General features: G+C 65.7%; 55 protein-coding genes and 2 tRNA genes (1 of these 57 running past the window's edge). 16 read left to right on the top strand and 41 right to left on the bottom strand.

Annotation, left to right across the window (positions count from 1 at the left end; genetic code table 11):
* The 7 genes in view from HNE04_RS20335 to HNE04_RS20305 are tightly spaced (at most 55 nt apart) and all read left to right on the top strand, a layout consistent with a single transcriptional unit that may run on beyond the window.
* Positions 1–639 carry the 3' portion of a PulJ/GspJ family protein gene (locus HNE04_RS20335; RefSeq protein ID WP_172223278.1) on the top strand. Its footprint begins 60 nt before the window's first position, so 639 of the gene's 699 nt are visible here — the last part of the coding sequence; its start codon lies off the left edge, out of view; its stop codon occupies positions 637–639.
* Entirely contained in the window at positions 636–1,619 is a 984-nt protein-coding gene (gene gspK, locus HNE04_RS20330) for a type II secretion system minor pseudopilin GspK (protein ID WP_172223276.1), read from the top strand. The genes HNE04_RS20335 and gspK overlap by 4 nt, the downstream gene beginning before the upstream one ends.
* A gap of 31 nt (positions 1,620–1,650) precedes the next feature.
* Complete coding sequence (gspL, locus tag HNE04_RS20325) at positions 1,651–2,859, top strand: type II secretion system protein GspL (protein WP_172223273.1); 1,209 nt, start codon at positions 1,651–1,653, stop codon at positions 2,857–2,859.
* A 55-nt stretch (positions 2,860–2,914) separates the two neighbouring features.
* On the top strand, positions 2,915–3,397 hold the full coding sequence (gspM, locus tag HNE04_RS20320) for a type II secretion system protein GspM (protein ID WP_172223270.1): 483 nt from the start codon (positions 2,915–2,917) through the stop codon (positions 3,395–3,397).
* A gap of 19 nt (positions 3,398–3,416) precedes the next feature.
* Positions 3,417–4,211, top strand: a complete 795-nt coding sequence (gene gspN, locus HNE04_RS20315) for a type II secretion system protein N (protein WP_172223268.1) — start codon at positions 3,417–3,419, stop codon at positions 4,209–4,211.
* Position 4,212: 1 nt separating this feature from the next.
* Positions 4,213–6,309, top strand: a complete 2,097-nt coding sequence (gene gspD / locus HNE04_RS20310; RefSeq protein WP_172223265.1) for a type II secretion system secretin GspD — start codon at positions 4,213–4,215, stop codon at positions 6,307–6,309.
* A 2-nt stretch (positions 6,310–6,311) separates the two neighbouring features.
* The gene (locus HNE04_RS20305) at positions 6,312–7,700 is read left to right on the top strand and encodes a GspE/PulE family protein (protein ID WP_172223262.1); all 1,389 of its coding nucleotides are present in this window, start codon (positions 6,312–6,314) and stop codon (positions 7,698–7,700) included.
* 13 nt (positions 7,701–7,713) lie between these two features.
* Here the strand turns inward: HNE04_RS20305 and HNE04_RS20300 are convergent, their stop codons facing one another.
* The 17 genes from HNE04_RS20300 to HNE04_RS20220 all read right to left on the bottom strand — a co-directional run bounded on the left by HNE04_RS20300 (position 7,714) and on the right by HNE04_RS20220 (position 20,358).
* Positions 7,714–7,884 carry a hypothetical protein gene (locus HNE04_RS20300; protein WP_172223259.1) on the bottom strand — a complete coding sequence of 57 codons (171 nt, stop codon included), beginning with the start codon at positions 7,882–7,884 and terminating at the stop codon, positions 7,714–7,716.
* Positions 7,885–7,888: 4 nt separating this feature from the next.
* A complete protein-coding gene (locus tag HNE04_RS20295; RefSeq protein WP_172223256.1) occupies positions 7,889–8,146 on the bottom strand; it encodes a hypothetical protein in 258 nt (85 codons plus the stop codon).
* A 98-nt stretch (positions 8,147–8,244) separates the two neighbouring features.
* Positions 8,245–9,465 carry an ABC transporter permease gene (locus HNE04_RS20290; RefSeq protein WP_172223254.1) on the bottom strand — a complete coding sequence of 407 codons (1,221 nt, stop codon included), beginning with the start codon at positions 9,463–9,465 and terminating at the stop codon, positions 8,245–8,247.
* A 6-nt stretch (positions 9,466–9,471) separates the two neighbouring features.
* The gene (locus HNE04_RS20285; RefSeq protein ID WP_172223251.1) at positions 9,472–10,212 is read right to left on the bottom strand and encodes an ABC transporter ATP-binding protein; all 741 of its coding nucleotides are present in this window, start codon (positions 10,210–10,212) and stop codon (positions 9,472–9,474) included.
* A complete protein-coding gene (locus HNE04_RS20280) occupies positions 10,205–11,053 on the bottom strand; it encodes a glycosyltransferase family 2 protein (protein WP_172223249.1) in 849 nt (282 codons plus the stop codon). Before HNE04_RS20280 ends, HNE04_RS20285 begins: the two co-directional genes overlap by 8 nt.
* Positions 11,054–11,055: 2 nt before the next feature.
* Positions 11,056–11,799, bottom strand: coding sequence for a 3-oxoacyl-ACP reductase FabG (fabG, locus tag HNE04_RS20275; protein WP_172223246.1), 744 nt, complete (start codon positions 11,797–11,799; stop codon positions 11,056–11,058).
* Positions 11,796–12,224 (bottom strand): hotdog family protein, encoded by a 429-nt coding sequence (locus HNE04_RS20270; protein WP_172223244.1) that lies wholly within the window; start codon positions 12,222–12,224, stop codon positions 11,796–11,798. The genes fabG and HNE04_RS20270 overlap by 4 nt, the downstream gene beginning before the upstream one ends.
* Positions 12,221–12,985, bottom strand: coding sequence for a beta-ketoacyl synthase chain length factor (locus HNE04_RS20265; protein WP_172223241.1), 765 nt, complete (start codon positions 12,983–12,985; stop codon positions 12,221–12,223). Before HNE04_RS20265 ends, HNE04_RS20270 begins: the two co-directional genes overlap by 4 nt.
* Before the next feature lie 52 nt (positions 12,986–13,037).
* Complete coding sequence (locus HNE04_RS20260) at positions 13,038–14,210, bottom strand: beta-ketoacyl-ACP synthase (RefSeq protein ID WP_328700374.1); 1,173 nt, start codon at positions 14,208–14,210, stop codon at positions 13,038–13,040.
* A 10-nt stretch (positions 14,211–14,220) separates the two neighbouring features.
* The gene (locus tag HNE04_RS20255) at positions 14,221–15,309 is read right to left on the bottom strand and encodes an SAM-dependent methyltransferase (RefSeq protein ID WP_172223239.1); all 1,089 of its coding nucleotides are present in this window, start codon (positions 15,307–15,309) and stop codon (positions 14,221–14,223) included.
* A gap of 26 nt (positions 15,310–15,335) precedes the next feature.
* Positions 15,336–15,914 (bottom strand): LolA-related protein, encoded by a 579-nt coding sequence (locus HNE04_RS20250; protein ID WP_172223237.1) that lies wholly within the window; start codon positions 15,912–15,914, stop codon positions 15,336–15,338.
* The gene (locus HNE04_RS20245; protein ID WP_172223234.1) at positions 15,911–16,801 is read right to left on the bottom strand and encodes an LpxL/LpxP family acyltransferase; all 891 of its coding nucleotides are present in this window, start codon (positions 16,799–16,801) and stop codon (positions 15,911–15,913) included. The genes HNE04_RS20250 and HNE04_RS20245 overlap by 4 nt, the downstream gene beginning before the upstream one ends.
* The gene (locus HNE04_RS20240) at positions 16,798–17,118 is read right to left on the bottom strand and encodes a hypothetical protein (protein WP_172223231.1); all 321 of its coding nucleotides are present in this window, start codon (positions 17,116–17,118) and stop codon (positions 16,798–16,800) included. The genes HNE04_RS20245 and HNE04_RS20240 overlap by 4 nt, the downstream gene beginning before the upstream one ends.
* Positions 17,105–18,499 (bottom strand): AMP-binding protein, encoded by a 1,395-nt coding sequence (locus tag HNE04_RS20235; RefSeq protein WP_172223228.1) that lies wholly within the window; start codon positions 18,497–18,499, stop codon positions 17,105–17,107. The genes HNE04_RS20240 and HNE04_RS20235 overlap by 14 nt, the downstream gene beginning before the upstream one ends.
* A 7-nt stretch (positions 18,500–18,506) precedes the next feature.
* A complete protein-coding gene (locus tag HNE04_RS20230) occupies positions 18,507–18,911 on the bottom strand; it encodes a COG4648 family protein (protein WP_172223225.1) in 405 nt (134 codons plus the stop codon).
* A 16-nt stretch (positions 18,912–18,927) separates the two neighbouring features.
* Positions 18,928–19,188 (bottom strand): phosphopantetheine-binding protein, encoded by a 261-nt coding sequence (locus HNE04_RS20225; protein ID WP_328700373.1) that lies wholly within the window; start codon positions 19,186–19,188, stop codon positions 18,928–18,930.
* Between the two features lie 348 nt (positions 19,189–19,536).
* Positions 19,537–20,358: a phytanoyl-CoA dioxygenase family protein gene (locus HNE04_RS20220; protein WP_172223220.1), complete on the bottom strand. Its 822-nt coding sequence runs from the start codon at positions 20,356–20,358 to the stop codon at positions 19,537–19,539.
* Positions 20,359–20,537: 179 nt separating this feature from the next.
* Here HNE04_RS20220 and HNE04_RS20215 point away from each other — a divergent pair, with 179 nt between their 5' ends.
* From HNE04_RS20215 to HNE04_RS20205, 3 genes are all read left to right on the top strand, one after another.
* On the top strand, positions 20,538–21,650 hold the full coding sequence (locus tag HNE04_RS20215; protein ID WP_172223217.1) for an NUDIX domain-containing protein: 1,113 nt from the start codon (positions 20,538–20,540) through the stop codon (positions 21,648–21,650).
* Positions 21,651–21,945: 295 nt separating this feature from the next.
* Positions 21,946–22,233: an acetyl-CoA hydrolase/transferase C-terminal domain-containing protein gene (locus HNE04_RS28440; protein ID WP_328700372.1), complete on the top strand. Its 288-nt coding sequence runs from the start codon at positions 21,946–21,948 to the stop codon at positions 22,231–22,233.
* Complete coding sequence (locus HNE04_RS20205) at positions 22,230–22,967, top strand: IclR family transcriptional regulator (protein WP_172223215.1); 738 nt, start codon at positions 22,230–22,232, stop codon at positions 22,965–22,967. Before HNE04_RS28440 ends, HNE04_RS20205 begins: the two co-directional genes overlap by 4 nt.
* A gap of 295 nt (positions 22,968–23,262) precedes the next feature.
* Here HNE04_RS20205 and HNE04_RS20200 read toward each other — a convergent pair whose 3' ends face one another.
* The gene (locus HNE04_RS20200; protein WP_172223212.1) at positions 23,263–23,703 is read right to left on the bottom strand and encodes a CBS domain-containing protein; all 441 of its coding nucleotides are present in this window, start codon (positions 23,701–23,703) and stop codon (positions 23,263–23,265) included.
* A 53-nt stretch (positions 23,704–23,756) separates the two neighbouring features.
* Complete coding sequence (locus HNE04_RS20195) at positions 23,757–24,644, bottom strand: LysR family transcriptional regulator (RefSeq protein ID WP_172223210.1); 888 nt, start codon at positions 24,642–24,644, stop codon at positions 23,757–23,759.
* A gap of 78 nt (positions 24,645–24,722) precedes the next feature.
* Between HNE04_RS20195 and HNE04_RS20190 the strand changes: the two genes are divergently transcribed.
* Genes HNE04_RS20190 through HNE04_RS20175 form a run of 4 tightly spaced genes read left to right on the top strand, consistent with a single transcriptional unit; the run spans position 24,723 to position 28,991 of the window.
* Positions 24,723–26,153, top strand: coding sequence for an amidase (locus HNE04_RS20190; protein WP_172223207.1), 1,431 nt, complete (start codon positions 24,723–24,725; stop codon positions 26,151–26,153).
* 3 nt (positions 26,154–26,156) lie between these two features.
* Positions 26,157–27,158, top strand: coding sequence for a tripartite tricarboxylate transporter substrate-binding protein (locus tag HNE04_RS20185; protein ID WP_172223205.1), 1,002 nt, complete (start codon positions 26,157–26,159; stop codon positions 27,156–27,158).
* 19 nt (positions 27,159–27,177) lie between these two features.
* On the top strand, positions 27,178–28,197 hold the full coding sequence (locus HNE04_RS20180) for a tripartite tricarboxylate transporter substrate binding protein (RefSeq protein WP_172223202.1): 1,020 nt from the start codon (positions 27,178–27,180) through the stop codon (positions 28,195–28,197).
* Positions 28,194–28,991: a class II aldolase/adducin family protein gene (locus HNE04_RS20175; RefSeq protein WP_235965227.1), complete on the top strand. Its 798-nt coding sequence runs from the start codon at positions 28,194–28,196 to the stop codon at positions 28,989–28,991. The genes HNE04_RS20180 and HNE04_RS20175 overlap by 4 nt, the downstream gene beginning before the upstream one ends.
* Position 28,992: 1 nt before the next feature.
* Here the strand turns inward: HNE04_RS20175 and HNE04_RS20170 are convergent, their stop codons facing one another.
* The 6 genes from HNE04_RS20170 to betC are packed head-to-tail and all read right to left on the bottom strand — an operon-like array spanning position 28,993 to position 35,419.
* Positions 28,993–29,679: a GntR family transcriptional regulator gene (locus HNE04_RS20170; RefSeq protein ID WP_172223199.1), complete on the bottom strand. Its 687-nt coding sequence runs from the start codon at positions 29,677–29,679 to the stop codon at positions 28,993–28,995.
* 30 nt (positions 29,680–29,709) lie between these two features.
* Positions 29,710–30,453: a hypothetical protein gene (locus tag HNE04_RS20165; protein WP_172223197.1), complete on the bottom strand. Its 744-nt coding sequence runs from the start codon at positions 30,451–30,453 to the stop codon at positions 29,710–29,712.
* A 4-nt stretch (positions 30,454–30,457) separates the two neighbouring features.
* Positions 30,458–31,432, bottom strand: a complete 975-nt coding sequence (locus tag HNE04_RS20160; protein WP_172223194.1) for a Bug family tripartite tricarboxylate transporter substrate binding protein — start codon at positions 31,430–31,432, stop codon at positions 30,458–30,460.
* Positions 31,433–31,455: 23 nt separating this feature from the next.
* Complete coding sequence (mmsB, locus tag HNE04_RS20155) at positions 31,456–32,349, bottom strand: 3-hydroxyisobutyrate dehydrogenase (RefSeq protein ID WP_172223191.1); 894 nt, start codon at positions 32,347–32,349, stop codon at positions 31,456–31,458.
* Positions 32,350–32,363: 14 nt separating this feature from the next.
* Complete coding sequence (locus HNE04_RS20150) at positions 32,364–33,863, bottom strand: aldehyde dehydrogenase family protein (RefSeq protein ID WP_172223188.1); 1,500 nt, start codon at positions 33,861–33,863, stop codon at positions 32,364–32,366.
* Positions 33,860–35,419, bottom strand: a complete 1,560-nt coding sequence (betC, locus tag HNE04_RS20145; RefSeq protein WP_172223186.1) for a choline-sulfatase — start codon at positions 35,417–35,419, stop codon at positions 33,860–33,862. The genes HNE04_RS20150 and betC overlap by 4 nt, the downstream gene beginning before the upstream one ends.
* A 94-nt stretch (positions 35,420–35,513) precedes the next feature.
* On the opposite strand from betC, the gene HNE04_RS20140 reads away from it, so the two are divergent.
* Both HNE04_RS20140 and HNE04_RS20135 read left to right on the top strand, forming a co-directional pair.
* Positions 35,514–36,731, top strand: a complete 1,218-nt coding sequence (locus tag HNE04_RS20140; protein WP_172223184.1) for a CaiB/BaiF CoA transferase family protein — start codon at positions 35,514–35,516, stop codon at positions 36,729–36,731.
* Positions 36,728–37,462 (top strand): enoyl-CoA hydratase/isomerase family protein, encoded by a 735-nt coding sequence (locus HNE04_RS20135; protein ID WP_172223182.1) that lies wholly within the window; start codon positions 36,728–36,730, stop codon positions 37,460–37,462. Before HNE04_RS20140 ends, HNE04_RS20135 begins: the two co-directional genes overlap by 4 nt.
* A 69-nt stretch (positions 37,463–37,531) precedes the next feature.
* Here HNE04_RS20135 and HNE04_RS20130 read toward each other — a convergent pair.
* From HNE04_RS20130 to tuf, 16 genes are all read right to left on the bottom strand, one after another.
* Positions 37,532–37,607: transfer RNA gene (locus tag HNE04_RS20130), tRNA-Phe, on the bottom strand.
* Positions 37,608–37,623: 16 nt separating this feature from the next.
* Complete coding sequence (locus tag HNE04_RS20125) at positions 37,624–38,313, bottom strand: response regulator (RefSeq protein ID WP_172223180.1); 690 nt, start codon at positions 38,311–38,313, stop codon at positions 37,624–37,626.
* A 43-nt stretch (positions 38,314–38,356) separates the two neighbouring features.
* Positions 38,357–40,645 (bottom strand): sensor histidine kinase, encoded by a 2,289-nt coding sequence (locus tag HNE04_RS20120; protein WP_172223178.1) that lies wholly within the window; start codon positions 40,643–40,645, stop codon positions 38,357–38,359.
* A complete protein-coding gene (locus HNE04_RS20115; RefSeq protein ID WP_235965225.1) occupies positions 40,642–41,244 on the bottom strand; it encodes a DUF4390 domain-containing protein in 603 nt (200 codons plus the stop codon). Before HNE04_RS20115 ends, HNE04_RS20120 begins: the two co-directional genes overlap by 4 nt.
* Complete coding sequence (rsmB, locus tag HNE04_RS20110) at positions 41,237–42,556, bottom strand: 16S rRNA (cytosine(967)-C(5))-methyltransferase RsmB (protein WP_172223176.1); 1,320 nt, start codon at positions 42,554–42,556, stop codon at positions 41,237–41,239. Before rsmB ends, HNE04_RS20115 begins: the two co-directional genes overlap by 8 nt.
* 11 nt (positions 42,557–42,567) lie before the next feature.
* Positions 42,568–43,143: a LemA family protein gene (locus HNE04_RS20105; RefSeq protein ID WP_172223174.1), complete on the bottom strand. Its 576-nt coding sequence runs from the start codon at positions 43,141–43,143 to the stop codon at positions 42,568–42,570.
* A gap of 79 nt (positions 43,144–43,222) precedes the next feature.
* Positions 43,223–47,449: a DNA-directed RNA polymerase subunit beta' gene (gene rpoC, locus HNE04_RS20100; protein ID WP_172223171.1), complete on the bottom strand. Its 4,227-nt coding sequence runs from the start codon at positions 47,447–47,449 to the stop codon at positions 43,223–43,225.
* Between the two features lie 20 nt (positions 47,450–47,469).
* On the bottom strand, positions 47,470–51,594 hold the full coding sequence (gene rpoB, locus HNE04_RS20095; RefSeq protein ID WP_172223168.1) for a DNA-directed RNA polymerase subunit beta: 4,125 nt from the start codon (positions 51,592–51,594) through the stop codon (positions 47,470–47,472).
* 282 nt (positions 51,595–51,876) lie between these two features.
* On the bottom strand, positions 51,877–52,254 hold the full coding sequence (gene rplL, locus HNE04_RS20090; protein ID WP_172223166.1) for a 50S ribosomal protein L7/L12: 378 nt from the start codon (positions 52,252–52,254) through the stop codon (positions 51,877–51,879).
* A 38-nt stretch (positions 52,255–52,292) separates the two neighbouring features.
* Positions 52,293–52,829 carry a 50S ribosomal protein L10 gene (gene rplJ / locus HNE04_RS20085; RefSeq protein ID WP_172223163.1) on the bottom strand — a complete coding sequence of 179 codons (537 nt, stop codon included), beginning with the start codon at positions 52,827–52,829 and terminating at the stop codon, positions 52,293–52,295.
* A gap of 210 nt (positions 52,830–53,039) precedes the next feature.
* Positions 53,040–53,735, bottom strand: a complete 696-nt coding sequence (gene rplA / locus HNE04_RS20080; protein WP_172223161.1) for a 50S ribosomal protein L1 — start codon at positions 53,733–53,735, stop codon at positions 53,040–53,042.
* 1 nt (position 53,736) lies between these two features.
* A complete protein-coding gene (gene rplK / locus HNE04_RS20075; RefSeq protein ID WP_153586968.1) occupies positions 53,737–54,168 on the bottom strand; it encodes a 50S ribosomal protein L11 in 432 nt (143 codons plus the stop codon).
* 112 nt (positions 54,169–54,280) lie between these two features.
* Positions 54,281–54,889: a transcription termination/antitermination protein NusG gene (gene nusG, locus HNE04_RS20070; RefSeq protein WP_207717652.1), complete on the bottom strand. Its 609-nt coding sequence runs from the start codon at positions 54,887–54,889 to the stop codon at positions 54,281–54,283.
* Entirely contained in the window at positions 54,889–55,272 is a 384-nt protein-coding gene (gene secE / locus HNE04_RS20065; protein WP_172223158.1) for a preprotein translocase subunit SecE, read from the bottom strand. The genes nusG and secE overlap by 1 nt, the downstream gene beginning before the upstream one ends.
* 91 nt (positions 55,273–55,363) lie before the next feature.
* A tRNA-Trp gene (locus HNE04_RS20060) sits at positions 55,364–55,439 on the bottom strand.
* Between the two features lie 9 nt (positions 55,440–55,448).
* Positions 55,449–56,504 (bottom strand): elongation factor Tu (gene tuf, locus HNE04_RS20055; RefSeq protein ID WP_172223156.1); only part of this gene is annotated, 1,056 nt, incomplete at its 5' end.

Genomic DNA, 56,504 nt, shown 5'->3' with positions numbered 1-56,504 from the left:
GCCATGGCCTTGCTGGCGATCATGAGCTGGCGCGGACTGGATGGCATGACGCGCGCGCAGGCGCAGACCGAGGCACGCGCCGATGAAGTTCTGACGCTACAGGTGGGACTGGCGCAGTGGGCCGCAGACCTCGATGCGCTGATTCAATTGCCACAGACTACCGCCCTGGACTGGAACGGCCGCGTGCTGCGGCTCACGCGGCGCGGCACCGCTTCGGTCACCGACGGCGTCCTGGTGGTCGGCTGGACCCGGCGCGTGGTCAACGGCACCGGGACCTGGTTGCGCTGGCAATCGCCGCAAGTGACGACCCGCGGCGAGCTCGAGCAGGCCTGGCAAAAGGCGGATATCTGGTCGGCCAACCCTGGCGATGAGGAAAAGCGCAATGAAGTGGCCGTCACGCCCTTGCAGGAATGGCAGATCTTCTACTTTCGCGAGAATGCATGGACCAACCCGCAGTCCAGTGCGGATGTGGCGGCAGCCCCTCCAGTGCCCAATCCTCTCAGCACCCCAGCTGCCCCAGGTACGGCGGTGCTGCCCGACGGGGTGCGGCTGGTGCTGATCCTGCCGCCCGGGCAGGCCATCAGCGGCACGCTCACGCGCGACTGGGTCCGGCCGACGGCCGGGGGCACCAGGCCATGAAAAAGCGCAGTCGCGGCGCCGCGCTCCTCACGGCCATGCTCACGGTCGCCCTGGTGGCGACCTTTGCGGCAGCCGCGCTTTGGCAGCAGTGGCGCAGCATCGAAGTCGAAACCGCCGAACGCGCGCGGGTGCAGTCGGCCTGGATACTGACCGGCGCGCTCGACTGGGCGCGGTTGATCCTGCGCGAGGACAGGAACGGCATCGATCACCTGGGCGAGCCCTGGGCCGTGCCGCTGCAGGAAGCCCGGCTCTCCAGCTTTCTGGCTGCGGATCGCAACACCACGACGGAATCCGGCCCCGAAGTGCTGGAAGCCTTCCTCTCGGGCCAGGTGATCGATCTGCAGTCGCTCCTGAACGTGAACAACCTGCTGGAAGCCGATGGCAAGCTGTCGAAAGAGGGCTTGGAGAGTTTCGAGCGGCTGTTCGAAGTGCTCGGGCTGCCCCAGGCGGAGCTCGAGCGCATGGCGGAAAACCTGCGCTTTGCGTCCGACACCAGCGCCGGCAATCGCTCCAGCCCCATGGCCCCGCTGCGCCCGCAACGGGTGGCGCAGCTGGTATGGCTGGGTCTTTCGGCGCAGACGGTGGCAACGCTGCAGCCCTACATCACGATATTGCCCGGCCGCACCCCGGTCAACTTGAACACTGCCAGTGCCGAGGTGATCTATGCCAGCGCCCACCAGCTCAGCATGGCCGACGCCCAGGTTCTGGTGGCCGAACGCGAGCGCGCCCCTTTCAAGACCAACAGCGACGCCTACAAGCTGCTGCCGGGTGGCGCTCCGGTCCTTGCCCAGGGGCAGTTCGACGTCGGCGTCGCGTCGAGATTCTTCGAAATACGCGCTCGGCTCAGGCTGGATGAGCTGGTGGTGGAGGAGCGGTCCGTCCTGCAGCGGTCGGCGCCCGGCGGAAAAGTGACCGTCCTGGACCGGGAACGCGGGATCGTGGACCCCACGACGCTGTCCCAGGCCGCCGCCAAACGATGAGCTGCGGTATCTTCCTACAATCCAGCATCCCATGAGCGCCCTCCTCGTCTTTCTCCCTCCCCATCCGATCAGTGCGTCGACCGAGTTCGAGTACGCCCTCACGAGGGACGGCAGCACCGTAGAGGCCCACGGCAGCGCCCAGGCCTCGCTCCTGCCCGCGCCGACGCGGGCCGGCACGGAGGTGGTGGCGGTGGTGCCCGCGGCGATGCTTTCCTGGCATCGGCTCGAACTGCCCAAGGGCACTTCGGCAGGATCCCCCCGCTTGCGCGCCGTTCTGGAGGGCCTGCTGGAAGACCAGCTGCTCGACGAGCCGGATACCCTGCACTTTGCCGTGCAACCCCAGGTCAAGCCTTCCGAGCCGCTGTGGGTGGCGGCCTGCGACCGGTCCTGGCTGCGCAGCGCGGTGCAGGTGCTGGAGGCAGCCGAACGCCCCGCTGCGCGCATCGTCCCCGAGTTCGCGCCCGAAGGCGCGCCCGCTCTGTACGCGCTGGGCGATCCGCAACAGGGGTCACTGGTCGTGGTCGGTAGCGACGGGGTGATGACCCTGCCCCTGTCCTCGCAGGCGCTGGGGTTGCTGCCTTCGTTGCCCGAGGACACGCGCTGCGTGGCCGAGCCCGCGGTGGCGGCAATGGCGGAGCAGGTACTGCACCGCCCGCCCGTGATCCAGCAGGCGCCCCAGCGCTGGCTTCAGGCCGCGCAGTCCGACTGGGACCTGGCCCAGTTCGAATTCTCCAGCTCGGGCCGGGCCCGGGCACTCAAGAAGCTCGGCACGGCGTGGGCCGATGTACTGGCGGCGCCACAGTGGCGACCGGCACGCTGGGGCGTGCTGGCGCTGGTGGCGATCAATCTCATCGGACTGAACGCCTGGGCCTGGCGCGAGCGGTCGGCGCTGGAGGAGAAGCGTGAGGCGATTCGCCGCACGTTGACGCAGACTTTCCCCCAGGTGAAGGTGGTGGTCGATGCCCCGGTGCAGATGGAAAAGGAAGTCGCCGCACTGCGGCAGGCCACCGGCACGACCTCGGGGCGCGACCTCGAAGCGATGCTGGGCGCGCTCAGCGCCGCTTCGCCGCCGGGCCGTGCGGTCAGCGGCGTGGAATTCTCGCAAGGTGAATTGCGGGTCAAGGGCCTGGCCAGCACCCCCGAGGAGGCGCGCGCGGTGACCGCGGCGCTCAAGAGCCAGGGTTTCTCCTCGACCCTGCAGGGCGACACCCTTGCCATCACACCGGAGACCCTGCCATGAGCCGCCGGGCCGCTCCCAAGGCGAATACCGCAGCGCGCAGCGCGGAGGTTTCCGAATGAGCCGCACCGCATTGCTTCGCGCCCGCTGGGTAGGTTTGGCGGCGCGCGAAAAGGCGCTGGCCGGCGGTGCCGCAGCCCTCGTCGCCGCGGTGCTGGTGTGGCTGATCGCCCTCGGGCCGGCGCTGGCGACGCTGCGCACGGCCGAGGAGCAGCATCGTGCGCTCGACGCGCAGCTGCAGCGGACGCGCAGCCTGCAGGTGCAAGCCCAGGCCCTGCAGGCCCAGCCGAAACAAGGCCATGAGGAAGCGGTGCGCCTGCTGGAACTGTCGGTGCGCCAGCGGCTGGGAACCTCGGCGCGCCTGGTGATCGCCGGGGAGCGGGCGACCATCACCCTGTCGGGCACCCCACCCGATGCGCTGGCCCAGTGGCTGACACAGGCGCGAACCAGTGCGCGGGCCCTGCCGGGCGAGGCGCGCATCTACCGCAATTCGGGCGGGTTGTGGGAAGGCACGCTGGTGCTGACCCTGCCGCCGCGCTAGAAGGCGCTGCGCACCCGCCGTGGCCCGCCCCACTCCCGTTCCCCGGCCGCGAGCCGCATGGACCTGGGCTTTGCTCGGCGCCCTGCTGGGGCTTTTGTCCGCCCTGGTGCTGTTCGCCCCCGCCCGGTGGCTGACGGGCTCGATCGAAAGCGCCACCGGAGGCCGCTTGCTGCTGGCCGAGCCGAGAGGCACGGTATGGAGCGGCTCGGCCCAGCTGTCACTCACCGGAGGGGCGGGAAGCACCGATGCGATTGCCCTCCCGTCGCGCGTCGATTGGACGCTGCGCCTGGCCCCGACCGGCCTGGTCGCGCAGTTGGCGACGGAATGCTGCGCCGCCCGCCCGGTGGTCCTGCGCATCCGGCCGCGCTGGGGCGGCAGCGAAATCCAGGTTTCCGACAGCCAGACCCAGTGGCCGGCAGCGCTGCTGGCGGGCCTGGGCACGCCCTGGAATACTTTGCAGCTCGACGGTAATCTGGTCCTGGAGACCCGGGGCCTTTCAGTAGAATGGGTCGAAGGCCGGCTGTCCGTTGCCGGGCGGGCCGAACTCGCGGCGCAGCGGATGTCGTCGCGCCTGTCTACCTTGAGGCCCATGGGCAGCTATCGCATGACCCTGCTTGGCGGCGACACGCCGACCCTGACACTGGATACTCTCGAAGGAAGCCTGAACCTGAGCGGGCGGGGGCAGTGGGTCGGTTCGCGCCTGCGCTTTTCGGGTACCGCCAGCGCGGCGCCCGACCGCGAGGAGGCGCTGACCAACCTCTTGAACATCATCGGGCAGCGCAGTGGGGCGCGTTCCATCATCACCATAGGCTGACATGAAGAAACGACTGCTGGTTTGCTACTTGGCTTGCGCGCTCGCCGCGGGAAGCGGGCCGGGCATCTCCCATGCCCAAAGATCGCGCGAGCCCGTCACCCTGAACTTCGTCAATGCCGACATCGAGGCGGTGGCCCGAACCATGGCGGCCATCACGGGGCGCAACATCGTGGTCGACCCGCGCGTCAAGGGCACGATCAACCTGAGCACCGACCGGCCGGTGTCGCCGACGGTGGCCTACAACCAGTTCCTGGCGGCGATTCGCCTGTCAGGTTTCACCATGGTGGAATCGGGCGGCTTGCTCAAGCTGGTGCCCGAGGCCGACGCCAAGCTGCAAGGCGGCGCGGTGTCCGCCGGCGCTCCGGTAGCGGGCAACCAGATCGTCACCCAGATCTTCCGGCTGAACTACGAGCCGGCCGGCAACCTGGTGCCCATACTGCGTCCGCTGATCAGCCCCAACAACACGATCAACGTCAATCCCGGCAACAACTCGCTGGTGATCACCGACTACGCGGACAATCTGCAGCGCATCGCCCGCATCATCGCCGCGCTGGACGTGTCCAACGCGACCGACGTCGAGGTGATTCCGTTGCGCAACGCATTGGCGTCGGACCTGGCGCCGGTGGTCCAGCGGCTGGTCGATTCCAGTGGCCCCACCGGCGCGCCGGCAGCCGCCGGCCAGGGCCAGGCCGACACCTCATTTCGCACCACGGTCATCCCCGAGGTTCGCAGCAATACGCTCCTGGTGCGCGCCGCCAACCCGGCTCGCCTGAACCTGGTTCGTTCGCTGGTCGAGAAACTGGACCAGCCAGGGTCGCAAAGCCCCACCGGCAATATCTATGTCGTCTACCTGAAGAACGCCGAAGCCGCCAAGCTGGCGATCACCTTGCGCGCGGCGATGGCCGCAACCACGACGGGCGCGGCGGCCGGCGGAGCGGCGCCCAGCGCGCAGCCGGCGCCGCCCACCGCGCAGCCCACCGCTGCCGGGGCCAGCCCGGCGACGGCGCCTACCCAGCCCTCGGCCCAGCCCTCGACCGGCGGGCAGATCCAGGCCGATCCGGCAACCAACTCGCTGATCATCACGGCTGCCGAGCCGCAGTACCGCCAGATCCGCGCCGTGATCGACCGCCTGGACGCTCGCCGCGCCCAGGTCTATGTCGAAAGCCTGATTGCCGAAGTCAACGCCGACAAGGCGGCCGAATTCGGCATCCAGTGGCAAGGCCCGCTCGGCAACAAGGGCGACAAGAACGTCGGCGTGCTGGGCACCAACTTCACCATCGGCGGCCAGAACATCATCACGCTGGCGACCCAGGCCGAAAGCGGTAACGCGCTGCCGTCGTCGGGCCTGAACTTCGGCGTCGCGCGCCAGTTCGGCGGCGTTTATGTGCTGAATTTCCTGGCCCGTTTTCTGGAAGCCAACGGCCACGGCAACATCCTGTCGACGCCCAACCTGCTGACGCTGGACAACGAAGAGGCCAAGATCGTGATCGGCCAGAACGTGCCTTTCGTCACCGGCCAGTTCACCAACACCGGCGCCAGCAACGGATCGGTCAACCCGTTCCAGACCATCGAGCGCAAGGACGTGGGCCTGACCCTGCGCGTGAAGCCGCAGATCAGCGAGAACGGCACCGTGAAGCTGCAGATCTTCCAGGAGGTCTCCAGCGTGCAGGCGTCCTCGATCAATTCGGCCACCGGCCTCATCACCAACAAGCGCTCGATCGAATCGAACATCCTGGTCGATGACGGCTCCATCGTCGTGCTCGGCGGCCTGCTGCAGGACGAATACTCGGGCAACCAGGAGAAGGTGCCGATCCTCGGCGACGTGCCCATCATCGGCAACCTGTTCAAGAGCGAAACCCGCAGCCGCAAGAAGACCAACCTGATGGTGTTCCTGCGTCCCGTGGTGGTGCGCGACGCCGTCCAGAGCGACGTCCTCTCACTCGACCGCTACGACCTGATGCGTGGCAAGCAGGAAGCCGCGCAGCCGCGCAACAGCTTGGTCGTTCCCGTCAACGAGGCGCCGGTGCTTCCGCCGTTGCGCCCGCCGGAGCCCCCGGCCGTGCCCGTGCCGGTGCCGCCCGTCCCTCTCGGTCAGTAGTCGTGCGGTACCCCCTGCCTTACGCGTTCGCGCGCGGCAACCAGTTGCTGCTGGAGGACGACGGCCAGCAGGTCACGCTGTGGCACGCCGCTGCGCCGGCGCCCGCCGCACTGACCGAAGTCATACGCAAGTTCGGTGTGCGCAGCCTGCAGCAGCTCGACGCCTCGGCGCTGGCCCAGCGCATCAGCGCGGCCTATGCCCAGGGCGAGTCCAGCGCGGCCACGGTGGTGAGCGAAGTGCAGAACGACGCCGACCTCTCCCGCATGATGCAGGAGTTGCCGGCGGTGGAAGACCTGCTGGAGACCAGCGACGACGCGCCGATCATCCGCATGCTCAATGCGCTGCTGACGCAGGCCGCGCGCGATGGCGCCAGCGACATCCACATCGAGCCCTATGAGCGCCATTCCAGCGTGCGCTTCCGCGTCGACGGCACGCTGCGCGAGGTGGTGCAGCCCAATCGCGCGTTGCACGCGGCGCTGATCTCGCGGTTGAAGATCATGGCCGAGCTGGACATTGCGGAGAAGCGCCTGCCCCAGGACGGCCGTATCTCCTTGCGCATCGGCACCCGCGCCGTCGACGTGCGGGTGAGCACCCTGCCCAGCGCCCATGGCGAGCGGGCGGTGCTGCGCCTTCTGGACAAGAGCGAGAGCAAGCTGAGCCTGGAATCGGTGGGCATGACCGGCGAAACGCTGCGGCGCTTTCTGGAACTCATCGCGCAACCGCACGGCATCATCCTGGTCACCGGCCCGACCGGTTCGGGCAAGACCACCACGTTGTATGCGGGGCTGAGTCGCCTGGATGCCGGCAGCAGCAACATCATGACGGTGGAAGACCCGATCGAATACGAGTTGCCGGGAATAGGCCAGACCCAGGTCAACGCCAAGATCGACCTGGACTTCGCCAAGGCCCTGCGCGCCATCCTGCGCCAGGACCCGGACGTGATCATGATCGGCGAAATCCGCGACTACGAAACCGCGCAGATCGCGATCCAGGCCTCACTGACCGGCCACCTGGTGCTGGCCACGCTGCACACCAACGATGCCGCCAGCGCCGTAACCCGCCTGACCGATATGGGTGTCGAGCCATTCTTGCTGAGCTCGTCCCTTTTGGGCGTGCTGGCGCAGCGCCTGGTGCGCAAGCTGTGCGTGCATTGCAAGGGCTCGGGCTGCGGCGAATGCGGCCAGACCGGCTACCAGGGCCGCACCGGTGTGTTCGAGCTGATGGTGGCGAACGACGCGATCCGCGCCCAGATCCACAACCGCGCCGCCGAGGCCGACATCCGCGAGGCCGCGCTCAAGGCCGGCATGACGCTGATGCGCGACGACGGCGAGCGCCTGGTGCGCGAGGGCATCACCTCTCGCGAAGAACTGGTTCGGGTCACGCGCGAGTAGCCCCGCGCGCCGGTCAAACCCGTTCCGGCGCGTGTGGCATGCCGGGAAGCTCGACCGGCACCACTTTGCGGCCGCTGTCGTCTTCGGAGGGCGGCGCCTTGGGCTTGGGGTCGTTCGGCTGCGGATCGGGATTGTTGATCGGCGGCACGGACTCGGGTGCCGGAACATCGGGGTCGGGACACATGTGCTCAGCCTCGTTGCTTCTTGGGGCTGTGCGCGCCGTCGGCAATGCCGGGCCCGGTATCGACCACGGGATCGGCTTCCTCATCCTCCACGTCGGCCGCCATCCGTTCGGGATGGTCGGGCAAGGCAGGGCGATGGGAAATGTCGGGCGCGGGCTCATCGGCAGTCGCGCCACCGCTGCCGGGCTTGGGCTCCGGAAACTTCTGCTCGGGCATCGTGTGCGCCATTTCGTCGCCGAGCGGGCTGGGATCACGAGGGGGCATGGGCACTCCTTTGAGTGCATTTTGGAAGCCCCCACCCCAGGGCGCGTTCAGCGCACACCCCGAATCCCTGTCAGGCGAAGTCCTACCGCGAAGCTCTTCTATCTGGCGTGTTCGTGGCTGCGCAATGGCCACCAGCTGAGCAAGAGACACAGCCCTGCAAAGCCCAGCAATAGTCCGGCCCGTGGCAGCACGAAGGCGGCGTCCGGGCTTCCCAGGAACACGGACTGCATGCCGTCCAGCGCCCATCCCATCGGCGACCACTGCGACACGGTCTGCAGGCCGGGTGGCATCAGCATGCGCGGCACCATGACACCGGCGATGGCCCCGAGAATGACATTCAGGCCGCCGCCCAGCGCCGCTGCCTGGTCGAAGCTATGGGTGTAAGCTGCGATCAGAAGCGCCAATCCGACGGCGGCGGCACTGGTCGCCACGACCATCAGCACGAACCAGGCGGGGGCGATGTCCAGGCGCAAAGCGTCGCCGCCCAGCAGTGGCACCAGCCAACGACCCACCAACAGCATGAAGGCCAGCTGCACCCAGTTCAGCAGCATGAAGGCCAGCAGTTTTCCGCCCAGCACGGCGCCGGGCGACACACCGAAGGTCCTGAGGCGCGCCAGCGTGCCGTCGTTGCGTTCCTGGATCAGCACACCCGCAATGGGAATGACGACGAAGAACATGCCGAAGATCAGCCAGGCCGGCACGCTTTGCTGCACTGCCGTCATGGCCCGGCCCGACTCGATCTCATACAGGTAGCGGACCGTGAGCGTGCCCTGGGCAGGCAACAGCTCACCGCTGGCGGCGCTTCCCAGCAGCAAGCTGGCGAAGGGCCCGGCCTCGGCGGCGGCGATTTTCATCTGCACCTGCAGCAAGGAATAGCTCAGTTCGGCGCGCAGGCGCGCCGCAGCGGCCGGCTGCACCAGGTTGCCAAGCCACATCTCGAGTTGCTCGCTGCGCGGGCGTCCGTCCTCGCCCAGCAGAGGAGCCCGCACCACGATGCCGGCCTGCACCTGGCGCGACTTCAGCGCCGCCAGGAGCTCCTGGCGAGACGCAAAGCGCTGGCCGCCGTGCCGCGATATCCATTCGCTGGTCCACGCCTTGGCGACCGGGCTGCTGTCTTCCAGCACCCAACCCGTGGCCGGAAGCTCCACCCGCACGATCAAGGTGTTTTTCAAGGTGAATGACATCACCAGCACGAATATCGCGGGCATCAGGAACAGGACTGCAAGCCCATGGGGATTGCGCAGTAACAGCCGCCACTCCTTGACGGCGAGGCGGACGATCTGGGTGATCCGGGTGAAGCGGCGCATGAGTCTGGACATGCGCGGTCAGTCGCGCAGCGAGCGGTGGGTGTAGTGCATGAACAGCGCCTCCAGATGCTCGAAGGGTGCGCTGCCTTCGGCGCCGCGCAACAGCGTGGCGAGGTCGCCGCTGGCCAGCACGCGGCCGTGATCGAGCAGCAGGATGTGCGAGCAAACCGCGCTCACCTCTTCCATGTAGTGGGTCGCGTAGAGCACCGCGGTGCCCGCATCCACCATGTCGCGCACGCGATCGAGGAGAAAGGCGCGCGATTGCGGATCGACGCCGACGGTCGGCTCGTCGAGCAGCAACACGTCGGGCTGCTGGAGCAACGCGATGCCCAGGTTGAGACGCCGGCGCACACCGCCCGAGCAGTGACGGGCGCGCCGGTCGGCGAATTCTTCCAGCATGCAGGTCGCGATGGCTTTTTCGACGCGGCGTGCCGCCTCATCGGCATTGAGGTCCAGCATGCCGCAAAAGAACTCCAGGTTCTCGCGACAACTGAGCTCCGGATAGAACGCGTATTCCTGCGGCACGGACGCGACCGAAGGCGCGCCTGCGCCGGCATAGCGGATGCGCCCGCCCTGCGGCTTGCGCAGCCCGGCGAGCAGGTTGATGAGCGTGGACTTGCCCGAACCGTTGGGGCCCAGAAGGCCTACCGCCTGCCCGCGTGCGAGCTGCAGATCGACGCCGCACAGCGCCGGCTCGTCCTGCCCCGGGTAGCGGTACTGGAGCTGCTCCGCGGACAGGACAAGACTATCGTCATTCATTGCGCAGAGATATCTCCCGCGTGATGTCGCCCTGCGGCGCGGCAGGCGCCAGGGAAGCGGGCACGCCGCGCCCCGGCAGCACCCTGGCGGGCTGGAGACTGCGCCACAGGCCCAGCGGCGCCATGCCATATCGCAGCAAGCGGCCTGCGACCATCACCACGATCTTTGCGATGTCGAGCACCGGGCGGAAATGGCTGCGGCGCGCGTCCACGGGATAGCGCCCGGGGATGGCCACCGCCAAGGTCGGGTGGCCTTGCCTGGCTGCCTCTATCAATATCTCGCTTTCGAAAGTGAATCGGCTGCCGCACACCGTGCCCTGCAACGCTATGCGCATCACGTCACGCGAATACGCGCGAAAGCCGGATTGCGAATCGGCGATGGGATGCCCCGCCGCCCAGGAAATCCAGAAGCAGGCAAAGCGATTGGCGCGATAGCGCGCCGGTGGAAACTGCGCGCGGTCGTGCAGGCGCGAGCCGATCACGATGCGCTCGGGGTGGCATTGCCATGCGGCTAGCAGTCCCGGCGCGTCGGCCGGATCGTGCTGGCCGTCTCCGTCGAGCGCGATCACGCAGCGCGCATGCTGGCTGAGCGCGTACCTAAATGCGGTGCGCAGGCTGGCGGCCTTGCCCAGGTTACCGGGGTGGGCCAGCAGCGTCACCGCCAAGCCGTCCAGCTGCGCCGCCGTGCCGTCGCTGGAGCCGTCATTCACGACGATAACATTCGGGCAATACGCCAGCGCTTCCTGAGCCAGCTTGCGTATCGTGCCGGCCTCCTGGTAGGCGGGGATCGCGATCCACACCCCATTCCAGGACGGGGCCAATTGCTCTTCTGGTGCTTGCATGGTCAGTACAGCCCTCCGTTGACACCTATGACCTGGCCGGTGACGTAGCTTGCGGCATCCGATGCCAGGAAAGCGACGACCGCGGCAACCTCCTCGGGCCTGCCCGCGCGGCCCGCGGGCACCATCGCCTTGACTTTCTCCGGCGGAAACGCCGCCTCGGCCATGCCGGTATCGATCACGCCGGGTGCCACGGCATTCACGGTGATGCCGCGCCCGGCCAGCTCGAGGGCCAGCGATTTCGTGGCCCCGTGCAAACCGGCCTTGGCGGCCGAATAGTTGCCCTGCCCGCGGTTACCCGCCTGCCCCGCTACCGAGCTGATGTTGATGATCCGCCCCCAGCGCGTGCGCACCATGGGCAGCAGGAGCGGCTGCGTCACGCGAAAAAAGCCATTCAGATTCGTGTCTATCACTTCGTGCCACGCGGCCGCGCTCATGCCGGCCATGAGCGCGTCGCGATGCACGCCGGCGTTGTTGACGAGGATCTGGATCGGGCCTTGTTCCAGCAGGGCCTCGACCGCGGCTTCCACCTGCGCCGCATCCGCCAGATCGAACGCGATCGCTTCGGCCTTGCTGCCGGCCGCGCACAGTTCGCTTGCCAGCGCGCGCGCCTTCTCGATCCCCCGGTGGGCGTGCACGGTGACATGAACGCCTTGGCTGGCGAGAGCGCGGCAGATTGCCGCGCCTATGCCGCCACTGCCACCGGTGACCAGCGCGCGCCGCAGGGTTGGATGCGTGGGCGCGGTCATGCGGCCGGCGACCCGAAAGCCACGATCAGACGGCCGCTGGCGATGGGCCGGGCTGCGCTGCCGACCTCGAAGGCATAGAGACATCCGCCGCTCGAGCGACTGAGCAAGGTGGCGTTCACCGTGACGCCGCCGCGCGAGGGGAAACACGCGCTGTGCAGGTCCACGTCCATCAGCTTGACCAGCAAGCCGGCCCGGGGTTGGCCTGCGCCATCCAGCAGCGCGCCATGCACTGCCGTGGCCTGCGCCGCGTATTCAGCGGCGGCGATTGACGGCACGACGCCGTCGCGAGCCAGGGGATGCGAGCTGCCGGGCTCGGCGCTGGTGCAGGTGATCTGCGCGGCATCCCATTGGGCCACCGCGTCGAGCAGGCACATGGCGCCGGCGTGCGGCACCAGCCGCTCGATGTGCGCGCGGTCTGCCATCATGTTTGCGCTGCCTCTGTTCGGCGCAGGGTGAGCATCTGGCCGCCCAAGGGCAGCCGCAAGTCCGTGTCCGGGCCAGCTTCCAGCAGGCCCAGCGCGGCCAGAGCTCGCGCGCTGCTGTGAGCGGCCCACGATGCAGGCAGCCAGGCTGCAAACTCCGTGGGCGTTTGCGCTCCCGCCGGCTCCAGCGCCATGCTGAAGGACCCCAGGACCGGCACAGTTTCGCCCGGCGTTCCGCTGCTGATGACCCATGCCGTCGAAGTGCTTTCAGATACGGGGAGCAGTTCATTCAGCGGCGGCGTCATGACGGGATCGTAGACGACGAGCAGCACCGGCTCCCGGCACGCAACAGCCTCGGTCACCGCGCAGAGCAGGCCGCTGGCGAAACTCTCCAGACCCAGGCTGACGACGGTGGCCGGCTGGCGGTTGCGCCAGGCGATGGAGAAGTAACCCGAAGGCGCGTTCTGCACGGAGTTCGGGAATAGCAGCGGAGAGATCTGGCGTGTGGTGGCCAGTGCGTCGAGCATCTGCTGGCACACCTCACCGGTGCCCTCGTCGGTGGCGAACACCGAACGCAGCGACTCGCCGGAGAACGGGCTGTCCTGCAGCGCCTGGGCCACGCAGGCCAGCGCCAGCCGCACTGCCGGACTGGCGCGGCGGCGCTCGTTGGTGGGCAGCATCGCCGGGGCGGGCACCAGCAAGGGCGCCGGCGTGTGCGCCTCGTCGCCACGGCAAATTGCGCGCAGCTGCGCCAACGAGGTCATTCCCGGAGCCAGGACTCCCGCGGCGTGTAGGTTGAAACGAAGGCTGACCACGTCACTCCGACAGGCTGAAGACCAGCGAGCAATTGCTGCCGCCGAATCCGAAGTTGTTGCTCATGGCGTGGCGCAACTTTGCCGCGCCGGGCTGGGTGACCAGATCGAGCGGCAGCGCCGGATCCTGGGTCTGCCAGTTGGCGGTGGGTGGCAGCGCCTGCCGCTCCAGGGCCTGCACCGTCACGATGGCTTCGACGATGCCTGCGGCACCCAGGGTGTGGCCCGTGACTCCCTTCGTGGAGGACACCGGCACACCCGCCGGCCCGAACACGGCGGACAGAGCAGCCGCCTCGGAGCGATCATTGGCCGGCGTGGCCGTGCCATGCGCATTGACGTAGCCGATGTCCTGCGGGGCGAGTGCTGCGGCGGCAAGCGCCATGCGCATCGCCGCCTGCGCGCCCTCGCCTTCCGGGTGGGGCGTGGACATGTGCCATGCGTCGCTGGACTCGCCGCCGCCGGCGAAGCAAACCGCCGCCGGCGACCGCTCGAGCAGCACGAAACCCGCCGCCTCGCCGATCGAGATGCCGTTGCGGGCGGCGTCGAAGGGGCGGCAGATGTCTTGCGACAGCAACTGCAAGGCGTCGAAGCCGTGCAGCGTGGAGAGGCAGAGGCTGTCCACTCCGCCCACCACGGCGGCATCGATCAGGCCCGCATCGATCCAGCGCTGCGCGGTGAGGAACACCTTGGCGCTCGACGAGCAGGCGGTGGAGATCACCACCATGGGGCCTTGCAATCCGAGCACTTCGGCGCTGAAGCGGCACAGCCCGTCCACCGCGTGGGTTCGGCGATAGTCGAAGTCCGCCGGCCATCGGCCGGCTTCACGGCGTTGCGCATACGCGAGTTCGGTATCGCGGATGCCCGATGTGCTGGTGCCCAGCACCAGTCCGATGCGATGGGCTCCGTGCTTCGCAACCGCGGAGGAGAGCGCCCGCCGGAAGGCGGTGTCCTGCAGCGCCATCCATGCCAGCCGGTGGTTGCGGCAATCCCATGGCTGCAAGTGGGCAGGCAAGCGGACCTCGTCCACGTCCGGAACCTGGCCGATCCAGCAGGGGAGCTCGCACCAGGCGAGGTTGTTGCGCTGCAGCCCGGTGTGGCCGCGCGCAACCGAATCCCACAGCGCCATGGCGCTGTGGCCTGCGGAGTGAACAACGGTGGTTGACGAGATTCCGAGCACGCGTTTTCGTTTACAAGCTGGTGCCAGATGATGAGGCAGCGGGGCGGCATTCGAGCAGCGTGTGGTAGCCGCCGATGCCGTCGGTCACGGCAGAAATTTCCAGGCCTGCGCGCTTCACCAAGTCAAAAAACAACGGTGAATCGTACATCTGGCTATTGCCGTTGGCAACGCAGCTGAAGTAAAGCGAGGTCTGTTGCAGGCTCAAGGCCGCGGCTTCGAAACGCTGCCGGTCCCAGAAAAGTTCGACGATCCAGACCCGTCCTTCCGGTGCCAGCGACGCTCGGACTTTGCGCAGGATATCCACGATCTGGTCCTCCGCGAAGCAATCCAGGAATTGGCTCATCCAGATCAGGTCGTACCCCGTTGGCAGCAACGCATCGGATGCGAGCAGGTCCGTGGGATGCAGCCGCACGCGATCGGCCACGCCAGCTTCCGCCAGCCGCGCATGGGCCCGCTCCAGCTGTGGCGGCAGATCCACCAGCCCGACTTGCAGAGACGGCAAGCGGGAGAGGCACAGCTGCGCCCATTTTCCGGTGTTACAGCCAATATCGAGAAGGCGCGCGGGCGGGTTGGCGCCCATGCGCTCGCACAGCGCGGGAAAGGCCCGGTCCGAATAGAAGTGGTCGAAGGCGTGCCAGCTGCGGCCCGCCGGCTCGGGCATCACCGACAGCCCTTGGTACAGCGTGCCCCAGGGCCCGAGTTCCTTGAGGCCCGCCGGCCGGCCCTCGCTCAATGACTCATCGAGGTGAGCGGCGGCCTGGTAGCAAACGTCTCGCGTGAAATCGAAATTGACGCGGGTCATCTCATCGTCGAGCAGGAAGTGACCGAGCTTGCCGAGGAAGTAGAGGCCGTCACGCCGCCAGACGATGTGCAGCCCGAGGCCCGCCTCCAGCAGCACGCGCACGGCGTAAACCGACAAGCCCGTGGTCGCCGCCACCTCGTCGATCGAGCAGCCCTGGGCCGGGGCGGTCTTGGCGAGCGCAGCGAGCACGCCGCGGTCGCGCATGACGGCCGTCGCCTGGAAAGCCAGCGGGGCGAACGCCAGCCACTGGGCTGCGGTAACAGCCTCAAGCGCGCTCAACGGATCTTTGTCGTACATCGGTGCCTTTGGTTATTGAAGGTGGCTCAGGGTTGAAGCCGTGTGGTCGTGCGCTCGCCCTGGCGCTCTGCGACGATGATGACCTGCAGGCGGGCGCCGGTGCCTTGCAGTTCAACGGACTCGAGCTGGCGCGCGATCTCGGGCTTGCGCGGCTGCAGCTGTGCGGTCCACGCCCGCTCGTCGCCGCGCAGCTCGATCTTGAAGTCACGCTCCAGCGCCACGATGTCGCCCGCGACGACGCGGCGCATCACGTCCGACAGCATGGCCAGCGCCGGTGCATCGCTGAACATGATTTGCTTGCGTCCCGTCGCACCGGCGCCAACCCATTCGACGCGATCGGGCAACAGCCGCCAGGTCTCCTGGCGGGGGGTTTCGACGCGCTTTTCCAGGGATTGCGGCGTGGAATGCATGATGCCGCGCGACGTCATCGGCGCGGCAAGCCATGGCGACTCGCGCAACTCCTGGTACGCCACAGCGGATCTCGGCGAAGACTGCAACAGCCGCTGCAGCTCCGCCACCGTCAGCACATCGGCGCCGATGGCAGCAGCACAGACCCATGCCAACCCCAGCCCGAGTCCGATCCTGCGCAGCAAGGTCTTGATCATGCGCCGCCCTCCGCGGAAGCCCAGTAGGGATAGAAATTGAACCAGTTCAGAGGATACCGCCGCGCGTACTGTTCCAGCAGGCCCGCATAGCGGTCGACCACCGGCTGCAGCGCCGCTCCCCGGCTCGCGGCTGGCGCGGCGGAGCCGAATTCGACGAACTCGATGCGGTAGCGATTGCCGCCCTCGTAGAGGCCGAAGCACATGAGCACCGGCGCGCTGCTGCGCGCGGCCAGCACGTGGGGTGCGATTGGCATCGCGACAGTTTTTTCCAGAAAACGCGCGGGCAGGCAGGCTGCCGCACCGTCAGCGCGATCGGCCAGCAGTGCAATGATCTCGCCACGCGTCAGTGCCTCGTGAGCCCGCAAGTAACTCTCGGGCCGGCCGAGCGGGATGAAACTCGGGCCGCCGTCATCGATGCCGGCAATGCGCCGAACTTTCGAGCGGGGGTCCACGCGCATCATGATGCTGATCGGCCGCCCATCCATCGCCCGTTGCGTCAGCATCATCAGATCGAAACTACCCAGATGCGAACCCAGCAGCAGGCAGCCTTTGCCGGTTTGCAACAGGCGGTCCACGAGCGGGAGGCCTTCGATGGTCACTTCGAAACGGTCGAACTCGCCCGCCGCCATGTAGACGCGGTCCAGCAAGGTGCCGGCGAAGCTATGGAAATGCGCAAAAACCTCGCGCCAACGGGCGGGCCGGCCGTGCACCGCCTGCAGGAATTCAGCTGACGCGCGCCGCGCCGTGCGATCGGTCAGCACGAAATACAGGACGATGGGGTACAGCAGGGCGCGGCACAGAGGGCGGCCCGCCGAGCGCGCGAGCCAGACGATCAGCTGGATCAGCCAGGCGCTGCCCCGCTCGGCCTTGTCGGTCCAGAGTTTCATGCGGGTGAGCCTTGCGCTGACAAGCTGCCCACGCCTTCGGCGACGGCTACCGCAGCCCCGTTCCGCTGCGTCGAGACGCGGAATGAAGCACGGGAACCGTCGATTTCGCAGACGGCCTGCGCCTGCTCCCCGGGCAGCAACGCAGAGGTGAACTTGACCCGCTGCAGGCGCGAGAACCGCAGCCCGGTCTCTACTTTCAACCCGTGCATCACTTGATCGAGCAGCAGCACGCCCGGCACGATGGGGTTGCCGGGAAAATGCCCTGGCAAGGACAGGTGATCCGCCGCCACGAGAAAACCGAATTCAACGCGGCTCATGCAGCTTCCTCTTCGGCGACCGGTCCGCGTAAATCTGGTCCAGTGCCGCGCGCGGCAGTTTGCCGCTCTCCGTGCGTGGCAGGCGGTCCACGCGGATGATGGTCCTGGGCAGGAACACCGGGTCCATGCGCTCGCGCAACCACGCCTCCGTCGCCGCACGGTCCAGCGGCGGGCCCGCGTGAATGAGGACCAGGCGTTCGGTGGGCGCGCCGGTCGCGGGAAGGTAGAGCACCCCGTCGGCGAGACCGGGCAGGTCCTGGAGCAACAGATTCAGCCCTGCCAGCGATGCGCGCCTGCCGGCTATCTTGATCAGATCGCCATGGCGGCCGATCAGATCGAAGCCACCTTGCGCATCCAGTTCGACCTGGTCCGCCAACATCTGCGGAGACGTGAAGTGCGTGCCCCAGACGCGGGTGCCCGTGCCCTCGGATTCGAGTCGCACTCCGTGCACCGGGCGCCAGCGCGGATCGCGCGCGCCGCGCCTCATGGCGACCACGCCGGTTTCGGTGGACCCGTAAATCTCGAGCACCGGCGCGCGGGCCAGGGATTCGGCTTGCGCGGCCAGCGCCGGCGCAAGCGGCATGGTGGACACCAGCACAAGGCGGCAGTGGGGCACCGCCATGCCCGACTGCGCCAGCGCCCGCAGATGCAGCGGTGTCGCGATCCAGGCCGCATCGCCGACGCAACGCTCGAACGCGGCGTGCACATCGGCGGGCAGGAGTGGCCGCCGGTCCACCACCGGGACCGCCGCCACCAGCGAAAGCATGACGGATGTTTCGACCCCGAACATGTGCTGCGGCGGCACGCTGCAAATGATTTGCCCCAAAGCTGCCAGGCCGCCCTCCACGTCCTGGTCGAGGCGCGTCGCCAGCACCTGCGCTCCCCGGGCGAACTGGCCCAGCGTCTTGATCTGGGGCTCCGGCGTGCCGGTGCTGCCCGAGGTGTACAGGCGCAGCAAGGGCGAGTCCAGGTCCGGGTTCCAGGCCAGTGCAGCGTCCGGTTCCGCAGAAGTTTTCGCTTGCGGCAAATGGACCAGGCAGCGTGCATGCTCGGCCCAATGCGGCTGAAGCAGCTTGGCATCGTCCACCACGATCACCGGATCGGCCACGGACTTGAGAATGGCGACCAGGTCGGCGTGGCCGCCCGAGGGCGGCAGCAGCTGCAGGCAGCCGCGCCGCAACGCGGCCAGCCAGGTCACGAGAAAGCCGACGCGCGAGTTGCACAGATTACATACCGTGGACCCGTCGTCGAGGCGCTGCGCCAAAGCCAGCGCGGCGGCGTGCACGTCGCGCCAGGTCCAGTCGCCGCCGTCGCAGATGACGGCCGGCCGGTCCAGGTGCGCGGCGGCCGCCAGCAGCGGGGTCTCGTTCAGGGACAGCATGTTGGCGTCAATCGGGCATCCGTTTGCGGGGATGCCAGACGCTCCAGGTATCGCGAAGTTGCTGGATCAGGCCGGGGAAGGCCTGGCCGGGGAAGAGGTGTGGACGCAGCCAATGCTCGCCCACGAAAAGCACTGCACTGCCCAGCAATACCAACGCGCCTGCCCCCGGAAGTGCATGCCCGATGGAAACCGAGAGCAGTGCGGCGACCACGAAATAGCCGCACCAGACCGCCGTGAGCCGCCGCGTGTACCGGCGCAGCGGCAAGGTCATCGCCGGGTCACTGACGCGGGCAATCCGTTCGATGAGAGGCACCTGGCCGGGGCGCAGGGTGCGGCCGAAGAACACGGCCAGCCAGCCGAGCATCAGGAAGGAAATGGCGCGCCACAGGACGCCGTCATGAAGCGACTGCATCCATTCCACGCGCGAATCAACGCTGCGCGGCCAGAGTCTTGCCGATGTGCTCGGCCAGGCTCTGCAGTGAAGCGAAGATGGTTTCGTTGTCGGGGTCGTCCGCCTTCAGCTTGACGCCGTAGCGCTGCTGGATGATGAGCGAAATCTCCAGCATGTCCAGGGAGTCCAGGTCGAGCCCGCCGCCAAAAAGCGGCGCCAGCAGGTCCACCTCGTCCGGATTCACATCCTCGAGATGCAGCCCCTCGACCACCAAAGCGGCGAGGTCCCTTGCTGACACTACAGGCTCACCCAGACTCATGCTCATGATGCGGACAGCGGGGCGTTGATGCCGCGAGTCAAGTTCTGGATCCAGCCGTTGTAGTTCTTGTGGATGTCGCCGTTCTCGACGAGTTTGAGCTGAAAGCGCATATGAATTTCCTCCAGGAATTGAAAAGGACTGGTGGATTGGTACTGCTTTGCCACAGCCTGCGAACACCCAGACCACTTGATGTGGTGCCTGTCCCGGGGCAAGGCAATTCTACTCAAGCGGTTTGTCGTGAATATGTCACAGGTGCGCGTCAATAAACAACAGTCCGGCATCGCCGGGTGGGCCGTCGCGCAGATATGCCGCGGTTATCGAACGCAGTTATCGAAGGATGGCCCTGGCGGTCTTTCGCAGATGGCTCATGTAGCGCCGGATCGCGCCCTGGGCCTCATCCGCTCTCTGGTCCCTCGCACTGGTTCGCACGGCGTTCCACGGAAATTCGGTGCGCAACGTGAACGCCCGCGAGCGCACGCCGAAGCCAAGTGAATAGGCCCGGCGCGGCCCTTCCGACAGATTCGGGCCGGCGTGATGCAGGGTTCGGCAATGATGCACGGTGGCTCCGCCCGCCGGCAGGGGGCAGGAGACGGCCTGGCTGACATCCGCACCATACACCTCCAGCCCATGCAGCCGCGGATCGTTGTTGATGCGCCGGTGTGGCAACACGGGCCCCGCGTGACTGCCGGCGATGAATTCCATGCAACCGTTCAAGCGATCGACCGGCTGCAACGGCATCCAGAACGTGATCGACTGGTAGTTGGTGTAGATCGGATAGAAAGCTTCGTCTTGATGCCAAGGCGTCTCCGCACCTATCCTGGGTGGTTTCAGCATCGCATGCTCGAACACGAGCTCTGCCGAAGGGCCCAGCAGCTGCCTGGCAATCGCGAGGGCATTGGTGCGGAAAGCGATCTTCTTCAGGGATGGCTCGTACCGGGATGGGTCCAGCAACTGGGGCAGAACCGGAGGGCTTTCGGGGGTGTCCGGTCCGGCAAAATCGAAAAAATCTCCCTTCTGCCAGCCAACCCGCTGCGCAAACAAGCGGTCATAGACGTCGCACAGCCGATCGACCTCCTGCGGCGTGCAGATTTGGGGAATGACCAGGAAGCCCTGGTCCCAGAACTCGCGAATCGCATCTGATGTGAGCACAATTGTCATCGTCCCGCCCCGAACAAAGCCTGGTGCACGCCTTGAATTTTGATCCGGCGGTGGTCCGCGCGCGTAGTGCTTTACTCAGAATGAGCGTCTGTCCTACAGGGCGTAATCAGCTCGCGATGCTCATCGAGGCGTACGCTGAAATTGACTTTGTGATCACATACAGGCACGATTTGTCCACTACCATGGACAAATCCACGCCTCGCAACGCGAGCACCGTCGCGGTGGTCCGCGACGGACCCGCCGGCCTCGAGACGCTGCTACTGCAGCGCGCCGAACGCGGCGACCACAACAGCGGCGCCTGGGTGTTCCCCGGCGGGCTGATCGATGCCTCCGACGCCGAGGTACCCGTCACCGGCCTGTCGGACGAACAGGCGAACGCCACGCTCGGTGTTGATCGGGGCGGGCTCGCGTACTACGTGGCCGCGATTCGCGAATGCCTGGAGGAAGCGGGCCTGCTCTTCGCTACGGACAACATGGGCCAACCCGTGCAACTGGAGAGCGACGCCGGCGTGCGCCTGCTCGACCTGCGCCCTGCCCTTCAATCCGGCAACGCCTCGATGGCCGAAGCCTGCAGCGAGCTGAAGCTGCGCCTCGCCGCGGACCAGCTGTTCTATGTGGCGCACTGGCTGACCCCGCTGGGGCGCGCCAAGCGGTTCGACACCCGCTTCTTCGTGGCCGTCGTTCCGCGGGGACAGGTGAGCGCACACGACCGCGAGGAAACGCTCGACCACATCTGGATCCGTCCTTCGGCGGCCCTCGCACCCGAGAACACCCGGCGCCTGATGACGCCGACGCGTGCCGTGCTGGAACTTCTCTCGCAGTTCGCGGACACGGCAGCGCTCGTCGAATGGGCGCGGTCACCGCGCGAAGTCGTGCGCGTGCTGCCGCGCCTGGCCACTGGCGCGTCCGGGCCGCGTCCCGTCCTGCCGCATGAAGCGGCGTGGGACGAAATCGGCCTGCTCGACCCCGAAGGCAAGGGCACCGCGTGGTACGAGCCGCGTGTCGACGTTCCGGTCCGGCTCTCTCCGACGCTGTGCCGCATGACGGCGGCGAATGGCGAGAACACCTATGTAGTGGGAGCCGAAGAATGCGTGGTCGTCGGTCCGGCCAGCGCCGACCCGGCCCACCTCGACGCGATCGTCGCCGCGCTGGCGGGCCCGTTGACCGCCGTCATTTGCGATGATGAAGAACAAATGGCAGCCGCTGAACAGCTGCGGCTGCGCATCGGTGCCGCATTCGTCGTCGCACCTCGCCGCGGCTTCCTGCGCCGCCACCTGAAATGATCCGCGTCGACCCCTCCCGCCTCGACCTGCGTGAATGGATCCGCAAGGGCGACCATATCCTCGTTGCGCAGGGAACGGCCGAGCCGCAGACGCCGACCGAAAAGCTCGTAGAACAGCGCGGCGAGCTCGGCCTGCGCACCGTCGGCGGTGTCGGGACCAACCGCCGCCTGATCAAGGCCGGGCAGATGCGCGTCGTACCGGCGCATGCCTCGCAGATTCCGGCGTTCATCGAAAGCGGCGCGATCGGCTGCGACGTGGCGTTCGTGCAAGTGAGCCCGCCCGACGAGAACGGCCGGTGGACTACGAGCGGGCCGCGGGCCAGTCACCGGGCGGCGCGTCGATCATCGCCTTCCCGAGTGCGGCCAAGGGCGGCACGGTATCGCGCATTGTCGCCAAGCTGGGCGGCCCGGTCACGACGGCGCGCGCCGATGTGGACAGCATCGCCACCGAGCACGGCGCCGTGCGGCTGCGCGGCATGGACCTGCAGCAGCGGGTGCGCGCGATGATCGACCTGGCTGCGCCCAGCCATCGAGAAGCGCTGGCGCGCGCAGCGCGCGAGCTGTACGCAAGAGATAACCCGTGAATGTCAAACAAGCGGCGAACGTGCTCGACTTGCTCGAGTTCTTTGCCAAACACCAGCGGCCGGCAACGCTTGCGGAGGTTTCGAAACTGCTCGAGTGGCCGCGATCGAGCACCTTCAACCTCCTGGGTACGCTGGCGGCACGCGGATTCCTCTACGAGCCGCGAACCCGCGGTGGCTACTATCCCTCGCCGCTCTGGTTCTCGCTGCTGCAGCAGATCGAAAGCGCGGAGCCCATCCCCGAGCAGCTGCGCGAACTGCTGCGCGCCCTCGTCGAGCGCACGGGCGAGACGGCGGCGCTGGCCGCCGCGAGCAGCGCGTACGCAGTGTTCCTGGATGTCGTGGAATCGCCCCATGCCATCCGCTATACCGCCTCCCCAGGCAAGCTGGTCCCGCTGCATGTGACGGCCACCGGCCGCGCCCTGCTGTCGCAGATGACGCCTGCCGATCGTTCGGCCGTGCTGCGGCGGGCGAACTTCGAGCGCTATACGGCCTCCACGCTCATGAGCGTGGAGGCGGTCGAAAAGGAAATCCAGCGCTCGCTGGAGCGCGGCTGGTTCGAGGGCAACGCCGAGTTCACGCCGGACTTAGGCGGTGTGGCGCTGCCCCTGAAGATGCCGCATCGCCAATTCGCCCTGCTGCTGGCCGGGCCGATGTTCCGCGTGAGCGCGCGCATTGCGGACTTGGCGGCAGCGATGAAGAGCGAGATCGAGCGGCACTTGGGAGCCTCCGCCTGACAGCCGCGAGCGTTTTGTAAAGGTATCCCGTGCTTTCCCGGCGGGATAATGCTGTTTTCAAATGGCCTGCCGAAAGCCGCAGCAACTCAACAGACAAAGGTCCTTAGCCACACGTGCCGCTTCTCAGGCCAGAAATGGCTCCTGAACAGGTGAAGGCCGTCTACGAGGAATTTCACATCAGGATGTCATTTCCTTAGCCAGTGCGAGATCGTCAAGCCGGACGAAATGTTCGCGACGATTTGATGACGCCGCAGGCGACCGGCCGCCAAGTCCTCGGCGACCACCGTCGGAAAAATCAGCCGCGCTGTCCGGAGATGTAGTGCTGCAGCTGTTCGATGATGAACTTCTGCTCCGAGATGATGCTCTTGACCAGATCCCCGATCGACAGCAGGCCGGTCAGCCTGCCGTCCTCGATAACCGGCAGATGCCGCACCCGGTTTTCGGTCATCAGTGCCATGCACTCCTCGCTGCTCTGGTCGGGGCGCACGTAGATGACCGACGTTGTCATGATCTCGCGCAGTGGCGTGTCCTTTGAGGAGCGCGCCATCAGAACGACCTTGCGCGCATAGTCGCGCTCGGTGATCATGCCGACGATCCGGCCTTGCTCCAGGACGAGGAGCGCACCGATGTTCTTCTCAGCCATCAGCTTGACGGCGTCGAACACAGAGGCCGTGTGCTCGACGGTGTGAACCGTCCCATCGCCTTTCGCCTTGAGAAGCTCCGCCACGGTCTTCATAGTTCGTTTCCCCAAAAAGCGGGCAGGAATTCATAGCCTGCGGCGCGCGCCTGTCATTTCATCGCCGAGCGCACAGCGGCAATGAACGGCTTGATCAGTGGACTGTCCAGATCACGTCGCCAACACACCGCGACATCGATCCCCTCATTTTCACCTTCCAGGGGCCGGAACACCAGTCCAGGAGGACTACCGACCGCTGCGCAGGCCGGCACGATGGCGAATCCTTCGCCTGCCAGCACCAGGGCCAGTGCCGAATGAACGGTTTCGACGCGCTCAACGATCTGCACAGTGACCTGGTTTCGCCTCAGCAGCGCCGCGACGGGTGAAGCGTCCGCGGCGTTCTCGCTCTTCAGACTCGGTAGCCCAATGAGCTTGATGCCCTGCAGCTTCTGCACCGGTACCGCAGCGTGGCGTGCCATGGCGGCCCGGGTGGGCATGGCCAGCAGGAGCGGCTGGTTGCCAACCGGCGCCGACACAATTCCTTCGCGCAGCAGCGGCGGCATGCAGAGCCCGACTGTGACCTTGAAATCGCTGATCAACCCTTCATACGTGAGCGCGCTCATCTCCACAAACTGCAGCTCGACGTCGGGAAGCGTGCGCCTCAGCTCCGGCACCAGCCGGGGCAGCACGGCGTAACCGAGCGCGAACATGTAGCCCACCGTCAATCGCCCGCGCCGCCCGGCTGCCACCGCTTTGGCCGCTTCGAATCCGTCGTGTGCGAGCGCAAGCGCTTCCTTGGCACGAGAGAACAGCGCCCGGCCCGCCTCGGTCAGCTGCATCCCGTCCGAGTCGCGGCGAAATAGCGCAGTGCCCAGGCGCGCTTCCAGGTTGCGGATCTGCACGGATAGCGGAGGCTGCGCCATGTGCAGGTGCAATGCCGCCTTGCCGACGCTGCGGGCTTCAGCCACCGCGACGAAATAGCGAAGGCTCTTGAGATCCATCCACCCATACTAATCTCGTATGGGTCGGTCGTAAATGGATATTGGACGCCCAGGGCGCCGCGTGCCAATCTGTCAAGCATGAACGACGAACTTTGCCTGATGACAGCCACCGCGCTGCGTGAACGGATCGCGCGGCGCGAGGTGTCCCCCGTGGAAGTGACGACAGCGGTGCTCGACCGTGCGCAGCGGCTGCAGCCTGAACTCAACTGCTTCATCACCATCTGCGGCGAAGAAGCGATCCAGGAAGCACGTGCTGCCGAACGCGCCGTGATGCGCGGAGAACCACTTGGGCTGCTGCACGGGATTCCGTACACGTGCAAGGACTTGGTCAACACGCGCGGGGTGCGCACCACCTTCGGCTCGCTGTTCTACGAGAAGAACGTTCCTTCGGAAGACGCTGAAGCAGTGGCGCGCCTGCGCCGCCAGGGCGCCATTCTCATCGGGAAGACGACCACGTCCGAGTTCGGGGCGAAGTGCCTGACCGACGCTCCCCTCTTCGGCCGCACGCGCAACGCGTGGAGCGCTGCGCACACGAGCGGCGGCTCCAGCGGAGGTGCGGCCGTGGCCGTGGCAGCCGGCATCGCACCGATCGGCATAGCCACCGATGGCGGCGGCTCGACACGCATTCCTGCGGCGTGCAATGGCGTGGTCGGCCTCAAGCAAAGCATGGGAACCGTCCCGCACAGCCAGGTGGACGATGCCTTCGGCAATCTCACCTACGTGACGCCGATGACGCGCACCGTTGCCGACACGGCGCTCATGCTGCAGGCGCTGGCCGGCGCTGATCCGTCAGATCCGTGGTCGATGGACGTACCGGTGCCGGACTACTCCATGGCAGCGGGTGCGACAGATGACTTGCGCGGCAAGCGCATTCTGTTTGCCAAGGCGCTGAAGGGTCGCCCTGTATCGCTGGAAGTCGTTTCCGCATTCGAATCGGCGCTGGGTCACTTGCGCTCGCTGGGTGCGGAGCTGGCGGAGATGCCGGAAACTGTCGACTTCGACATCGAGCAGCTGTGGCGGACCATCAACCACACCGTATGGCTCGCAAGGTTCAGCTCCATGGCGCGCGAGCGCCCCGGCGACATGAGCCCGTCACTGCTTCAGCAACTGGAACTGGCTGCCCACGTGAGCGGCGTCGACTACCAGCAGGCGATGTTCGACCGCACCCGGCTGTTCCGGCACGTCCAGTCGCTGCTGCGCGAAAACGATCTGCTCGCGATGCCCACGCTGTCGCGCACCGCGCTTCCCATCGACCAGGACCTGTTCGGCACGATCGAGATCGACGGGGAGAAATTCCCTGAAGTCCGTGCGAACTGGTTCCCCTGGACCATGCCGTTCAACCTGACGGGCCATCCTGCCGTGACGCTCCCTTGCGGTTTCGGCGCCGGCGGGCTCCCCATCGGCATTCAGCTGGTCGGCCGCTTCCGGCGCGAGGCGGACCTCCTGCACGCCGCTTCGCGCCTCGAAGAGTCGCAAGCACTTCTCTCCCATAGACCCGACTTGAGGTGAGCAATGAAGACTGTACGCAAGCAGATTGTCCGGGCAGCCACCGTGGCTGCTCTCATGTTGGGCCTGGTGCATGCACATGCCCAGGCTCCAGCGGGCGGCGCCGACGCGAAGGCGCCACTGAAGCTGATCGTCGGTTTCCCGCCCGGTGGTCCGCTCGATACCCTGGCGCGTGCCCTGGCGGAGCAGCTGCGAACAACGACAGGTGAGACGGTACTGGTCGAGAACAAGCCCGGCGCCTCGACGCGCATCTCCATCGATCTCGCGAAGCGCGCACCCGCCGACGGCAAGACGGTGCTGCTCGCTTCGAGCGCCCCATTCATCATTTTCCCGATGACCTACAAGCGTCTCGACTACGACGTCGAACGCGACTTCGTTCCCGTGGCGCACCTCGTGAATGTCCCCACGGTCGTATCGACCAGCTCGAGCAGCCCGTACCAGAACATCGGCCAGTACGTCGCCTGGGTGCGCGCCCACCCGGACCGCGGCGCAGTCGGGTTGACGTCGCTCGGAGGCCTCCTGCACTTCTCGATTCTCGCCATGTCCAAGACGATCGGCGTGCCGCTGAATCCGGTTTCCTACAAGGGCGGTGCGCCGCTGGCGACGGACCTCGTTGGCGGCCATGTTCCGATCGGCACCGACGCGTTGGCGAGCCAGCTTGAACTGCACCGCGCCGGCAGGGTTCGCATCCTTGGAGTCTCAGGCACGCGCCGCAACCGTGCGCTGCCCGACGTGCCCACCCTGAAGGAAGCCGGGATCGATGGGTTCGATCATGCCAACGCCTGGTACGGCGCCTATGTTCCCGCAGGCACGCCACCCGCGGTAGTCCAGCGGCTGGAGCGCGCCTTCATCGCGGCCGTCAGTCAGCCGCACGTCCAGGCTCAACTCACGCGTGCGGGGCTCGAGCCGACCGGTTGGGACGGTGCGACGGCGGGGAAGGTGCTGCGTGCCGAGCGCACGTTCTGGCGCCCCATCGTCGAGGCATCCGGATTCAAGAGCGAAGAGTGAGAGACGAAGGAGACACATCATGATGCATCCACACCCCGTTCCAGCGCCGCGCAGGCATCGCCTTGCCGTCGTGTTGTCCCTTGCCGCAGTTGCGCTCCTGGCGAATGTGCCGGCGCACGCGGTCTATCCCGAGCGGCCCGTCACGGTTGTCGTTGCCTTCCCCCCCGGGGGCATCGTCGACATCATCGCCAGGCGCTTGACGCAGCGATTCTCCGATCGTCTCAAGCAGAGCTTCATCGTCGAAAACAAGACCGGTGCCGCCGGCAGCATCGGCTATGCGGCAGCGGCCCGTGCCCCGGCGGATGGCTACACGCTCGTGCTCGCCAGCGGCCCCACAACGATGCTGGCCTCCAGCGAGGGGCCGCAGTCCTGGAACCCCATGACCGCGTTCAGCGCGATCGGGATGATAGGGACCATTCCGCAGGCGATCGTGACCGGCAACGCGATGCCGGCACGCACCCTCGCCGAGTTCGTCGACTACGCCCGTGCGCGACCGGGACAAGTCAACTACGGCTCGGCCGGCATCGGGACGACTCCCTTCTTCACCATGGAGCTGTTGAAGGCGCAGCAAAAGATCAACTTGACGCACGTCCCTTATCGCGGCCAACCTGAAGTGATGACGGACCTGATGCGCGGTGACCTGGGCATCACGTCCGTGACCGTGCCTCTTGTGCTGGCAAACGTGCAAGCGGGCAAGATGAAGGCGCTCGCAGTGACGGCTAGCTCCCGCCTGCAGGTGCTGCCGGCAGTGCCGACGGTGCAGGAACTCGGGATGCCCGAGCTCGCGATCTCCAACTGGTTCGCATTGCTGGCTCCCGCCGGCCTGCCGGCCGACATCGCCGCCACCTTGGCCGGAGCATTGAATGAAGCGCTAGCCGCGCCGGAGTTGAAGTCCAGCCTCGCCGAAATCGGCCTCTTGGTGGAGAGCGCTCCCCCCGCCGAGACGCTTGCCTTCGTGAAGGCCGACCTCGCGCGCTGGACCGCGATGTCGAAGACCCTGGCCACCGCAAGTCCCCGCATCGCTGGAGCATCCAATTGAACGACGAAACGCTACACACTCACACGACCGCGCCTCCTCCCGAGGGAATGGACCCGCAGGAATGGCGGCTGCGATGCGACCTCGCCGCGTGCTTCCAGCTCACTGACCTGTACGGCATGTCGGATATGGCATCTACGCATATCTCGGTGATCCTTCCCGGGCCGCACCACCACTTCCTGGTCAATCCCCTGGGTGTCCTGTTCGACGAAATGACGGCGACCAGCCTGCTCAAGGTCGACATGCACGGCAAGGTGATCGAAGGGGATCCGTCCCTCCTGAATCCCGCGGGGTTCATCATCCACAGTGCGGTGCACATGTCCAAGTCCGACGTGGTCTGCGTGATGCACTCGCACACGCGCGCGAACAACGCGGTGGCGATGCAGGCACTGGGCCTGCGGCCGCTGAGCCAGAAAGCCGCCGTGATGCTGGACTTCCTCGGGTACCACGACTACGAAGGCGCGGCTCTCGACGAGGACGAGCGCAGCCGTCTCGTTCGTGACCTTGGAGACGGCAGGGTCCTCATCCTTCGCAACCACGGCGCGCTCACGGTGGGACGCAGCGTCGGCGAGGCGTTCTGCTGGATGCACCGGCTCGAGACCGCGTGCAAGTACCAGATCGACGGCCAGGCCGGCGGCGTTGAGCTGCGCGAACTGTCTCAGGCCACGATTGCCCACACGCGTGCCCAGGGACGGAAGATGCTTGGTTCCGGCGGCTTCCTCGAAGTCGGTCGCGTGGAATGGCCAGGCCTCATCCGCAAGCTCGAGCGCGAGCGGGGAACGTCCTATCGCAGCTGAGCTACAGGATCGAGTAGGACAAGGAATTCGCCACTGCGGCGCGAATATGCCGGATCCGTTCGCGGTTCATCTGCTCCGCCGCGGCTGCGTCCCCCCGCGAGATCGCCTGCAGCAGCTTCTCGTGCTCCTCGATGGATGCTTCCATGCGCCCGGGAATCGCTGCGGTCCGGCTGCCCATCAATCGCAGACGATTCTCGATACTCAATACGTTCTCGGCCAGCGTCTCACTCTGGCAGCATTCGATCAGCAGGCGCCGAAACGCCAGCGCGTGGTCCAGGTACTCTGGCACATCACCCTTCTTTGCACTGGCGGCCAGCAGTTGCTGCGTCTTCTTCAGACGCTGCAGATGGACGGCATCCATGTGCTGCGTCGCCAGCCGCGCCACCAGTCCTTCCAGCACCTCACGGATATCCAGCAGCTCGATCAATTCCTTCGGAGTCAGCTGCCTGACCGTCACGCCGACAAACCGCGTGCGCGCGACAAGGCGCTCGACTTCCAGTTGGCGAATCGCCTCCCGCACCGGCGTGCGACTGACCTCGAATTCAGCCGCGAGGTCCTGCTCCGTCAGCTTCTCGCCGGGCTTCAAGTCGCCCCGCAGGATCGCCGCGCGGATGCGGTCGCAGACCTGCTCGGCGGACAGCGGCTGGGAGCCCCGTTTCGGGAGGGCGTTGGATTTCGCTGAAGTCATGTTGTTCTTATACAGGATACGGCTTGTGCTTCATTGCGCGGCCGCGTACTCCACTGCCTTGGGCGGCATCTGCAGCACGAGCAGCTGGAGGCCCCCCGCACCGGCGGAGCATGCGCCGTCGCTCTCACCCGCCGACAGGTACCGACTCTCCCAGCTGGAGAGGGTGGCCTCGGGTGTCCGGAACTCACCCGCCATCACCAGCTGGAACCGGCCTGATCCGCGCGGAAGCGGCGCCTGGACCGGGGCGAAAGGGGGCAGGTGCCATGCAAACGCGGCCAGTTCATCCAGAGGCGTGCCGATCAGGTCCACGCGAACAGGCGCCGCCAACGCTGAAAGCGCAATGGCGGACAGCGGCTGGTGGATAGCGCCTACGGCATGCTTTTTCGGTCCACGCCGCAGCTGCCCACGCTCCACCGGCAGGAAGTTCGCGCCCGTCTCGAACACTGCGCGAACGGTGAAGTAGCTCAGGCCCGCCGGTCCGGCCACCAGTGGCCCGTAGCCTGTGAACGCGCCGGCATAGTGGACGGAGCCCGGACCGACGACATGGGGCCCCAGTGTTCCCGATCCGCGCTTCACAACCTGGAACTGGTTCTGTGCATGGAAGTGGGGATCGAGCATCGAATGCGGCGGCTGCTCTACCAGGAACACCGTCGGCGACATCGCGCAGTCGCGCCCGCTTTCCATCCACTCGCTTCGATGAAAGCTGAAGCCGTTGGCGAGCGTGCGGGAGTGGCGCGTCTCCTGCGCTCGCTTCGCGGAGCCGAGAACAATCATCTACTCACTCCAGCTTGGCCCCGGAGGCTTTGACGATAGCCGACCAGTGCGCGATTTCCTTCTCGACGAAGGACCTGAACTCGGATGCCGAGCTCGTGCGCGGTCGGCCTCCCATTGCCACGATGCGCTGCGAGAAGTCCGGCGAGCGCACGATCTTGATCAGCTCCTCGCTCGCCTTGTCCACCGTCGCTTTCGGTGTGCCTGCGGGTGCGAGCAGGCCTACCCAGGGAACCATGTCGAAATCGTCCAGGCCGCTTTCCGCGACGGTCGGCACCGAGGGCATCGCCTGCACTCGTTCGCGTGAACTCACCGCGATCGCGCGAACCTTGCCGCCCGCAAGGAAGGGCTGGGCGGCAGCTACGGCGTCGAACGAGACCTGCACCTGCCCGGCAGCCAGGTCGGTGAGCGATTTGGCTGCTCCCTGATAGGGGACATGGGTCATCTCGATGCCGGTGCGGCGCATGAGCTCCGTCATCGCAAGATGCGATACCGAACCGTTGCCGGGCGAGGAGTAGTTGACCTTTCCCGCGTTCGCCTTGGCGTACGCTACGAGTTCCTTGAACGACTGGATCGGCAGCGCGCTGTTGACGAGGAGCAGCAGTGGTGCATCGTAGATCAGGCCGATCGGCTCGAAGTCCTTCAGGCTGTCGTAGCGCACGTTCCGGTAGAGGAACGGATTGCCCGCGATCGCCGCCGACGCGGAAAGCGTCATGATGCTGCCGTCGGCCGGCATCTTTGCCACAGCCGCAAGGGCCAGGCTGCCGGCCTGCCCCGGCATGTTCTCCACGATCAGGTTGCGTCCCATCGCAGGGCCGAGGCGTGCCGCCAGCACGCGCGCCACCACATCCACCGATTGCCCCGGCGGGTAGCCGACGATGAGCTTGCCGCTGTCTGCCTGCGCGAAGCAAGGGCCGCTCGCCAGACCCGCCAGCAATGCCAACGCCATGGCCCCCTTCAGAACACATCGATTCGCCTGCATGATCTTGTCTCCTTGTATCGTCGTTAGGCACCCGGGCGCGCGGACTCGCCGAGCATCTGGATGATCGAGGAAAAGTCCAGCCGGCCGCGGCCCGCCGCGCAATGCATGGCATAGATGGAACTCGCTGCGGCGCCAAGCAATGCGGGCGATCCGCTCGCGATCGCGGCCTGTTCGGCCAGACGCAGGTCTTTCAGCATCAGCTCCGACGCGAAGCCGCCTTCGTAGCCGCGGTTGGACGGTGCACTCGGCACGAGCCCCGGTTCTGGCGAATAGCTGGTAAGTGCCCAGCATTGCCCGGACGAAGTCGAGGCAATGTCGAAGAATTTGCGGGTATCGAGACCCAGGCACTTCGCGAGGTGAAGCGCCTCCGACACCGCAAGCATCGAGATGCCGGCCAGCATGTTGTTGCAGATCTTCGCGGCCTGGCCGGCGCCGGCTGGACCGGCGTGAATCAGGTTCTTGCCCATCGCCTTCAGGATGGGCTGTGCACGCTCGAAAGCGGTTTCGCTGCCACCGACCATGAACGTGAGCGTCCCTGCTGCGGCGCCGCCGACGCCGCCGGATACGGGTGCATCGAGCGTCGCGAAGCCCTGCTCCTGCAGGGTCTCGTGGAACACGGCACACGATGCGACGTCGATCGTCGAGCAGTCGATCACCACGGCGTCCGCCCGGATCGGTAGCGGCTCGCGCGTGAGTACTTTGATCACGTGGGCGCCGCTGGGCAGCATGGTGATGACGAAGTCCGCGTCCTGTACGGTCTCCGCGACCGAGCGCCGCGGCGACATGCCTTCCTCTGCGGCGCGCTCCAGCGCATGTGCGCTGGTGTCGAAGCAGCGCAGGTCGTGCCCCGCCTGCCTGAGCCGGGAAGCCATAGGAAATCCCATGTTTCCCAGGCCGATGAAACCGATGACAGCCATTGATGTCTCCTTGCTCAGTTCATGTTGAAGATGATCGTCTTCTTGTGCGTGAAGTGGTCGAGCATCGCCTCGAGCGAAGCTTCACGGCCCAGGCCCGACTGCTTGACGCCGCCGTAAGACAGGCCTGGCTGGACCACGATGTTCTGGTTCACTTGCACGAACCCCGCCTGCAGGCGACGCGTTGCGTCCAACGCCGTCTTCAGGCTTTGTGTCCAGATGGTCGCGGCGAGCCCGAAGTCGCTGTCGTTGGCCAGTGCCAACGCTTCCTCGTAGTTCGAGAAGCGGATCACGCACGTGACGGGGCCGAAGATCTCCTCGCGGGCCAGGCGGCTCGTGTTGTCGAGTCCGACGAAGATCACGGGCCGCACGAAAAGACCATTTCGCAGCGATTCGGCGTCGGGGAGCTGCGAACACTCCAGCGCCTGGGCGCCCGGCACGGCCCGTCCGGCTTCGATGTAGCCAAGGACCTTGTCCAGTTGCCCGCGCGAGATGATGGTGCCGATGTCCGTCGCCTCGTCCAGCGGATCGCCCATCTTCATGGCGTCCACCCGCGACTTGAGCGTCGCAACGAATTCGTCGTGCACCCTCTCGTGCACGAGGATGCGGCTGGCCGCGGTGCAGCTCTGCCCCTGGCGCGTGAAGCGCATGCCGCTCACCGCACCGGCAACGGCCTTCGGGATGTCGGCGTCGTCCATGACGATCATCGGACTCTTCCCGCCGAGCTCGAGCGTCACGGGAATCAGCTTCTCGCCGGCCGTGCGGGCCACAATCCTGCCGGTTTCCACCGAGCCGGTGAATGTCACCTTTCCGACCGCAGGATGCGCAACGAGCGGGGCGCCGCATTCGGGGCCGAACCCCGACACGATGTTGAGCACGCCTGGTGGAAGTTTCTGGTTGAGGATCTGGCAGACCCGCAGCACGGCGAGAGGCGCTTCCTCGGCGGACTTCACGACGACGGTGTTGCCCGCGACCAGCGCCGGCGCGATCTTCAGCGCCATCAGCATCATGGGCGCGTTCCACGGAATGATCACGCCGACCACCCCGATCGGTTCGCGCTGCGTCAGGGTCAGCATGTCGGGGTTGAAAGGGACCGTTTCGCCTTTCAGTTCCGACGCCAGCCCACCATAGAACTGCAGTGCATCAGCAACGACGGATGCTTCGATACGGCTCTCGGTGCGAAGTGCCTTGCCGGTCTCCAGGGCCACCAGCCGGCCGAGTTCCTCGACGTGGTCAGAGAGCAGTCGTGAGCATTCCGCGATCAGGGCCCCGCGCTTGCGTGCCGGCATCGCCGCCCACGCAGGCTGGGCGCGGGCAGCCGCTAGGGCGGCGCGTTTGACATCGCGTTCGTCGCTCGCGGCGGCATTGCCAACCTCGCGCCCGGTCGCCGGGTTCACGACAGGAAAGGACTTCCCCGAAATCGACTTGGTGAGTGCGCCATCGACGAGGTTCAGGCCGCTGAGTGTCCGCGCCAGGCGGTGCGGGTCGGTGTCCGGCAAGAGGATCTGATCACTCATTTTTGCTGCTCCTTTCCGTTCGATGCGGATGGCGAAGAGAGTGGGGAAGCAAGTGGCGGCCAACGCTTCTTGACCTTGATCACGCGGGCGCTGCCGCGCCGCACGAAACGACGCGTGTCGTCAACCTGGGCCTGGTAGTCCCACACGGGCTGTAGCGCATCCGGGAGGGAGTTGATGAACTTCCTGCGGGCCTGGCTCCTCAAGACTTCGGTCTTGATCGTCTCGGGGTCCCAGCGGACGAGCACACGAGTCTTGAGATCGACAAGCACCCCCGGCTGCTGCTTCGCGATATTGACCAGCTCGTTCGGGTCTTCCTGCATGTCGAACAGCTGGTCGGGATGCCCGTGCGTGTACACGTATTTGTAGCGGCCTCGGCGCAGCATGCAGCACGGCCCTGTCACACCTTCAGCCGTGTACTCGGAAAACGCCTCCGGCTCGCCGGATTCGTCACCGGTGGCGACAAGCGACGCCAAGCTTCGGCCGTCGATCGGTTCCACCCATTGTGGGGGCGATCCTCCAGTGGCGAAGTCGACGAGGGTGGGCAGCAGGTCCACGTGCGAAACCGGCTGCGCGATACGCCGCGGCTTTCCCTGCTGCGGGTGGTGGATCAGGAGCGGCACCTTGGCGGACCAGTCGAAGAACACGCGTTTGAACCACATGCCCCGCTCGCCGAGCATGTCGCCATGGTCGGAAGTGAAGACAACGATGGTGTTCTCGTCGAAGCCGGTGCGCTTCAGCGTTTCAAGCAGGCGCCCGACCTTGTCGTCGATGTAGCTGACCATCGCGTAGTAGGCGTGGCGGGCGCGCCGGATTTGCTCGTCGGTGGCGCCCTTCTTGTCCAGGCCGTGCGAGTACTGGACCCACTGGCTCAGCTTGTCGCGCTCGGCCATCGGCATGTCCGCCACGATCGGCAGGTTGATCTCTTCCAGCGAGTAGCGCTCCAGGTACTCGGGAGGGATGTGGTACGGGGGATGCGGATGGGTGTATGAGACGCACATGAAGAACGGCTGCTCGTCTTCGCGCGCGAGGTCATAAAGGCGCTGGATGGCTTTGGCCTCGACTTCCTCGTCGTAGTCGAGCTGCAGGCTGCGGAAGCACGACCCGCTCTCATCCACGGTGCTCAGGTTGTGGCCCGGCGAATAGAAGCTGAACTCGCCCTCCGCCCAGTCCGCCACCCAGCCGAAGTCCGCCGGGTAAATGTCCGTTGTGAGCCGCTCTTCGAATCCGTGCTTCTGATCCGGCCCGACGAAGTGCATCTTGCCGCTGAGGATGGTCTTGTAGCCCTGCTGCGCGAGGTAGTACGGCAGCGTCGGCGTGGCCGCCTGGAATTCGCAGGCGTTGTCGAACGCCCCGATACGTGTGGCGAACTGGCCGGCGAGCAGCGAGAAACGCGCGGGCGCACACAACGGGAAGTTGCAGTACGCGTTGTCGAAGACGGCCGATCGCTGGGCGAGCGCCTGCAAGTGCGGCGCCTTCAGCGCCGGGTTGCCGTGAAACGGCAGCACCGGCGCCGAGAGCTGGTCCGCCATGATGAAAAGGATGTTGGGTTTCCGCATGTTTCTCCTAAATTGCACAACGGTTGCATTTCCGTTGTATGCAATATAGACTGTGATCCTGCGTTTGGCAAGACTTTTCCAGGAGAACCCCTAAATGAACCCCGAAACCCTGCCGCTGCGCGGCATCCGCGTCCTGGACCTCACCCGCGCCCTGGCCGGGCCCTTCTGCACGATGATCCTGGGCGACCTCGGCGCCGACGTGATCAAGGTCGAACCGACGGGCGGCGACATGATCCGCAACTGGGGCCCGTTCGACCGCGGAACGAGCGCCTACTACCTGAGCGGCAACCGCAACAAGCGCGGCATTGCCATGAACTTCCGCGACCCGCGTGCGCTGGACATGCTGAGAAGCCTGGCTGTGCAGTGCGATGTCGTCGCTGAAAACTTTCGCCCTGGCGCCATGGAATCCATGGGCCTCGACTATGAGACATTGGCCCAGCTGAACCCCCGGCTCATCTATGCGAGCGTCACCGGCTTTGGGCGGACCGGGCCCGCGGGCGGCCGCCCCGGCTTCGACCAGATTGCGCAGGGCTATTCAGGCTTGATGAGCGTGACAGGAACGCCCGAGTCGGGTCCGGTGCGGGTCGGCGTTGCCATCGGTGACCAGACTGCGGGCATGTGGTGCGCTATCGGCGTGCTGGCCGCCATTGCGGAGCGCAACGCGAGCGGAAAGGGGCGGCGGGTCGAGACCTCGCTGCTATCGTCCCTCGTCGGGCTCATGAGCGTGCAGGCCCAGCGCTACCTGAGCCTGGGCGAAGTGCCGGGTCTCGCGGGAAACACCCACCCGGTCATCTCCCCTTATGGTGTCTTCCAGACCGCCGACGGGCCTTTGAACATTGCGCCGGCCACCACTGAAATGTGGAAGCGCCTGTGCCATGTGCTGGGGCTTCAGAGCCTCGTTGACGACCCGCGCTATTCGACGAACGCGGCACGGATCGAGCGGCGGGCAGAGCTGAAGGACATCCTCGAAGCGCGTCTGGCAGAGCGCACACGCCGCGAGTGGACCGAGTTGTTCCTGGCCGCGGACATCCCGGCAGGGCCGATCAACACGCTCGCCGACGTGTTCGCCGATGAACAGGTCATCCACTGCCGGCTGGTCGAGGAAGCCGATCACGCCGAACTCGGCCGCATCCGCCAGGTGGGGTCTCCCATCTCCTTCGATGGCCGCCAGGGCGAATCCATCCGACGGGCACCTCCGGTCCTGGGCGAACACACCTTCGAGGTGCTGCGTGAACTCGGCTTCTCCGACGCAGACCTGCGGGCGCTTGCTCGCGAAGGCGTCATCGTGCAGCACCGCCAGGATCAGCCATGAACTCCGGATCCAGCCCGAGTCTCGAAGTCGCCGATCAGGTGGCGACCATCACGCTTCGCCGCCCCCACCATCACAACCGGATCGATCCGGACGACCCGACAGTGCTGCTGCGCCACATCGAGAGGGTGAGAAGCGACACTTCCATTCGGCTCCTGGTGATCACCGGCGAAGGCGAAAGAACCTTCTGCTCAGGCTACACACTCGCCCAGATCGGCACGCACCTTGACCGAACGCTCGAGGACATGTTCGACGCGCTCGAGTCGCTCGAAATCCCCACGTTGTGTGCCATGAACGGCAGCGCCTACGGCGGCGGCACCGACCTCGCGCTCGCCTGCGACTTTCGCATCGGGGTGCGCGGCTGCAAGCTGTTCATGCCGGCCGCGAGATTCGGGCTGCATTACTACCCGGGAGGCCTTCGGCGATTCGTCTCGCGGCTGGGTCCCACCACCGCCAAGAAGATCTTCCTGACATCCATGACACTGGAGAGCGAGGAGTTGCTTCGCATTGGCTTTCTCACCGACCTCGTCGAATGCGAGGGACTGCAAGCAAGGATCAATGCCTACCGCGAAGGGCTTTTCCGCTGCGAGCCGCGAGCTGTGAGCTCAATGAAACGGCACATCGACGCCATCATGGCCGGTGACTGGACCGAGGAGATGGGCCGCGCAGCGTATGAAGCCTCGCTGCAGTCGCCGGAAACCTCGCAGCGGCTCGCAGAGCTCGTCGCGAAATGAAGTTGAAACGTAGCCAGCCTGAAAAACAAAAACCCGCATGAAACCTGGATTTCATGCGGGTCTGAATGATGGTGGCCTGGGGCGGAATCGAACCACCGACACGCGGATTTTCAATCCGCTGCTCTACCAACTGAGCTACCGGGCCAGAGCCAGCAATTATATCAGCCTCCGCGCTTGCCCCTTGAGAGGTCCACGCCAAGCTGTTTGAGTTTGCGATACAGGTGGGTGCGTTCCAGCCCCGTCTTCTCGGCCACGCGCGTCATCGAGCCGCCTTCCTTGGCCAGGTGGAATTCGAAGTAACACTTCTCGAACTCGTCACGCGCATCGCGCAGCGGTTTGTCGAGCTCGAACAGTTGCCGCGCCTGCGGCCCCATCTCAACGACCGGTGGCAGGCTCTGGCCGCCCGTCATCGCCGCTTCCACGGTCAATTCGACCACCGGCGCGGCCACCACACCGGCGACGCCCGGTTTGCGTGGCGGTATGCCACTGCTGCGCGCCAGACCCGCCTCAACCGCCTTGAGCAGTTTCTGCATGGTGATCGGCTTTTCCAGGAACGCCTGGGCGCCGATCTTGGTGGCCTCGACCGCGGTCTCGATGGTCGCGTGGCCGCTCATCATGATCACCGGCATGCTGAGCAGCCCGGTGGTGGACCACTCCTTCAGGAGTGTGACGCCATCGGTGTCCGGCATCCAGATGTCCAGCAGCACGAGGTCGGGGCGCGCGCGGTTGCGGGCGCCGCGCGCCTGGGCCGCGTTTTCGGCCAACTCGACGTTGTGGCCCTCGTCGTTGAGAATTTCGGAGAGCAGGTCGCGAATGCCAAGCTCGTCGTCGACCACCAGTATGTTTGCCATTTGATTCCAGCACTTGCCCTTGCGGCCGATGGGGCAGGTGTTGCTAGGCCGCAACTGCGAATGATAGCGATACTTGGGCCCCTTGGACGACCCCGCCCTCGATCCGATTTTTCAGATCGACCCGGGCGCCATGCTCATCCGCGATTTTTTTCACTACCGCCAAGCCGAGACCGGTGCCCTTGGCCTTGGTCGTGACATAGGGCTCGAAGGCGCGTTTGAGGATGTGATCGGGAAAGCCTGCGCCGGTGTCCTGCACGATCAGGCGCGCGCGCCGCGAGGTCTCGTTCCACTGGGTCTTGATGGCGACTTCGCGGACCGGGCAGCCTTCGGTGGCGTCCTGGGCGTTTTGCAACAGGTTGTGGATGATCTGGCGCAGCTGTTGCGCGTCGGCCATGATCTTCGGGCAGTTCGGGTCCAGTTCCATCCGCACCGGCACATGGGCCGAGGCGTCACCGCGCTCCCCGCCTTCGCGGGCGTACAGCTGCATGACGTCGGAAACCAGCGCATTGAGATCTACCGGCTTGAGTTCGGCGGCCGGCAGGCGCGCATAGTCGCGAAATTCGTTGACCAGTCGCTTCATCGCGTCCACCTGGTCCACGATGGTCCGCACCGACTTCGTCAGGATCGCCTGCTCAGGTTCGCCCACCTTGCCGGCCAGCTTCATCTCCAGCCGCTCGGCCGACAGCTGGATGGGTGTCAGCGGATTCTTGATTTCATGCGCCAGCCGGCGCGCCACTTCGCCCCAGGCCTGCGCGCGCTGGGCGGAAACGATTTCTGAAATGTCGTCGAACACCAGCAGCCGCGCCGGCTTGCCCGGAGCGTCGGCAGGCATTTCGGCGCCGCGCGCAACGATGGTGATCGCATGCTGCGGCGACCCGGGCTGGGCCGCGTTGAGCTCGAACGATTGCTGCCAATGGTCCAGGCCGTGCTGCTTGCGCTCGTTCAGGTAGTCGTCGAACTGCTGCTGCACCGCATTGCCGAAGGACTCGATGCCCTCCACGCTGGCCAGCAGCGTGCCCTCGTACACCGCGAGCGGGACGCGCAGGATTCGCGTTGCGCCCGGATTGGACGACAGGATGTTGCCCTTCTCGTCCAGCACGATCACACCGGCCGTGAGGTTGTCCAGGATGGTCTGCAGGTTGGCGCGCGCGGCGCTGACCTGCCCCATGCTCTTGTCCACGGCCGTGCGCGCGTCGGCGAGCTGCTGCGTCATCTCGGCGAAGGAGCGCGTGAGGCCGCCGAGTTCGTCCTTGCCCTGCAATGCCGGTTTTGGACTCAGGTCACCGGCCGCCACCTCGCTGACGCCCGCGGCCAGCACCAGCAGCGGCCGGGCGAGCTGGTTGCCCAGGATGACGGCCAGCAGTACGGACCCGAAGACGGCCAGGAACAGGCTTAGCGTGAGCGTGCCTATGTACATGCGGCGCAGGCCGTCGCGGGCCAGCGCTCGCTCCTGGTATTCGCGGTAGGCCTCCTGCACGGCGATGGCATTGGCCACGAGCGTGGGCGGCAGGCTTTGGGTCACCTGCAGTACGCGGGGTTCGCCCAGCAATCCCAGGCTCGGGTGCGAGACCACGGCCAACGCCTTGACGCGCGCGTTGCTGACGGCATTGAGGCCGGGCTCATCGAGACCTTCGATGATCGCGAGTGAGCGCTGGGCGCGCAAGTTTCGCAGCTGCTGCGTGGTCGGGCGCTCGGGGTGCAACTGGAAACGCGACTGCCCGGCGCTGGCTATGAGCTGCCCGGTTCCGCTCCAGAGCAGCACATCGTTTGCAGGCAGTTGCTCGCGCAAGCGCTCCAGGGCCAGCGGCGCAGAAGTGTCGGGCGTGTCGGCCAGTTGCGCCGCGGCCGCGCGCGTCTTGTTGGCGAGATCGTTCGCCAGGGTGTCGAGCGTGGAGCGGCCCAGGCTCAGGCCGGCATCGAGCGCGCCTTCGACTTTCACGTCGAACCAGCTTTCGATCGAGCGCGAGACGAACTGGTAGGACACCACGTAGATCAGCATGCCGGGAAGAAAGCCCACCAGCGCGAAAATGGCAGCCAGCTTGATCAGCAGCCGGCTGCCGAACTTTCCCTTGCGAAGCCGTGAGAACAGGCGCAGCGCCACCCAGACGAGGACCAACAGCAGCACGCCCGCCACCACCATGTTGATGATGAACAGGCGCCCGTAGTTGCGCTCGTACAGCTCGCGGTTGTTGGTGGCCTGGGTCAGCAGGAACAGCAGGACGATGCCGATGGCCGCGATCACGGCGACGGCGACACCCACGGCCCAGCGAAATGCGCGGGAGGTCTTGAGCGGAAACCGTGAAGACGGCTCCCCGAGCGGCCCGGTGCTCACCGCGCGCTCTCGGCGACCAGGCGCTGATTGCGCATGACCGAAATGTTCCAGTCGGCATGGCCCACGGCGCCGATCTGGAATGGCCTGGGCAGCTGCGACACGTCGAGCCGGAATCGGAAGTCGACGTTGTAGCGCCCGTCGGGATCGACGTCGGCGGCGTCCGCGATCTTCCAATGTGAGGTCCGCTGCACCGCCGCGAGCGCTTCCTCACGGGTATCGAAGGTCTGCCCCAGGGCCAAGCCGGAGTTGCCGATCGGCGTGGGGGAAACCACCAAGCGCCAGCGGCGCGTCAGCGGCTGGTAGGAAAGGCGCATGTGGCGGGCGGCCGCAGCCACTTGCCTGTCGTACCAGTACCAGCGGTCGCGGAACAGCACGGCCTCGGCCACGAAGAACATCGGTATGCCTTTGGCCAGGGCGTCGTCGATGACGCCCGGCAGGTCGAACTTGACGGTCGCGGACAGCAGCACGCCCTCGTCGCTGCGCTCCAGGCGCAGCTGGGCGATCTCGGCAGCCTGCGGGTCGGCCAGGGCTGCTTCGCAAAAAACGAGCGCCCAGCAGGCCACCACGGCGCGAAAAGCGTGTTCCAAAGCGTTACGCAACCGCGCGTTTTTCCAGCAGCGCGTAATAAAAACCGTCGTGATCACCTTCCAGATTGTCCGGGACGGCGTTGCTCTTTACCCCCGTCCGGGGTACTAAATGGCCGGGCGCGGGCCGCAAAACGGCGTCTTTGTTGTGCGCAACAAACGTTTGGGCCTGTACCTCGCCCTCGGCACGGAATACTGAGCAGGTGCAGTAAAGCAGCCGCCCTCCCGGCTTGAGAAGCGGCCATAGCACCGCCAGCAGCCGAGCCTGGACAGATGCCAGTTGCGCAATATCGCTTTCGCGGCGCAGCCAGCGCACGTCCGGATGGCGCCTGACGATGCCCGACGCCGTGCAAGGGGCGTCCAGCAGGATGGCGTCGAACAGCTGGCCATCCCACCACAGGGTCGGCTGGGCGGCATCTGCCGCCAGCACATGCGCCTGCAGCCCGAGGCGCCCCAGGGTTTCATGGATCCGTTCGCAGCGCACAGGGTCGATGTCCAGTGCCGTCACCCGCGCGTCGGCCAGCTCCAGCAGATGCGCCGTCTTGCCGCCCGGCGCCGCGCAGGCATCGAGGATCGCGGGCCGCAAGTTGCCCTCCATCCCCTTCAGCAACAGCGGCGCGGCCAATTGCGCCGCCGCATCCTGCACCGAGACCACGCCCTCGTCGAATCCCGGGATTTCGTGGACCGGCCGGGGCCGCGCCAGGACGATGCCATGCTCGCCCACCGGTGACGCATCCACGCCGGCCGCGTGCAGCTGGGCCAGATACTGCTGTGGCGATGACTTCCTGGCGTTGACGCGCAGGGTCATCGGGGCTTGGGTATTGTTGGCCTCCAGGATGGCTTGCCAGTTGCGCGGGTGCTCCTTCTTCAGCCGCTCGACCCACCAACGGGGGTGGTTCCACAGGGCTACCGGGTCCCCATCCGTGGCCGCCACCAGCGCGTCGCGCTCGCGCAAAAAACGCCGCAGGCAGGCATTGATGAAGTTGGCCTGGGCCCTGGCGCCGGTGCTGCGCTTGGCGGCCTCGACGGCCTGATCGACCAGGGTGAAGACTTCGTACGGGGCCTCTGCGTCGCGCCAGCACAGAGCGAGCGCAGTACACAGCAATGCATCGGCTTGCGGCGGCGGGGCGCGGCGTGCCAACAGGTGGCGCAGGCCTTCGGCACGGCCCAGGTTGCGCAGCGCCTGGAATGCCAGGGCCTGCGCGCCGGGGCGCAGAGCGCCTTCCACCCGGCCCATCGCCGCGGTGGCCGACACGCCTTCGCGCACGGCCGCCACGACGTCGGTCGCGGCCTGTAGCAGGCGCCAAAGCGGCAGGGACGTAGTCAATTCCGAACCCGCTACGGCGTGGCGGCTGGCACGCCGCCACCCATCCCGCGGCCCGGCTTGAAGCCGAACAGCCAAGCCAGCAGCAGGGCGGGGAACTGGGCAATCGCCTCGTTGTAGCGCACCACGGCCTGGTTGAACTGATCGGCGGCGGCATGGGTCTGCAGTGCCAGCTGCGCGCGCCGTGCCGTCACGGTGTCGGGCAGGCGAGGCCCGGCCAGGTCGTGCGCGTCGTCACGCTCGGCCCGCTCCCAGGCCGTGGCCAGCACGTCCTGCGCCGCGCTCAGCGCCGCGATGCCTTCGGGTTCCAGCGGGCGCGCCCGTGCGGCGGCCAGACAGGCGGCGAACTGCGCCGCAGCACCGTGCAGCCCCGCCCAGAACGAGCCGCCCCCATCCAGCGAGGCGGGCTGCGTGGCTTCGGCCGATGGCAGGTCGTTGCGCACCAGGTCGATCTGCCGGGACAACTCGGCCTCCAGGTTCGCGAAAGCCGTGTAGGCCTCGGCCCGCATCCGCATCAGGCGGTTGTACGCGCCCACGGTCCAAAACAGCAGGACGGCGGCAACAATCCAGAAAACAACGGAGCTCGGCATCGGCTGCGGCAATCCCCAAAAAAAAGCGCCCCAAGCTGGATAGGCTGGGGCGCTAGTTTACGGTCAAACCGCAGTCGGCTTACTCGGTGGCAGCGCCTTCGCTGGCCTCGGGCGCCGTGGCGCCTTCGGTGGCGCTGGCCAGGTCGGCAGCCTCGGACTCGGCGATGGCGCGGCGCTCGGCCTCATCCATCTGGTCCTTGGCCTTGCGCGCCTGGTGGTACGCCATGCCGGTGCCCGCGGGGATCAGGCGGCCGACGATGACGTTTTCCTTCAGGCCACGCAGCTCGTCGCGCTTGCCCATGATCGCCGCTTCGGTCAGCACCCGGGTGGTTTCCTGGAAGGAAGCCGCGGAGATGAACGAGTCGGTCGACAACGAGGCCTTGGTGATGCCCAGCAGCAGGTTGCTGAAGGTCGGCGGGATCTTGTTCTCCGCGCGCAGTGCGTCGCAGGTATCCAGGATCTCCGAACGCTCCACTTGCTCGCCGGCGATGTAGTTGGCTTCGCCGACGTTCTCGACCACGACACGGCGCAGCATCTGGCGAACGATCACCTCGATGTGCTTGTCGTTGATCTTCACGCCCTGCAAGCGATACACGTCCTGCACTTCGTCGACGATGTAGCGAGCCAGTTCTTCGGCACCCAGCAGGCGCAGGATGTCCTGCGGATCGGCCGGGCCGTCCACCACGGACTCGCCCTTGTTGACCACCTGGCCTTCGTGCACCAGGATGTTCTTCTCCTTGGGCACCAGCTCTTCCCAGACCTTGCCGTCCGGGTCGGTGATCTGCATGCGGATCTTGCCCTTGGTCTCCTTGCCGAACGACACGGTGCCGGTGATCTCGGCCAGCACGCCCTTGTCCTTGGGCGAACGCGCTTCGAACAGCTCGGCCACGCGCGGCAAGCCGCCCGTGATGTCGCGCGTCTTCTGGCCTTCGATCGGGATACGGGCCAGCACTTCGCCGCCGGCCACGTCCTGGCCGTCTCGCACCTGGATCAGCGCGCCGACCGGGAAACCGATCGTCACCGAGTGGTCGGTGCCAGGGATCTTCACCTCGTTGCCGGTGCCGTCGATCAGCTTGACCTGCGGGCGGATCAGCTTGGCCGAACGCTTGGGGTCGAACTTGATGACGACCAGCGTCGACAGGCCGGTGACTTCGTCGACCTGCTTGGCGACCGTCAGGCCCTCCTCGACGTTCTCGAAGTGCACCTTGCCCGCGAACTCGGTAATGATCGGGCGGGTCAGCGGATCCCAGTTGGCCAGGATCGTGCCGGCCTTGACCGACTGATCCGCCTTGACGGCCAGGATCGCGCCGTACGGCACCTTGTGGCGCTCACGCTCGCGGCCGTGCTCATCATGGATGATGATCTCGCCGGAACGGGCGATCACCACCAGCTCCTTCTTGCTGTTGGTCACGTAGCGCATCGTGCTGTTGAAGCCGATCACGCCGTTGGACTTGGCATCCACGCTGGAAGCGATGGCAGCGCGCGAGGCGGCGCCGCCGATGTGGAAGGTACGCATCGTCAGCTGCGTGCCCGGCTCGCCGATGGACTGGGCGGCAATCACGCCGACAGCCTCGCCGACGTTGATCAGGCCGCCCCGGCCCAGGTCACGGCCATAGCACTTGGCGCAGATGCCGAAGCGGGTGGCGCAGGTCAGCGCGGTGCGGACCTTGACCTCGTCCACGCCGGTTGCTTCCAGTTCGTCGATGACGTCCTCGTCCAGCATGACGCCGGCCTTGACCAGCACCGAGCGGTTTTCCGGATGCATCACGTCGTCGGCCGTCGTGCGGCCCAGAATCCGGTCGCGCAACGATTCGATCACCTCGCCGCCCTCGACGATGGCGCGCATGACCGAGCCTTCGTGGGTGTCGCAATCCTCTTCGATGACAACCAAATCCTGCGTCACGTCCACCAGGCGGCGCGTGAGGTAGCCCGAGTTCGCGGTCTTCAACGCCGTGTCCGCCAGGCCCTTACGGGCGCCGTGGGTGGAGATGAAGTACTGCAGCACGTTCAGGCCTTCGCGGAAGTTGGCCGTGATCGGGGTCTCGATGATCGAGCCGTCCGGCTTGGCCATCAGGCCCCGCATGCCCGCCAGCTGGCGGATCTGGGCGGCGGAACCGCGGGCCCCGGAGTCGGCCATCATGTAGATGGAATTGAACGACTCCTGGTCCACTTCGTTGCCGTGGCGGTCGATGGTCTTTTCCTTGGCCAGCTGGGCCATCATGACCTTCGACACTTCGTCGCCGGCCTTGCCCCAGATGTCCACCACCTTGTTGTAGCGCTCGCCGGCCGTGACCAGGCCCGAAGAGTACTGCTGGCCGATTTCCTTCACTTCCTTCTCGGCGCGCTCGATGATGTCGGCCTTCTGCGGCGGCACCAGCATGTCGTCCACGGCGATCGAGATACCCGCCTTGGTCGCCAGGCGGAAGCCGTTTTGCAGCAGCTTGTCGGCGAACACCACGGTTTCCTTCAGGCCGCACTTGCGGAACGAAGTGTTGATGAGCTTGGAGATTTCCTTCTTCTTCAACGCCTTGTTGATGTTGGCGAACGGCAATCCCTTGGGCAGGATTTCCGACAGCAACGCACGGCCCACGGTGGTTTCGATGATGGACGTGGAGGGCACGAACTCGCCCGTTTCCTTGTCCTTGTTCCACTCGGTCAGGCGCACGTTCACCTTGGCGGTGAGCTCGACCTGGCTGGCGTCCAATGCGCGCTGCACTTCACCGATGTCGGCGAAGATCATGCCCTCGCCCTTGGCGTTGATGCGCTCGCGGGTCGTGTAGTACAGGCCCAGCACCACGTCTTGCGACGGGACGATGGAGGGCTCGCCGTTGGCCGGGAACAGCACGTTGTTGGAGGCCAGCATCAGCGTGCGGGCTTCCATCTGCGCTTCCACCGACAGCGGCACGTGGACGGCCATCTGGTCGCCGTCGAAGTCGGCGTTGAAGGCGGCGCAAACCAGCGGGTGCAGCTGGATCGCCTTGCCTTCGATCAGGATCGGCTCGAACGCCTGGATGCCCAGGCGGTGCAGCGTAGGTGCGCGGTTGAGCATCACGGGGTGCTCTTTGATCACCTCTTCCAGGATGTCCCACACCACCGGCGTGCCCGATTCAACTTCCTTCTTCGCCGCCTTGATGGTGGTGGCAATGCCCATGGCTTCCAGGCGCGAGAAGATGAAGGGCTTGAACAGCTCCAGCGCCATCAGCTTGGGCAGGCCGCACTGGTGCAGCTTGAGCGTCGGGCCCACGGTAATGACCGAACGGCCCGAGTAGTCGACGCGCTTGCCCAGCAAGTTCTGGCGGAAGCGGCCGCTCTTGCCCTTGATCATGTCGGCCAGCGACTTGAGGGCGCGCTTGTTGGCGCCGGTCATGGCCTTGCCGCGGCGGCCGTTGTCCAGCAAGCTGTCGACGGCTTCCTGCAGCATCCGCTTTTCGTTGCGCGCGATGATTTCCGGAGCCTTCAGCTCCAGCAGGCGGCGCAGGCGCGAGTTGCGGTTGATGACGCGGCGATACAGGTCGTTCAGGTCGGAGGTCGCGAAGCGGCCGCCGTCCAGCGGCACCAGCGGACGCAGGTCCGGCGGCAGCACGGGCAGCACGTCCATCACCATCCACTCGGGCTTGATGCCGGACTTCTTGAAGGCTTCCAGCACCTTCAGGCGCTTGGCGTTCTTCTTGACCTTGACTTCGGAGCCGGTCAGGTCGCCGCGCAGCTTCTCGATCTCGATCTCGATGTCGATCCCCATCAGGAGATCCTTGATGCCCTCGGCGCCCATCTTGGCGACGTACTCGTCACCGTATTCCTTGCGCTTGGCCTCGTAGTCGTCCTCGGACATGATGCTGAACTTCTTCAGCGGGGTCATGCCGGGGTCGGTCACCACGTAGGCTTCGAAATACAGCACGCGCTCGATGTCGCGCAGCGTCATGTCCAGCACCAGGCCCAGGCGCGAAGGCAGGGACTTCAGGAACCAGATGTGGGCGCAGGGCGCGGCCAGGTCGATGTGGCCCATGCGCTCACGGCGCACCTTGGTCTGCGTGACTTCAACGCCGCACTTCTCGCAGATCACGCCGCGGTGCTTCAGGCGCTTGTACTTGCCGCACAGGCATTCGTAGTCCTTGATGGGGCCGAAGATCTTGGCGCAGAACAGGCCGTCGCGCTCGGGCTTGAAGGTGCGGTAGTTGATGGTTTCCGGCTTCTTGACTTCGCCGAAAGACCAGGAGCGGATCTTTTCCGGCGAGGCCATGCCGATGCGGATGGCATCGAAATGCTCGTCCGGTGTGAACTGCTTGAACAGGTCGAGTAGTGATTTCATGTGACTCTATCCCTTCTTGCTTAAGAGCGTTCCAGTTCCATGTCGATGCCCAAGGAACGGATTTCCTTGACCAGGACATTGAACGATTCCGGCATGCCGGCTTCGATGGCATGCTCGCCCTTGACGATGCTTTCGTACACCTTGGTGCGGCCCTGCACGTCGTCCGACTTCACAGTCAGCATTTCCTGCAGGGTGTAGGCGGCGCCGTAGGCTTCCAGCGCCCACACTTCCATTTCGCCGAAGCGCTGGCCGCCGAACTGGGCCTTGCCGCCCAACGGTTGCTGTGTGACCAGGCTGTAAGGGCCGGTCGAACGCGCGTGCATCTTGTCGTCCACCAGGTGGTGCAGCTTGAGCACGTGCATGTAGCCCACCGTCACGGGACGCTCGAACTGGTCGCCGCTGCGGCCGTCGTACAGCATCGCCTGCGTGCGCGTGGCCGTCAGGCCCTTGACCTTCATGATGTCTTCCGGGTAGGCCAGCTTCAGCATGCCGCGGATTTCTTCTTCGGAGGCGCCGTCGAACACCGGGGTGGCGAACGGAACGCCCTTGGCCAGGTTCTGCGACATCTCGATGACGTCTTCGTCAGCCAGCTTGGCCAGGTCTTCCTTGCGGCCCGAAGTGTTGTACAGCTGATCGAGGAACTTGCGCAGCTCGGCCTGTTTGGCCTCTTGCTGCAGCATGTCGCCGATCCGCTGGCCGATGCCCTTGGCAGCCCAGCCCAGGTGCACCTCCAGCACCTGCCCCACGTTCATGCGCGAAGGCACGCCCAGCGGGTTGAGCACGATGTCGCACGGCGTGCCGTCGGCCATGTAGGGCATGTCTTCGACCGGAACGATCTTGGAAACCACACCCTTGTTGCCGTGGCGGCCGGCCATCTTGTCGCCGGGTTGCAGGCGGCGCTTGACGGCCAGGTAGACCTTGACCATCTTCAGCACGCCGGCCGGCAGCTCGTCGCCTTGCGTCAGCTTCTTGCGCTTTTCTTCGAAAGCCAGGTCGAAGCTGTGGCGCTGCTGCTCGATCGAGTTCTTGATCGACTCGAGCTGGTTGGCGACTTCGTCCTCCGCCGGGCGGATGTCGAACCAGTGGAACTTCTCGACCGAGGCCAGGTAGGCCTTGTCGATCTTCGTGCCCTTGGCCAGCTTCTGCGGGCCGCCGTTGGCGATCTTGCCGTTCAAGAGCTTCTCGATACGGTCGAACGCGTCGGCTTCGACGATGCGCAGCTGGTCGTTCAGGTCGAGGCGGAAGCGCTTGAGCTCGTCGTCGATGATCTGCTGGGCGCGCTTGTCGCGCTGGATGCCTTCGCGGGTGAACACCTGCACGTCGATCACGGTGCCTTGCGAGCCCTGATCCACGCGCAGCGAGGTGTCCTTCACGTCGGAAGCCTTCTCGCCGAAGATCGCGCGCAGCAGCTTCTCTTCAGGCGTCAGCGTGGTCTCGCCCTTGGGCGTGACCTTGCCGACCAGCGTGTCGCCCGGCTGCACTTCGGCGCCGACGTAGATGATGCCGGACTCGTCCAGGCGATTCAATTGTTGTTCGCTGAGGTTGGGAATATCGCGGGTGATTTCCTCGGCGCCCAGCTTGGTGTCGCGGGCCATCACCACCAGCTCCTCGATGTGGATCGAGGTGTAGCGGTCTTCGGCGACGACGCGTTCGCTGATCAGGATCGAGTCCTCGAAGTTGTAGCCGTTCCAGGGCATGAACGCCACCAGCATGTTCTGGCCCAGGGCGAGTTCCCCCAGGTCGGTCGATGCACCGTCGGCCACCACGTCGCCCTTGGCGATCTTGTCGCCGCGCTTGACGATGGGGCGCTGATGGATGTTGGTGTTCTGGTTGGAACGCTGGTACTTGATCAGGTTGTAGATGTCCACGCCGACTTCACCGGCCTGGGCTTCCGCGTCGTTCACGCGCACCACGATGCGGGTGGCGTCGACATAGTCGACCACGCCGCCGCGGCTCGCGACCACCACGGTGCCGGAGTCGATCGCGGAAACGCGCTCGATGCCGGTACCGACGAAGGCCTTTTCGGGACGCAGCACCGGCACGGCCTGGCGCTGCATGTTGGCGCCCATCAGCGCGCGGTTGGCGTCGTCGTGCTCGAGGAACGGCACCAGCGAGGCGGCCACCGACACGATCTGCGCCGGGGACACGTCCATGTACTGGATGCGGTCTGCGCCGACCAGCACCGATTCGCCGGCTTCACGCGCGGAAACCAGTTCGTCGGTCAGGCGGCCGTCCTTGTCCAGGGCCGCGTTGGCCTGGGCGATGACGTACTTGCCTTCTTCGATGGCCGACAGGTAATCGATCTGCATCGTCACCTTGCCATCGCTTACGCGGCGGTACGGCGTTTCGATGAAGCCGTACTCGTTCAGGCGGGCGTACAGGGCCAGCGAGTTGATCAGGCCGATGTTCGGGCCTTCCGGGGTTTCGATCGGGCACACGCGGCCGTAATGGGTGACGTGCACGTCGCGCACTTCGAAGCCTGCGCGCTCGCGGGTCAAACCGCCCGGGCCCAGGGCCGAGACGCGGCGCTTGTGCGTGATCTCGGACAGCGGGTTGGTCTGGTCCATGAACTGCGACAGCTGCGAGGCACCGAAGAACTCCTTGAGGGCCGCGGAAATCGGCTTGGAGTTGATCAGGTCGTGCGGCATCAGCGGCTCTTGCTCGGCCTGGCCGAGGCGCTCCTTCACGGCCTTCTCGATACGGGCCAGGCCGGTGCGGTACTGGTTTTCGGCCAGCTCGCCGACGCAGCGAACCCGGCGATTGCCCAGGTGGTCGATGTCATCGACTTCGCCGCGGCCATTGCGCAGGTCCACCAGGATCTTGACCACGGCGAGGATGTCCTCGTTGGTCAGGACCATGGGGCCGGTCGACTCGTTGCGGCCGACCTTGGCGTTGAACTTCATGCGGCCGACGCGCGACAGGTCGTACGTGTCCGGGTTGTAGAACAGGCGCTGGAACAGGGCCTGCACCGCGTCTTCCGTCGGCGGCTCGCCGGGGCGCATCATGCGGTAGATGGCGACGCGGGCTGCGAACTCGTCCACGGTCTCGTCGATGCGCAGGGTCTGCGACATGTACGCGCCCTGGTCGAGTTCGTTCGTGTAGATGACCTGCAGGTCGTGCACGCCGGCCGTGCGCAGCTTCTTCAGCAGCGCTTCGGTCAGCTCGTCGTTGGCCTTGGCGATGATCTCGCCGGTGTCGGCGTCGACGATGTTGCGGGCGACCACACGGCCGACCAAGTAGTCTTCCGGCACGCTGATGTGCGTGGTGCCGGAGGTTTCCAGGTCACGCGTGTGGCGAACCGTCACGCGCTTGTCCTTGGCGACCACGACCTTGCCCGACTTGTCGGTGATGTCGAAGCGAGCCACTTCGCCGCGCAGGCGCTCGGGGACGAACTCCATCTGCGCGCCGCTGTCCATCAGGCGGAAGTTATCGTTGACGAAGAAGTTCGCCAGGATCGATTCCGGCGTCAGGCCGATGGCCTTGAGCAGGATGGTGACCGGCATCTTGCGGCGGCGGTCGACGCGGAAGTACAGGATGTCCTTGGGGTCGAATTCGAAGTCGAGCCAGGAGCCGCGGTACGGGATGATCCGCGCCGAGAACAGCAGCTTGCCCGAGCTGTGGGTCTTGCCCTTGTCGTGCTCGAAGAACACGCCGGGGGAGCGGTGCAGCTGCGAGACGATCACGCGCTCGGTGCCGTTGATGATGAAGGAGCCCTTCTCGGTCATCAGGGGCACTTCGCCCATGTAGACCTCCTGCTCTTTCACCTCCTTCACGACCTTCGACTGAGGCGTCGACGACTCGCGGTCATAGATGATCAGCTGCACCTTGGCGCGCACGGCCGAGGCGTAGGTCAGGCCGCGGGTCTGGCACTCGCGCACGTCGAACGCCGGCTTGGCCAGGTTGTATTCGAGGAACTTCATCTCGACAAAACCGTTGTGCGAGACGATGGGGAAGGCGGCGTCGAACGCGGCCTGCAGACCCTCTATGGTCCGGCTCTTCGGGCCAATATCGGCCTGCAGGAACGCGGTGTACGCGTCCTTCTGCATTTGCAGCAGGTAAGGGATTTCAAGCACGCTGTCGCGGCTGCCGAAGCTTTTGCGGATGCGCTTGCGTTCGGTGTAAGAATATGTGGACGTCTGGGCCATGAGCTCTCCGGGCTTACTCTTGCACAACTGACATCGAGCACCCGGGGGCGGACCGGGACTCGACATTCTTGGTGGGTTGGCCACTACCAACCATGGCGGACGGCGATGCATTGCACATCGCCCGAACCAAGGCGTCTTCTGCAGTCGGGGTCAGAAGACACTCAAAAATACTGGGGGACCCCGTATTGGGCCAGCATTTTTGGGTGCGCTCTTCACGCATCCATATAAGCACCAAAGGCTGGAGGCCCTTTCGGGTCGCTCCAGCCTCGGGCCAGGGTCGAATTACTTCAGTTCGACCTTGGCGCCGGCATCTTCCAGCTTCTTCTTGGCAGCGTCGGCGTCGGCCTTGTTCATGCCTTCCTTGACGGCCTTGGGGGCGCCGTCGACCAGGTCCTTGGCTTCCTTCAGGCCCAGGCCGGTGATTTCGCGCACGGCCTTGATGACGGAGACCTTCTGTGCGCCGGCTTCCAGCAGCATCACGTTGAATTCGGTCTTCTCTTCAGCGACCGCAGCGGCGGCACCGCCGCCTGCGGCTGCGGGCGCGGCCATGGCGGCTGCGCTCACGCCAAACTTCTCTTCGATGGCTTTCACCAGGTCGTTGAGTTCCATGACCGTCATGCTGTCCAGCGAGGTCAAAAATGCGTCTTTGTCGAATGCCATTTTGATTTCCTAAATAAGTTGGGTTAAAGCCGGGCCGCTCAAGCGGCTGCCGCTTCGGCAGGTGCCGCGTCAGCCGTAGCTTCCGCACCGCCGCCTTTTTTCGCTGCCAGTGCGCCGAGCACCACTGCGGTGCGCGAGATCGGCGACATCAGCAGGCCGCAAAGCTGAGCCAGCAACACTTCCTTGGAGGGAATGTTGGCGAGCTGCTTCACGCCGTTGACGTCCAGGGCCTTGCCTGCAAATGCACCACCGCGAATCACCAGCTTGTCGTTGGTTTTCGCGAAGTCAGCCACCACTTTCGCGGCGGCGACGGCATCGACAGAAAAGCCGTAGATCAGCGGGCCGGTCATCTGGTCACCGACAACCTCGAACTGGCTACCTGCGACAGCACGGCGGGCCAGCGTGTTCTTCAGAACACTCAGGTTCACGCCCTTGCTGCGCGCATCGTTGCGCAGTTTGGTCATGTCAGCGACCGTGATGCCGCGGTATTCCGCAATCACCAGCGTTTGAGCTTTAGCTGCGAGGCCGGTCACTTCTTCAATGACCGCTTGCTTCTCACTGCGATTCAGACTCAAGGTCTACTCCTTCAAATGTGCCTTCGGGCTTTCACCCTCCGGCACGCCTTAGTTGCAGCGACCAACTGTTTTCAGAAATCTCTCAATTCCATCTTCAGCGGGATCGCCATCTGCGTTGGCTTTTCACAATTAAGGGCATCGCTGCCCGCCAACGGTCTTGGATGGCCTGCCGTTCCTTTTCAGGGCCGGCAGCCCACCATTCCTTTGCGATTACGCCGAGATGGTTTGCGTGTCCACACGGACACCCAGACCCATCGTCGACGAAACCGCCACTTTCCTCAGGTACACGCCCTTGCTCGAAGCCGGCTTGGACTTGTTCAGCGCATCGATCAGCGCAACCAGGTTGCCTTGCAGCTTGTCCGAATCGAACGAGCGGCGGCCGATGGTCGCGTGGATGATGCCGGCCTTGTCGGCGCGGTACTGAACCTGGCCAGCCTTGGCGTTCTTCACCGCAGTGGCCACATCGGGCGTCACGGTGCCGACCTTCGGGTTGGGCATCAGGCCGCGCGGGCCCAGGATCTGGCCCAGCGTACCGACCACGCGCATGGCGTCCGGCGCGGCGATCACCACGTCGAACGGCATGTCGCCGGCCTTCACGCGGGCAGCCAGGTCGTCCATGCCGACGATATCGGCGCCGGCGGCCTTGGCTTCCTCAGCCTTGGCGCCCTGGGCGAACACGGCGACGCGCTTGGTCTTGCCGGTGCCGTTGGGCAGCACGACGGCGCCGCGAACGACCTGGTCAGACTTCTTCGGGTCGATGCCCAGCTGCACGGCCACGTCGATGGACTCATCGAACTTGGCCGTGGCGGCTTCCTTGACGATGCCGAGGGCTTCGCTGAAAGCGTACAGCTTGGTGCTGTCGACCTTGCCTTGCAGGGCTTTTTGTTTCTTGGTGAGCTTGGTCATGTCAGAGGCCCTCCACCGTGATGCCCATGGAGCGAGCCGAGCCGGCCAGAGTCCGGATGGCAGCGTCCACGCTCGCGGCGTTCATGTCTTTCAGCTTGGTCTTGGCGATCTCTTCGAGCTGGGCCCGGGTGATCTTGCCGACCTTGTTGCTGTGGGGGGTGGCCGAACCCTTTTCCAGCTTCACGGCCTTCTTGATCAGGACCGTCGCGGGAGGGGTCTTGATGATGAAGGTGAAGCTCTTGTCCGCGTAAGCGGTGATCACCACGGGCAGCGGCAGACCGGGCTCGACGCCCTGGGTCTGGGCGTTGAACGCCTTGCAGAACTCCATGATGTTCAGGCCGCGCTGGCCCAGTGCCGGGCCGATGGGCGGCGACGGATTGGCTTTGCCGGCTGGCACTTGCAGCTTGACAAAACCGACGATTTTTTTCGCCATGGTTTTTTACTCCTTGCGGGTGATAACGCCTTGGTTCAAGACCTCAGCTCCCCGGGGTTAACGACTCAATACTTCCAATCCGTGCCGAGTCGGTGAGCACGAACCAACTTCGTCAGGTCTTTTCGACCTGGCTGAATTCCAATTCGACCGGCGTGGCACGTCCGAAGATCGTGACCGACACGCGGACCTTGTTCTTTTCGTAGTTGACTTCTTCGACTGTGCCATTGAAGTCGGTGAACGGGCCGTCCTTGACGCGCACGTACTCGCCCACCACGAACTCGACCTTATGGCGGGGCTTCTCGGTGCCCTCTTCCATCTGGCCCAGGATCTTGCCGACTTCTTCTTCGGAGATCGGGGCCGGGCGGTTCTTGGCGCCGCCGACGAAACCCGTGACCTTGTTGGTGTGCTTCACCAGGTGCCAGGTGTCGTCGTTCATGATCATCTGCACCAGCACGTAGCCGGGGTAGAAGCGCCGCTCGGAAGTCTTCTTCTGGCCGTTCTTAATCTCGACCACTTCTTCGGTGGGCACCAGGATCTCGCCGAACATGTCCTGCATGCCGGCGCGGTTGATGCGCTCGCGGATGTTGCGTTCGACGGCCTTTTCCATGCCGGAGTAGGCATGGACAACGTACCAGCGCAGATCCGGGTTGACCGGCTTGGCCGGGACGGCGGGCTGCGTCGAGTCCGCGGACTCGGCGGCGGTATCTGTGATGTCGCTCATTACTTCTTCCACCCCAGGATCAGGTCATAAAACGCCCACTCGAGGGTCTTGTCCGTCAGCCACAGGAACAGGGCCATCACGGCGCAAAAGGCGATGACGTAAAGCGTCATCTGCGTGGCTTCCTTGCGGGTGGGCCACACGACCTTCTTGACTTCCTTCCAGGAGTCGCGGCCGAAGGCCACGAATTCCTTGCCGGACTCGGAGGTCATGAAGACCACGAACGCGGCGGCCAGGCCCACCACCAGGGCGCCCCACTGCGCGATCTGGCCCTGCTTGCCCAGCAGGTAGAAGCCCGCCACAGCCGCGATCACCAGGGCGACGGCAGCTGCCAGCTTGGCCTTATCGGCGCCGGTGTTGACGGTTTCAACTTGAGAAGTGGCCATTTGCGGCTGTTTCCTGATTCAATTCAATGCGTGTCTTTAAGACAGTAAGCCCGTCACGGCGTGACGGGCTTTTTAAGGTGCCACTCTCAGGTGGCAGGGGCAGTAGGAATCGAACCTACAACCTTCGGTTTTGGAGACCGACGCTCTGCCAATTGAGCTATACCCCTCCGGCTGGCTTACTCCAGGATCTTTGCGACGACGCCCGAGCCCACGGTCTTGCCGCCTTCGCGGATGGCAAAGCGCAGGCCTTCTTGCATGGCGATGGGGTTGATCAGCTTCACCGTGATGGACACGTTGTCGCCGGGCATGACCATTTCCTTGTCCTTGGGCAGCTCGATGGCGCCCGTCACGTCCGTGGTGCGGAAGTAGAACTGGGGACGGTAGTTGTTGAAGAACGGGGTGTGACGGCCGCCCTCGTCCTTGCTCAGCACATACACCTCAGCGGTGAAGTGCGTGTGCGGCTTGATCGAGCCGGGCTTGCACAGCACCTGGCCGCGCTCGACTTCTTCGCGCTTGGTGCCGCGCAGCAGCACCCCGACGTTGTCGCCGGCCTGGCCCTGGTCCAGGAGCTTCCGGAACATCTCGACGCCGGTGCAGGTGGTCTTGATGGTGGGCTTGATGCCCACGATCTCGATTTCCTCGCCGACCTTCACCACACCGCGCTCGATACGGCCGGTGACCACCGTGCCGCGACCGGAGATGGAGAACACGTCTTCGACGGGCATCAGGAAGGCACCGTCCACCGCGCGCTCGGGCGTGGGGATGTAGCTGTCCATGGCTTCGGCCAGCTTCATGATGGCCTGCTCGCCCAGCTCGCCCTTGTCGCCTTCCAGGGCCAGCTTGGCCGAGCCGTGGATGATGGGGGTGGTGTCGCCGGGGAATTCGTACTTGTCCAGCAGCTCGCGCAGCTCCATCTCGACCAGCTCGAGCAGCTCGGCGTCGTCGACCATGTCGCACTTGTTCAGGAACACCAGGATGTAGGGCACGCCCACCTGGCGGGCCAACAGGATGTGCTCGCGGGTCTGGGGCATCGGGCCGTCAGCGGCCGAGCACACCAGGATGGCGCCGTCCATCTGGGCGGCGCCGGTGATCATGTTCTTGACGTAGTCGGCGTGGCCGGGGCAGTCCACGTGCGCGTAGTGGCGGTTCTTGGTCTCGTACTCGACGTGCGCGGTGTTGATGGTGATGCCGCGCGCTTTTTCTTCCGGAGCCGCGTCGATCTGGTCATACGC

The organism is Caenimonas soli (assembly GCF_013155545.1).
Classification (GTDB): Bacteria; Pseudomonadota; Gammaproteobacteria; order Burkholderiales; family Burkholderiaceae_C; genus Ramlibacter; species Ramlibacter soli.
The sequence above is the reverse complement of the archived record's forward strand: the minus strand, read 5'-3'. Positions and strand labels throughout refer to the sequence as shown.

Bases quoted from the DNA above. Each gene is read 5' to 3' on its own strand.
- gspK (WP_172223276.1), top strand. From the start codon at position 636: ATGAAAAAGCGCAGTCGCGGCGCCGCGCTCCTCACGGCCATGCTCACG.
- gspL (WP_172223273.1), top strand. From the start codon at position 1,651: ATGAGCGCCCTCCTCGTCTTTCTCCCTCCCCATCCGATCAGTGCGTCG.
- gspM (WP_172223270.1), top strand. From the start codon at position 2,915: ATGAGCCGCACCGCATTGCTTCGCGCCCGCTGGGTAGGTTTGGCGGCG.
- gspD (WP_172223265.1), top strand. From the start codon at position 4,213: ATGAAGAAACGACTGCTGGTTTGCTACTTGGCTTGCGCGCTCGCCGCG.
- HNE04_RS20300 (WP_172223259.1), bottom strand. From the start codon at position 7,884: ATGTGTCCCGACCCCGATGTTCCGGCACCCGAGTCCGTGCCGCCGATC.
- HNE04_RS20295 (WP_172223256.1), bottom strand. From the start codon at position 8,146: ATGCCCCCTCGTGATCCCAGCCCGCTCGGCGACGAAATGGCGCACACG.
- HNE04_RS20290 (WP_172223254.1), bottom strand. From the start codon at position 9,465: ATGTCCAGACTCATGCGCCGCTTCACCCGGATCACCCAGATCGTCCGC.
- HNE04_RS20285 (WP_172223251.1), bottom strand. From the start codon at position 10,212: ATGAATGACGATAGTCTTGTCCTGTCCGCGGAGCAGCTCCAGTACCGC.
- HNE04_RS20280 (WP_172223249.1), bottom strand. From the start codon at position 11,053: ATGCAAGCACCAGAAGAGCAATTGGCCCCGTCCTGGAATGGGGTGTGG.
- fabG (WP_172223246.1), bottom strand. From the start codon at position 11,799: ATGACCGCGCCCACGCATCCAACCCTGCGGCGCGCGCTGGTCACCGGT.
- HNE04_RS20270 (WP_172223244.1), bottom strand. From the start codon at position 12,224: ATGATGGCAGACCGCGCGCACATCGAGCGGCTGGTGCCGCACGCCGGC.
- HNE04_RS20265 (WP_172223241.1), bottom strand. From the start codon at position 12,985: ATGACCTCGTTGGCGCAGCTGCGCGCAATTTGCCGTGGCGACGAGGCG.
- HNE04_RS20255 (WP_172223239.1), bottom strand. From the start codon at position 15,309: ATGTACGACAAAGATCCGTTGAGCGCGCTTGAGGCTGTTACCGCAGCC.
- HNE04_RS20250 (WP_172223237.1), bottom strand. From the start codon at position 15,914: ATGATCAAGACCTTGCTGCGCAGGATCGGACTCGGGCTGGGGTTGGCA.
- HNE04_RS20245 (WP_172223234.1), bottom strand. From the start codon at position 16,801: ATGAAACTCTGGACCGACAAGGCCGAGCGGGGCAGCGCCTGGCTGATC.
- HNE04_RS20240 (WP_172223231.1), bottom strand. From the start codon at position 17,118: ATGAGCCGCGTTGAATTCGGTTTTCTCGTGGCGGCGGATCACCTGTCC.
- HNE04_RS20235 (WP_172223228.1), bottom strand. From the start codon at position 18,499: ATGCTGTCCCTGAACGAGACCCCGCTGCTGGCGGCCGCCGCGCACCTG.
- HNE04_RS20230 (WP_172223225.1), bottom strand. From the start codon at position 18,911: ATGCAGTCGCTTCATGACGGCGTCCTGTGGCGCGCCATTTCCTTCCTG.
- HNE04_RS20200 (WP_172223212.1), bottom strand. From the start codon at position 23,703: ATGAAGACCGTGGCGGAGCTTCTCAAGGCGAAAGGCGATGGGACGGTT.
- HNE04_RS20195 (WP_172223210.1), bottom strand. From the start codon at position 24,644: ATGGATCTCAAGAGCCTTCGCTATTTCGTCGCGGTGGCTGAAGCCCGC.
- HNE04_RS20190 (WP_172223207.1), top strand. From the start codon at position 24,723: ATGAACGACGAACTTTGCCTGATGACAGCCACCGCGCTGCGTGAACGG.
- HNE04_RS20185 (WP_172223205.1), top strand. From the start codon at position 26,157: ATGAAGACTGTACGCAAGCAGATTGTCCGGGCAGCCACCGTGGCTGCT.
- HNE04_RS20180 (WP_172223202.1), top strand. From the start codon at position 27,178: ATGATGCATCCACACCCCGTTCCAGCGCCGCGCAGGCATCGCCTTGCC.
- HNE04_RS20170 (WP_172223199.1), bottom strand. From the start codon at position 29,679: ATGACTTCAGCGAAATCCAACGCCCTCCCGAAACGGGGCTCCCAGCCG.
- HNE04_RS20165 (WP_172223197.1), bottom strand. From the start codon at position 30,453: ATGATTGTTCTCGGCTCCGCGAAGCGAGCGCAGGAGACGCGCCACTCC.
- HNE04_RS20160 (WP_172223194.1), bottom strand. From the start codon at position 31,432: ATGCAGGCGAATCGATGTGTTCTGAAGGGGGCCATGGCGTTGGCATTG.
- mmsB (WP_172223191.1), bottom strand. From the start codon at position 32,349: ATGGCTGTCATCGGTTTCATCGGCCTGGGAAACATGGGATTTCCTATG.
- HNE04_RS20150 (WP_172223188.1), bottom strand. From the start codon at position 33,863: ATGAGTGATCAGATCCTCTTGCCGGACACCGACCCGCACCGCCTGGCG.
- betC (WP_172223186.1), bottom strand. From the start codon at position 35,419: ATGCGGAAACCCAACATCCTTTTCATCATGGCGGACCAGCTCTCGGCG.
- HNE04_RS20140 (WP_172223184.1), top strand. From the start codon at position 35,514: ATGAACCCCGAAACCCTGCCGCTGCGCGGCATCCGCGTCCTGGACCTC.
- HNE04_RS20135 (WP_172223182.1), top strand. From the start codon at position 36,728: ATGAACTCCGGATCCAGCCCGAGTCTCGAAGTCGCCGATCAGGTGGCG.
- HNE04_RS20125 (WP_172223180.1), bottom strand. From the start codon at position 38,313: ATGGCAAACATACTGGTGGTCGACGACGAGCTTGGCATTCGCGACCTG.
- HNE04_RS20105 (WP_172223174.1), bottom strand. From the start codon at position 43,143: ATGCCGAGCTCCGTTGTTTTCTGGATTGTTGCCGCCGTCCTGCTGTTT.
- rpoC (WP_172223171.1), bottom strand. From the start codon at position 47,449: ATGAAATCACTACTCGACCTGTTCAAGCAGTTCACACCGGACGAGCAT.
- rpoB (WP_172223168.1), bottom strand. From the start codon at position 51,594: ATGGCCCAGACGTCCACATATTCTTACACCGAACGCAAGCGCATCCGC.
- rplL (WP_172223166.1), bottom strand. From the start codon at position 52,254: ATGGCATTCGACAAAGACGCATTTTTGACCTCGCTGGACAGCATGACG.
- rplA (WP_172223161.1), bottom strand. From the start codon at position 53,735: ATGACCAAGCTCACCAAGAAACAAAAAGCCCTGCAAGGCAAGGTCGAC.
- rplK (WP_153586968.1), bottom strand. From the start codon at position 54,168: ATGGCGAAAAAAATCGTCGGTTTTGTCAAGCTGCAAGTGCCAGCCGGC.
- nusG (WP_207717652.1), bottom strand. From the start codon at position 54,889: ATGAGCGACATCACAGATACCGCCGCCGAGTCCGCGGACTCGACGCAG.
- secE (WP_172223158.1), bottom strand. From the start codon at position 55,272: ATGGCCACTTCTCAAGTTGAAACCGTCAACACCGGCGCCGATAAGGCC.